A 56,704-nucleotide genomic window follows, 5' to 3' on the forward strand; every position below is an offset into this window, starting at 1 on the left:
GATTGCTGCCCCTGGCGAGAGGCATAAAACGGCCAAAGGCGGACATCAAAGCAGGGAGAAATAAATCCTCCCATTTACCCCCGGTCTCGCCTCCTTCCGACTAGTAAGTGCTCTGGCCGGCATGAGGCGACCCCGTATTAGCACGTGCAGGTGCAGTAGGCTCATACGGGACAAATGATTTACGAGAGAATCGGGATGTCAGCCAGCATGTCCTTAAGCGTGATGGCATCCCACGGCAGATGCTCGGTGATACCTAAACCAACTACATCAGTCGCACTGGACACATCGTTGATCAATCGCACCACTTGGGCCGCGCTCATTTTCCCTGCTGGAAAAGCCTCATAAGGATCGCTCGCCGGGTTGGGCTCACCGAAGAACACCGAGCGAAACTCAGTCGGGTTCAGAACATCCAGGTCAAAGTGGATGGCCAGATGCTTGATTTCGTTGAGACGGATCCACTCCAGTACGCTTTCACTGGACGAGATCAGCGCTTCTGGTGTTGCAACACTCAGACTGTGGCGTTCGATGAATTCAGCTTCCTGGCGGGTCAGACCATCCTGCCGCAGCCCTGCAAACATCACCTTCTTCGGATCAATGTGCACCTTTACTTGAGCTGCCAGCGTTGCGTCTCCTTCACCGAGCAGGTTGGCCATTACCATCGTGTGGGCGTTGCAATACTCTTTCGGGTTTTTGATATCCGGGTGTGCATCTATCCAGAGGATAGCGAGCTGGCCGTCGTACCGTTCGTTGAGGTAAGCGAACGGGGCTTGGTCGACCAGGCAGTCGCCTCCAAATACCACTACGCGGTCTGGGCGATGCTCATTAAGTACTTCAGTTGTTGCCTGGAGCTGCTCCATGATCGCTTCACGATGGGCTACGCCATCCTGAATCACCGTCTTCTGCCCGGTGTAGGGCTTTACGGGAATCTCGATCAGAGGGCTGGTACTGGCCGGTGCCAGGAAGGCTAGTAGCTCTGCACCGAACCCGGTTGGCGGATTGTCACCACCTTGCCACTGGGGAATCTTCAGGCGAAGTGTTTTACGTGGGCCGGCCAGCTCGATGGTAAGCTCGCTTTCCTTAACGCTGGCAATCGGCTGGAGCACATCACCGTTGAACGGACGCATTTCAAGCTGAGCTTCCAATCGGTTTGGCAGGTCTGGGTTAGCCAGGGCTGCTTTGCCAATGGCTAAAACGCTCGCGCCTGCATCCAGCACCTTGCCGGCACTCTCAAGATCTTCCAGGCCGCCATTGGCAATGATCGAAACGCCAGGGGCGTAACGGTGCGCGAGCGACACCAGGGTATCCTGGCCTTCGGGGAAGGCTGGCTTTGAAGCATCGTATTCAGTGACATGGATGAAGTCTGCGCCTGCTTGCGCAAGAGCACTGAAAATGATCTGCGCGTCAGCTTCGCCGCCCGGCCACTTACTGGTGAAATCGTTCACCTTGCCTTGTGAGATCCGGATGCCGACCCGAGCTAACTGACCGATTTCCTTTTTGACCTTCTCTACGATTTCCGCCAGCAGCGAGACCCGCCTCTGGGTATTTCCACCCCAGCGATCGGTGCGTTTGTTGGTCTCGTAGCTTAGGAACTGATCGAGCAAATAGCCGTTGGCACCGTGAATCTCGACGCCGTCGAAGCCCGATATGCGTACAGCGCGAATCGCTGAGCTGACGAAGCCCTCGACGATTTCAGCGATTTGCTGCTCGCTCAATTCTTTCGGTTCGGCGTAATCGCCCTTGCCGTAGTAGAAACTCAGTTGCTGACCCTTTGGCTTGATCGCCGAAGGCGCGACGGTTTCGGTGCGAAAACGATTACTCTGGCTGAGCGCGCCCGAGTGCATTATCTGAGCGAAGAAACGGCTGCCCCTGGCCTGAACCGCCTGCACGGTAGCCACCCAGGCGTGCGCTTGTTCGTCGTCAGCCAAGCCAGGCTGGAATGCGTATCCCTGGGAGTAATTCCTGTCGGTATAAAGCCCTTCGGTAGTAATCAGACCGAAACCACCCTGTGCGAAGCGCAGGTAGTACTCATGCATCGCCGCAGTGATTTTGCCATGCTCAGTGGCAGTGACGCGGGTCATGGGGGCAACAGCAAGATGGTTCTTCAGCTTCAAACCGTCTATTTGAGTGGTTGCCAAAACTCGAGGTATTACTTGCGCAGTCATGATCTCAGTCCTCATCAAAATTCTTGGACTGTTGGACGAATCACGATTTCGTTGATGTCCACGTCCTGGGGTTGTTCGATGGCATAGGCGATGGCGCGGGCGACTGAATCGGAGGAAATCTGGTTGGCCTGATAGAAGCCTTTCACCACCTCCGCAGTATCGCTATCGCAGGTGTGGTGCTTGAGCTCAGACTCAACCGCGCCGGGAGAGATGATTGTCGAGCGGATGTTATGGCCAATCTCGCTGCGCAAGCCTTCAGCGATCGCCCGCACAGCGAACTTGGTGGCGCTGTAGACACTGCCGATGGGTGCAAAGACCTTGATGCCGGCTACCGACGAAATATTGATGATATGCCCGCTGTTCTGAGCCTCGAAGCGTGGCAGTACGGCCGCGATACCATAGAGCACGCCTTTGATGTTGATGTCGATCATGCGATCCCATTCATCAACCCTGAGCTTGTTGATCGGCGCCAGCGGCATGGTGCCGGCGTTATTAACCAGCACATCGATTCGGCCGAACTTCTCGACGCCGGCGGCTGCCAACGCTTCCAGATCCTCTCGACGCGTCACATCCGTTTGCACCGCGATGGCTTGGCCACCCTCAGCAGCAATCTCTGCGACTATTTGATCAAGGCGTTCCAGTCGGCGAGCACCCAGAACAACCTGTGCACCCGCACGAGCCAGGAGGCGAGCTGTAGCCTCGCCCAAACCGCTGCTGGCTCCGGTAATGATGACAACTTTGCCTGCGATATTTGATTGGCTCATACGAAGAATCTCCGTTGTTGGAAAAGGTGCGTTACACCCTACCCGTCAATGACCAACCAAATAATGGGTAAACTGCTTATTTATAAACAACCAAGAGTTGCCTATGGATCGTCTTCGAGCTATCGAAATCTTCATCAAATCCGCCGACCTGGGCAGTTTTTACAAAGCCGCCGCAGTGCTGGGTATAACCCCTCAAGCCGTCAGCAAGGCCGTTCGTCAGCTGGAGGCAGAGTTAGGATTGCCGCTGTTCCGGCGTTCGCGGCGCAGCTCAAGCCTGACCGAAGAGGGGCGCACCTTCCTCGAACGAACCCGAGGCGGGGTTGCGGCACTGGCATCGGCATGGGAACAGACCCGACAAGCCACTGCGTCTGACCAGGGGCTCATTCGTCTGACAGCACCATTGAGCTTATGTAAGAACCTCATGCTGCCACTCATCAAGAGCTTTCAGCAGGCACATCCAGATGTTGAATTCGATCTGGTGGCGGAGGATCGATACACAGATATCGTGAGCGCCGGCATTGATGTGGGCTTCAGATCAGGTTTCTCCCCCGAAGGGCAGCTCGTGGTGAGGGAACTGATGCGACTCCAACTGATCGCCTGTGCCTCTCCAGACTATCTGGATCAACACGGCGTTCCTGCCACGCGCATGGATCTGGTCAACCATGAGTGCATTGGCAGTCGTAGGCCGAATACCGGTCGGGTCATTCCTTGGGAATTCAACGTCGATGGCATCGCCGAGTACGAGCCTGTCCATGTCTCGTTCTGTACCAATGACGTAGGTACCGAATTGCAAGCCGCTTTGGCAGGCATGGGGATAGGCATGATCGATGGCATCATCGCCGCTCCCTATCTGCGCAGCGGTGAACTAGTTCCTCTGTTCTGCAGTAGCATCAGCGAGCGATACGCGATCTTTCTTTATCATGCCCATCAGCCTGACATGCCTCGGCGCGTCCAGCGCTTCATTGAGCACGCGGCCCAGTATATTAAACAGCAGGCCGACAGTTTCCGCTTTGATGAAAAACAGCTTTCAGCTTTGCATCTGGGATACGTAAAGGAACTTTAAAAACCATTCAAACAGTCAGGGCGAGAATATGTAATCACTCTTGGCAGGTCCGAGAGCCAAGAGTGACTGATCCAAGCGCCACTGCCATCTTCCTTACTTACTGCAGATATCGAAGAGGCTGATTCGTACCACAGATGGAGATTTGCAAAGATCTGCTTCTGGCCGAAAGACTGACCAGTCTTGAGCGTACGCTTTTGGCCGGTTAGCTAACGTTGCTCCGATTAGCCATCCTTGTCCTTCCACACGTGGAGGACTTGTCATGAACATCATCGCTACCTGCAGACGTCAGCCCTGGAACAAAGGAAAACTGGTCGGGCAGAAAACCCCACTCCGACTGAGAGATATCTGGGCCATCCGAGTAAGGCTTCAAATTGCGGAAAGAACCCGAGATCTGGCTCTCTTCGATCTGGCCATCGACAGCAAGCTTCGAGCCTGCGACTTAACCAAGCTCCGCGTGCGCGACGTTGCTCATGGCGAGCACTTATCATCACGAACCATGGTGATGCAGCAGAAGACGCAACGGCCTGTGCAGTTTGAGATCACTGATCAAACACGATCTGCTCTCTGGGCCTGGATACATCGGGCCCAGCTACGCAGCGAGGACTACCTTTTTCCTAGCCGGCTGCATACTTCAGACCATCTATCTACTCGTCAATACGCTCGTATCGTCAAAGGCTGGGTGAAAGCCGTGGGCCTTGATCCAGCCATGTATGGCACACACACAATGAGACGTACGAAGGCATCACTGATCTATCGCAGGACGAAGAACCTGCGGGCGGTTCAGTTGCTGCTCGGCCATACGAAGCTGGAGAGCACTGTTCGATACCTGGGGATTGAGGTCGATGACGCCCTGGAGATGGCGGAACAGACTGAGGTTTGACCATGCATAGCGACGGTCGAAGTTAGACCGTCGCTAACCGGCCCGCTCGTCGACAGAGACGTCGACTACGCGGACCGCATTGGTATCACTGACTTAATCGTCAAGGCTTTCGGGAAGCAGAGTGCTTTGTCCGCGATAGTCACCTTGGATGAAACGTTTCATAGGCAATCCTGCGTTATCACTTTGGGCAATCGGAGCAACGTTGGAAGACTCTTGATGTACTCTGATGCAAGAAAGTAATGCTAGTAAATTTGGAGCTTAAGGATCTGCCTATGGATGTGATTTCAGCGCACCAATTTTCTACAAATCACCGTACTCAAATTGAGGCAAGCGATCACTGTGGCTGTTTTTACTGCTTAGGTGTGTTTTCGCCCTCTGAAATCACTGAGTGGGTTGATCTAGATAGCACCGCTCTGTGTCCGAAGTGCGGGATCGACTCGGTCATCGGTTCAGCATCCAGTCTGCCGATTACCCCTGTATTTCTTTCGAAAATGCACGAACACTGGTTCTAGAAGATCCCGTCATTCGAGGGCATCCCTTCGGTTTGAGATCTACAGACTAGCTTTACCTCAGTGCCGAACGTTCCTGCTAAGTATTTACACACTCTGGGCCGAAAGCAGTCGCCGCTCTCCTCATCGCAGAGGGCTTTGTGCCGAGGCTGAATCCACCAAAGCCATCAAGCGCCAACTCGCCGAGTCGTTGTACGTGGCTTACAACGACGCGACGAGTTATCGAGCTATTGAATTAAAGGGCTAATCATCACCCAGGGCAGGGCGCTTCGCGGTCGAGGAGTCTGGCGGTAAGCAGTACGCCCAGTTCGCTCAGTTGGTGTATGGCGAGGGCGATGTCGCGGTGTTTGCCGTTGAGGTCTTCGGACAGGTCGAGCAGGAGGGTGCTGACGCTGGTGAAGGTTTCGTAGCTGTTGGTGATGAGGCTTTCGTTGTTGGCGTTGGGGGCAACGTTGAAGAGGGCACTTGAATCTGCTTTTGACATGAGTAGACATCCTGAGTGATGCCACCACCTTTCCGCTACTAAACAGTGGGTGGCAGCTGTACGCAGGTTAGTAGACCGGTGGACATCTAAAGCCGGCGCGCCCGAAGACGCCCTGCGCACAGCCACCATCAAGCACAGACGCACTGTCTGACTGATGAAACTCATGCACTAATAGATACCCAAGCTCAGGCTACTAAACCCGAATCACTGAACAATTCAGCGACCGAGCCACCTTAGAGACGGCCACCCCAGCGCACAAGCCGGCGGATTCTGACGCACGCGTAGGCAATGGAGCAAGGTGCGGCAGGGAAATCGGATTTTGCCTTCAGGCGCTGCGTTATCGTTTGGGTTTTTCGCGAGCAAGCTCGCTCCTACAGAAGTGCCATATTCCGGTGTTATGGTTGGCGCTGACGATGGAGGACTGAACATGACATTGACTGTCGACACCTTGCTCGAATTGGCCATGGCCAACCCTATCAATGCGCAAATCACCGCGTGCCTGCCGGATCTGGGTGTGCAGCAGTGCATGCTCACGGCGGGCTGTTTGTTCCAGGCGGTGTGGAACCATCAGGCGAATCTGCCGGCGGCTCAGGGCGTGAAGGACTATGACGTTTTTTACTTTGACGAGGACCTGTCCTACGAGGCGGAAGACGCGGTAATTCGTGCGGCGCAGGTGCTATTCCAAGACCTGGGGGTGAATGTGGAGGTCAGGAATCAGGCGCGGGTGCACCTTTGGTATGGGCAGCGGTTTGGCCGGCCTTACCCGCAGTTGCATTCGGCCCGGCAAGGGGTGGACCGTTACCTGGTGGCGGGCACGTGTATTGCGCTGGATATTGCCTCGGGCGAGGTGTACGCGCCTTATGGCTTGGAGGATGTGAAGCAGGGTGTCTTGCGTATCAACCCCTTGCATCCGGAGCCGGAGCTGTTTTTGCACAAGGCCAGGAGTTATCAAGCGCGTTGGCCGTGGCTCGAGATTGTCGAGCCGGGCTTAGCCCCAATGCTGTAGGAGCGAGCTTGCTCGCGAAAATCGTTAACGATAACGCGTGCCTTCAGATTAAACGCGGCGCCTGTGAGTTTTTCGCGAGCAAGCTCGCTCCTACAGTAACCCCCCGAGTACGCCGCAACCTATTACTACCAGCCATGGCGGCAGCTTCCACACCATCAACGCGACCAGTGCGAGTAGCGCCAACGCCACGTCATACACATTGAAAATCGCGCTGGTCCACACTGGCTGGTACAGCGCCGCCAACAACAGGCCAACCACCGCCGCGTTCACCCCGGCCAGTGCCGCCTGGGTACGCGGGCTGCTGCGCAGGTTTGCCCAGAAGGGCAAGGCACCGAAGATCAGCAGGAACGACGGTGCGAAGATCGCCAGCAGGGCGATCACCCCGCCAAGCCAACCGCTCGGGGCGTGGGTCATGGAGGCGCCGAGGAAGGCGGCGAAGGTGAACAGCGGGCCGGGCATAGCCTGGGTGGCGCCGTAACCGGCGAGGAATACATCGTTGCTGACCCAGTGGCTGGGCACCACTTCGGCTTGCAGTAGCGGCAACACTACGTGGCCGCCGCCGAATACCAGCGCGCCGGTGCGGTAGAAGGCGTCCACCAGCGCCAGCGTGGGGTTGAGCGCCCATGCGGAGAGGAGTGGCAAGCCTATAAGCAGCAGCAAAAACAGCATCAACCACAGGGCTCCGGCACGGCGGCTGATGGCGATGGGCAGCGCGTCGGGCTCGGCACTGCTCTCGGGCTTGAACAGCAACAGGCCGGCCACGCCTGCGACCACCATGACCCCGACTTGAGCCCAGGCGGAGGGTTGCAGCAGCACCACGCAGGCGGCGATCAACATCAACGCCACCCGTAAAACGCCTCGGCACAGGTTGCGTGCCATGCCCCATACGGCCTGGGCCACCACCGCTACGGCGACGACCTTGAGGCCGTGCAGCGCGCCATGGGGGAGGGCGCCGCCGTAGTGGGCCAGCCCCAGGGCAAACAGGATCAGGGCGATGGCCGACGGCAAGGTGAACCCGGCCCAGGCTGCCGCCGCGCCCCGGTAACCCGCGCGGGACAGGCCCAACGCGATACCGACCTGGCTGCTGGCCGGGCCGGGGAGGAATTGGCAGAGGGCGACCAGTTCGGCATAGCTGCGCTCGCTGAGCCAGCGGCGGCGGCTGACGAACTCTTGGCGAAAATAGCCCAGGTGCGCAATCGGCCCGCCGAAGGAGGTGAGGCCCAGGCGCAGGAAGATCAGGAACACTGACCAGGGGCTGCTGCGGTGATCGGCAAGCTGGGGCAAGGGGGCGTCTCGGGCAACGATGCTGGATGTTGCCGACCATAACCAATTTTCATGACGCGCAGAAGAGCGGGTATTTTGCTGCTCCCATTGAATTTATCCGCGGTTGCTTGAGTCACTCAAAGCAGTGCATTGTTTTTCCATCCACAGGACCTCAAGGACCGACCATGACCTTTTTCATCTTCCTGCTCGCCTGCGCCGCCGCCGCCAGTACCGGTGTGATCTTCAAACCCGGTGCCTGGTACGAATCCCTGGTCAAGCCCAGCTTTACCCCGCCCAATTGGCTGTTCCCGGTGGCATGGACGATCATCTACCTGCTGTTGGCCTGGGCCGGTTACCGCTTGACCCTGATCCCCGGCAGCGAAATGGTGTTGGCCTTGTGGGCGGCGCAGATTGCATTGAACACGCTGTGGACGCCGGTGTTCTTCGGTGCCCATCGGTTGTTCGCCGGGATGGTGATTATCGTGCTCTTGTGGCTCACCGTGGCAGCGATGGTGGTGCTGGCCGTGCGCCTGGATTTGATTACCGGACTGATCCTGTTCCCGTATCTGGCGTGGCTGTGCGTGGCCGCGGCGTTGAACTTCTCGATCCTGCGTAATAATCGCTGATGGCTTACCAGCATTGGCCCGCCAGCGAGCCCGAACTGGCCCAGATGCGCCGCTTCAATCAGAAACTGGCGTGGATGCCGCGCTTTAAAGTCCGCAACCGCGTGACGCCGCGCATGATCCAGGCACTGCTACGCGCCAGCCAGACGTTCAAGAAGGCGCCCGTGGTTGAGCTGAAAAGGCTGGGCACGGTGCCCGTGCGCATCTTGCGCCCCAGTGGCAAGCTCAAAGGCGTGGTGCTGGATATCCACGGCGGTGGCTGGGTGATCGGCAATGCGCAAATGAATGACGACCTTAACCTCGGCATGGTCAACGCTTGCGATGTGGCGGTGGTGTCGGTGGATTATCGGCTGGCGGTGGATACGCCGATCGAAGGGTTGCTGGACGACTGCCTGACGGCTGCGCGCTGGCTCCTGGCGGATTGCCCGGAGTTTGCCGGCCTGCCGGTGTTTTTCGTCGGTGAATCGGCCGGCGGGCATCTGGCGGCGGCCACCTTGTTGGCGCTCAAGCAATGGCCCGAGTTACTCCAGCGGGTAAGCGGCGCGGTGTTGTATTACGGCGTCTACGATTTGACCGGCACGCCCAGTGTGCGCACGGCCGGGCCGGGCACCTTGTTGCTGGACGGACCGGGCATGGTCCAGGCGCTGCGCCTGCTGACGCCGGGGATCAGCGACGAGGCGCGCCGGCAGCCGCCTTTGTCCCCTTTGTATGGGGACTTTGAGGGGCTGCCGCCAGCGCTGATGTTCGTGGGCGAATTGGACCCGCTCAAGGATGACACCCTGCTTATCGCCGAGCGATGGGCGGCGGTTGAGGCCCATCTACTGCCGGAAGCGGCCCATGGGTTTATTCATTTTCAGGTGGCGATGGCCGATCGCGTGTTGGCTTACGCTCGCCAGTGGATAGCGGGTCGGATCCTTGGCGATGAGCGTTAGTATCGAGGCGGTGCAGGCCGCTGACATTCCCCAGGTGCTGAGCTTCGCTTTGCAGGCGCGTGATGAACTGTTTCCTACGCTCAGTGCCACCGGAGTACCCCAGGATCTGGCGCAGTTTGAAGCCATCTACCTTGAGGGCGGCGGGCGGTTTTTGATTGCCCGTGCCGAAGGCCGGATCGCTGCCGCAGTGGCTTATCGGCCCTACGACGGCCGCTTCCCGCAGTTGAACTATCAGGGGCGCAAGACGGTGGAAGTGGTGCGCCTGTATGTGCTCCCGGCAGTGCGCCGCCTGGGCCTGGCGGGCCAGTTGTACCGCTCGCTGGAGGCGCTGGCGCGGGCGAATGGCGTGGAGGTGATGTACTTGCACACCCATCCGTTTCTGCCCGGCGCGATTGATTTCTGGCGGCGGCAGGGGTTCGAAGTGGTGGATGTCGAGGCCGACCCGATCTGGCAAACAACCCATATGCACCTGCCTCTGTAGAACCAATGTGGGAGGGGGCTTGCTCCCGATGAGGGAGTGTCAGCAAACACATCTATGACTGACCCACCGACATCGGGAGCAAGCCCCCTCCCACATTTTGATCACAGTTGGCTGTCAGGCTGTCACCAGAACAAGCTGCTCCAACCTACAGGTTCAGTTGGAGCGCAGACGCAGGATTTGCGCACCGTCGAACGGGTCTGTCAGGTAATGCCCCTGCACCCCGAAGGTCTCTTGCAAACGCTGCGGCGTCAGCACTTGCAGCGGCGCGCCCAGCGCCACCAGTTGCCCGCGATCCAGTACGGCCAGGCGATCACAGGTCAGCGCCTGATTCAGGTCATGCAGCGCAATCAAGGTCGTCACCGGCAAGCCTTGCACGCCTTTCAAGATCGCCAGTTGATGCTGGATATCCAGGTGATTGGTCGGCTCGTCCAGCAACAAAATCTGCGGCCGTTGCGCCAGGGCGCGGGCGATGTGCACGCGCTGGCGTTCGCCACCCGAGAGGCTGCGCCAGGCGCGTTGGCTCAGGTGGGTGGCGTCTACGTCGTGCAGGGCCTGGTGCACGATGGCATCGTCTTCGCGCGACCACGGGCTCAGCGCCGACAGCCACGGCGTGCGGCCCAGGGCCACGGCATCGAACACGCGAATGGCGTCGTCGGTGTCGGCCTGTTGCTCCACGACCGCCAATTGTTGCGCGATGGTGCGGCGCGGCAACTCACCCAGCGACTTGCCACCCAGGCGAACATCGCCGCTGGCCGGCACACGTAATCCAGCCAGCAATTTGAGCAGGGTGGATTTGCCTGAACCATTGGGCCCGACGATGCCGAGGGTTTCACCCAACTGCACGTCCAGGTCAATGTCACGCAGCAACTGCGCCTCACGCACTTTGAAGCCCAGGCCGCTGCAACTGAGCACGCTCATCGCGCATTCCTCCGGCCAATCAGGATCAGCGCAAACACCGGCGCGCCCACCAATGCGGTCACCACACCCACCGGAATCACCTGGCCCTTGATCAAGGTGCGCGACAGCACGTCCGCAGCGATCAAAAACAGCGCGCCACCCAAGGCGCTGGCTGGCAGCAAGCGCGAATGCCCGGTGCCAAGCAACAGGCGCACCGCGTGGGGAATCACCAAACCGACAAACCCGATGGAGCCGACGATGGACACCATCACCGCCGTCACCAGCGCAGCGCAGGCCACCAGCACAAATTGCACGCGGCGCACCGGGATGCCGAGGGAGGCCGCCGAGTCGCTGCCGAAGGTAAACGCATCCAGTGCGCGACGGTGCCACAGGCACACCGCGAGCCCCACGACCGCCACCGGCACCGCCAACCACACCGATGGCCAGCGCACGCCGCTGAGGTTGCCCAGCAGCCAGAACATAATGCCGCGGGCTTGTTCGGAGCTGGCGGACTTGGTGATCAGGAACGCGGTCAGGGCATTGAACAACTGCGAGCCGGCGATGCCCGCGAGGATGATCTGCCCGGTGCCGCTGGACGATCCGCTGGCCCGCGCCAGCAGCGTCACCAGCGCAAACGCCGCCATCGCCCCCACAAACGCGCCGGCCGATAACGACACCAGGCCACCGCCCACGCCAATCAAGGCAACGAGTACCGCGCCGGTTGACGCGCCGGCGCTGATGCCCAGCAGGTACGGATCGGCCAGCGGGTTACGCAGCAGTGATTGCAGGATCACGCCGCATGTTGCCAACCCTGCGCCGCAGGCTGCGGCCACCAGGGCACGGGTGAGCCGATAGTTCCACACCACACCTTCGTCGATGGGGTCCAGCACGAAGCCTGCGCCCCAGAGTTTATTGGCGAGCACCTGCAGCACCACCTGCGGTTCGATGGCAGTTTCACCGATGGCGACGCCAGCGAGTAGGGCGAGCAGCAGCAACGCCAGGGCGAGTAGGGTGCGCATCATTGGCCCAGGTTATAGCCGTCGATGGCGGCGGCCAGTTGTTCAAGGCCTTCGAAGGTGCGCAGGCTCGCCTGCAACGCCAGGGCGTCGAGGATGATGATGCGGTTGTTCTTCACCGCGTCCATGTTGCGGGTCACGGGGTCGCTGCGCAGGAAGGCGAGTTTCTTTTCATGGTCGTCGGCCGGGTAGCGGCGGCGGTCCATGCGTGCGATCACCAGGAAGGTGGGGTTGGCCTTGGCGATGGTTTCCCAGCCGACGGCGGGCCACTCTTCATCGGACTGCACGACGTTACGCAGGCCTAGGGTTTGCAGCATGAATTGCGGCACGCCCTTATGGCCGGCTACGTAAGGGTCGCTGGCCATTTCGGCGCTGGAGAACCACACCAGTGCGCTGGCCTGCTTCAAGCCTTTGCCCTGCGCCGTAGCGACGGATTTGGCCAGGCGCGCCTTGAGTTCGTCGGCCAGTTGTTGGCCGCGATCCTGTACGTCGAAAATCTGCGCCAGTTGCTGGAGGCTCTGGTAGATCGTCTCGATGCGAAAGGGCTCCAACCGGGTGCCATCGGCGCCCACCAGGTTGTCTTTGCCTTCGCAGTCGGACGGCAACAGGTAGGTGGGGATCTTCAGTTCATGAAACTGCTCACGGGTGCCGACCACGCCTTGGGGCCCTACCACCCATTCCAGCTCGGCGGCCACCAGTTGCGGGCGCTTGGCGAGTACGGCTTCGAAGCTTGGCTCGTTGTTGGCCAGGCGCTCGATGCGGTCGTCCTGGGCCTTGTACTGCGCCGCCACGTTGTTGAACCACAGCGAAGTGCCGACCACCTTGTCGCCCACGCCCAGGGCGTAGAGCATCTCGGTGGCGGCCTGGCCGATGGTCACGCTGCGGGCGGGGGCGTGCTGGAAGGTCAGGGTGCTGCCGCAGTTTTGCACGGTCAACGGGTACTGAGTGGGCGCGGCTTGCGCCAGGGCACACATACCCAAGCCTGCGATCAGGGCGGTAACGCGTGGCAGCATGAGGCGATCTCCTTGTGAACCGTAGATGCAGCAGGGGAGGTACGGCTCGGAAATACGCCCATGGACGCTGCTGATGGGCAGGGCCAGGATGTCCTTCCCGGACACCCCGCCGGTTAGTGAATTAGCTGGGCCGGCAGGTCTCCTGACTGATGCGTCGTCGCCTTGCTCCCGCCTTCCCGGACGCGGTCCAGTGGCAGTGGGGAGCAGGCTCGGCATCTACAGTTGCGGGGGCAGTTTCGGTTCACGTCGCGTGCGGCGTTTCGAATTCCCTGTTAGTCCCATACGGGAACCGGCGGCGGTATGGTAAGCGATCACACCCTGTAGGCGCGAATCAGAGCCGAATATCTTGCGGCCCGCGGATCAGCGCTTCGATCCGCGTACCTGTGGCGCGTTCTTCGTTGCTGAACCCGTCGTAGTCGGCCAGGTTGGCGAAGCGGATGCCGGTCAGTTGTTCGATCTGGATCACACTGCGCTGGTAGGTTCGAAGCGGGCCGAATACCAGGTCGAGTTGGCCCAGTTCGCGGCTTTGGTCAATCGTGTAGGCACTGGCCGAGGGCTTGCCATCGTCGCTGAGGTAAGCCACCACTTTCCAGAACGCCTTGGGGATTTTCACGCCACGGTAAAGCCGGTCGTCATCGGCGAACACTGGCCCGGTAAACACCGTGGCCCGGGCTTTCCAGCGCTGGGTGTTGTCGAGGATGTAGTCTTCGAGCTCCAGCCAGGTTTTCTGGTTGAAGCCGCTCATTTGAGGGGAGCAGTTGGTGAAGTGAAAGGTGTCGAAGTTGGCGGTGTTCGCCTCGTCGCCCCAGTTGGGGTCCTGGCGCCGTACCAGGTGGCCGCGGTCCAGGCCATTGCCGGCATAGAGGTCTTCACCTACTTGGGCGTCCAGGGGCAAGCGGCCATCGTAGGCCCAGGTGTCGTTGCTGCGCGTGATGTCCACATGCTTGGCGCCGTCGATATTGACCCCCACGTAGAGCGCCAATCGTCGGGAGCGCGACATGGTGATGGAGAAATGCGTGTAGTCCAGGCGCTTGGGTTGCACGTCGCCCGCCAGTGGCTCGCCAACCGTGGGCCATGGCACCACGAAATCGCTGAGGAAATCGTCGGCATAGCCCGCGCGGTTTTTGAAGTCCTTGGCCGCTGTGACACGCGGCGTCGCGGCTCTGGCTTCCAGCAGGGTGGGGCTGGCCGCGACCAATGGACGCAGGTCGGCGAGCCTTGGGCGGTGGGAAAGGTCGATTTGGGCTGTGCGGGCGGGCATGGGCATGTTCCTTATGGGCCTCGGATAAACACCACTGAAACACAAACTCATGACAATTTGGCCCAGGGGGCGAACACAGGGCTATCCTGAAAACCGTTACCCGGACGTTCATCACACGCCAAAAAGGAGCCAGCTCATGTGTGTTCGCCAACTGCGCAACCCGATTTTCTGCCTGATCCCGCCGTACATGCTCGACCAGATCGCCCGCCACGGGGATAAAGCCCAGCGGGAGGTCGCATTACGCACGCGCGCCAAGGACAGCACGTTCCGGTCGTTGCGTATGGTCGCGGTACCCGCCAAGGGCCCGGCCCGCATGGCGCTGGCCGTGGGCGCCGAGAAACAGCGCTCGATCTACAGCGCCGGAAACACCGATAGCCTGCCCGGCAAGCTGATTCGCGGTGAAGGGCAGCCCGCCAGTGGCGATGCCGCGGTGGACGAAGCCTATGATGGACTGGGCGCGACCTTCGATTTTTTTGACCAGGTATTCGACCGCAACTCCATCGACGATGCGGGCATGGCGCTGGACGCCACGGTGCACTTCGGCCAGGACTACAACAACGCGTTCTGGAATTCGACTCAGATGGTGTTCGGCGATGGCGACCAGCAGTTGTTCAATCGCTTCACCGTGGCACTCGACGTCATTGGCCATGAGTTGGCTCATGGCGTGACCGAGGATGAGGCCAAGCTGATGTACTTCAACCAGTCCGGCGCGCTGAACGAGTCGCTGTCGGATGTATTCGGTTCGTTGATCAAGCAGTACGCGCTGAAGCAAACGGCCGAGGACGCCGACTGGTTGATCGGCAAGGGGCTGTTTACCAAAAAGATCAAAGGCACCGCTCTGCGTTCGATGAAAGCCCCGGGCAGCGCCTTTGATGACAAGCTGCTGGGCAAAGACCCGCAGCCGGGGCATATGGATGATTTTGTGCAAACCTACGAGGACAATGGTGGCGTGCATATCAATTCCGGCATTCCCAACCACGCGTTCTATCAGGTGGCCACCAAGATTGGCGGGTTCGCCTGGGAGCGTGCAGGGCGGATCTGGTATGACGCACTGCGCGATTCGCGGCTGCGGCCCAATTCCGGCTTTTTACGTTTTGCGCGTATCACCCATGATATTGCCGGTCAGCTTTATGGCGTAAACAAGGATGAGCAGAAGGCGGTCAAGGCAGGCTGGAAAGCGGTGGGCATTAACGTTTGACGAAGCCGCCTGTGCGGCGAGGAACAGCCATGCGAATTTCAATCAAGGAAAGCGGCGGGGCGGCGTTTTTTCCAGGGTTGGCCAAACCGCGCAGCGTCGAACTGGACGCGCTGCCCGAGCAGGACCAGCAAGAGTTACGGCAACTGATCGAAGACTCGGGTTTCTTTCGGTTGCCGCAAAGCACTCGCCCTGAACCAGGCAACCCCGGCCAGGTGCATTACACCCTGACAGTGACGGAAGGCGCGCGCGAGCACACGGTCTGTGTGCTCGCGCCGGTAAAATCCCAGGCCCTGGATGGTTTGGTGCAGTGCGTGCGACGACATATTAATTGTTGAAGCGCCAAGGCTGGCAGGCTACTTACGATCCAGCCACACCGTCTGCGCATTGCAGAACTCGCGTACACCGAAGTGCGACAGCTCGCGGCCGAACCCGCTTTTCTTGACGCCGCCAAACGCCACCCGAGGGTCCGACACGCTGAACGCGTTGACGAAGACCCCGCCGGTTTCCAGCTGGTCGGCAATCGCTCGTGCCTTTGCCGAGTCGGCCGTGAAGATGCTGGCCGTCAGGCCGAACTCGCTGTCGTTGGCCAGGGCCACGGCGTGGTCGGCGTCGCGGGCGGTGATGATCGACGCCACGGGGCCGAACAGTTCCTGTTTGAACGACGTCATTTGGTCGGTGACGTCGGCCAGTACGGTCGGCTCATAGTAATTGCCCGCGCCCGCGACTTTATGGCCGCCCAGCAGCAGCCTGGCGCCTTCTTCCAGGGTCGCCTGGACCTGGCCGTGCAGTTCGTCACGCAGATCAAAACGCGCCATGGGGCCGATATAGGTGGCGGTCGAGGTGGGTTCGCCCATCACCAGGGCGCGGCTGGCTTCCAGGAATTTGGCGGTGAAGGCTTCAACCACGCCTGCTTCGATGATCAAGCGCTTGGCGGCTGCGCAGACCTGGCCGCTGTTCTGGAAGCGGCCGATGACGGCGGCTTGTACGGCGGCGTCGAGGTCGGCGTCGTTGAGCACGATAAACGGGTCGGAGCCACCCAGTTCCAGCACGCATTTTTTCAACGCGGCCCCGGCCTGTGAGCCGATGGCAATACCGGCGCGAACGCTGCCGGTGAGCGTCACGGCGGCGATGCGCGGGTCGGCGATGGCGGTGGACACGCCGTCCTGGGTCACGTTGATCACTTCAAACACGCCTTCGGCAAAACCGGCTTTGCGCAGCGCTTGCTGGATCAGGTAGGCGCTGCCCATTACGTTGGGCGCATGTTTGAGTACATAGGTGTTGCCGGCGAGCAGGGTCGGCACGGCGCCGCGCAGCACTTGCCACACCGGGAAGTTCCACGGCATCACCGCGAGGATCGGGCCCAGTGGGCGGTATTCGATCCGGGCGCTGCCGTTGTCCACCAAGGTAGGTTCCGGGGCGAGTATGGCCGGGCCGTGGGCGGCGTACCACTCGCTGAGCTGGGCGCATTTTTCAATCTCGGCGCGGGCCTGGGCGATAGGCTTGCCCATTTCCAGGGTGATCATCTGTGCCATGTCTTCAGCTTGCTCACGCAGGGCGACAGCCAGGGCCAGCAGATAGTCGGCACGCTGGTTCACCGGGGTGTGGCGCCAGGTACGGAAGGCACCGGTCGCGCGGGTGAGGGCGGCATCCAGTTGTGCTGCGCTTTCATAGGGGTAGCTGGCAACGGTTTCACCGTTGGCGGGGTTGATCGACAGGGCGTGGGTCTGGTGGGAAATAGCGTTGTTCATGGCACCGTCCGGCTGAATGAGTGGAATGGGACCAGCGTACGGGGCTGTATCTTTTCTGGAAACTGAATAATATTAAGCAATACGTTCATGAATGGAGAATGACTTGGATCTGGTGCAGCTGGAAATCTTCAAGGCCGTTGCCGAACAAGGCAGCATCAGCGCCGCCGCGCAGTTGATTCATCGGGTGCCGTCGAACCTCACCACGCGCATCAAGCAACTGGAGCAGGATTTGGGCGTGGAGTTATTCATCCGTGAGAAGAGTCGCTTACGTTTGTCCCCGGCCGGGTGGAATTTCCTCGGCTATACGCGGCGTATTCTCGATCTGGTGCAGGAAGCCCGCGCCACGGTGGCGGGGGAGGAGCCCCAAGGCGCCTTCGCCCTGGGCTCGCTGGAGAGCACGGCGGCGGTGCGTATCCCGGCGTTACTAGCGGCGTATAACCAGCAATACACCAAGGTGGAGTTGGACCTGAGTACGGGCCCTTCGGGCACCATGATCGAAGGCGTGCTGTCGGGCCGGCTGACGGCGGCCTTTGTCGATGGTCCGGTGCTGCACTCCACGCTGGAGGGTGTGGCGGTGTTTGAGGAGGAGATGGTGGTGATCGCGCCGCTGCATCACGCGTCGATCAGCCGGGGGCAGGATGTGAATGGCGAAAACATCTATACGTTTCGCTCCAACTGTTCGTACCGGCACCACTTCGAGCGCTGGTTCTCACAGGATGGCGCGGTGCCGGGCAAGATCTTCGAGATCGAGTCCTACCATGGCATGTTGGCCTGTGTCAGCGCCGGGGCCGGGCTGGCGCTGATGCCGCGCAGTATGCTGGAGAGTATGCCGGGGTGTGCGGCGGTGAGTGTGTGGCCGTTGACGGACAGCTTTCGACTGCTCAATACCTGGCTGATCTGGCGGCGGGGCACGGTTTCGCAGAGTTTGAACAGTTTCGTAAAACTGCTGGAAGAACGCAATCTGCCAGCATCCTAGATCAAATGTGGGAGCTGGCTTGCCTGCGATAGCGGTGTGTCAGTCAATGAATCTTTAACTGAACCGCCGCTATCGCAGGCAAGCCAGCTCCCACAGGTGTCTTGCATCAGCCGCCAAATTGCAGGGTGCCCATGGCCAGCTTGGCCATGATTGCCGTCGCGCCCAGTTGTACCAGCCATAACGCCAACCCACCGAGGAATACTCCCAGCGCCACTTGCAGCACCAGGCTCTTCTGGCGCTTGGCTTGCGGTGCGCGTGGGGCATAGTCGTGCAATTCGTCGCGGTCGGCGCGCAGGTCCAGGTCATCGTTTCTCATAGGGTTCTCGCAGCAAGGAGGCAGTCGACGTTCAGTCTAGTGTGTTCGCCAATAAAAAGGGGGAAGCCAATGGCTTCCCCCCTTCGTCTAACGCTTGCCGGCTTACAGCACTTCGACAATCGCCTTGGTCACCGCACCAATGTTCGACTGGTTCAGGGCCGCCACACAGATACGCCCGGTGTCCAATGCATAGATGCCAAACTCGGTACGCAGGCGTGTGACTTGCTCAACGGTCAGGCCGGAGTAGGAGAACATCCCACGCTGGCGACCGACGAAGCTGAAGTCATGACCTGGCGCAGCCTTGGCCAGCTCGGCCACCATCTGCTCGCGCATACCGCGGATGCGCAGGCGCATTTCGGCCAACTCGGCTTCCCACTGAGCGCGCAGCTCAGGGTTGTTCAACACTGCGGCAACGATGGCTGCGCCGTGGGTGGGCGGGTTGGAGTAGTTGGTGCGGATCACGCGCTTGACCTGGGACAGGATGCGCGCGCTTTCTTCCTTGGACTCGCTGACGATCGACAGCGCGCCTACGCGCTCGCCATACAGCGAGAACGACTTGGAGAACGAGCTGGACACAAAGAAGGTCAGGCCCGACTCAGCGAACAGGCGCACTGCGGCGGCGTCTTCGTCGATGCCATCGCCAAAGCCCTGGTAGGCCATGTCGAGGAACGGCACCAGGTTCTTGGCCTTGACCACCTCCAGCACGTTTTGCCAGTCGGCTGGGCTCAGGTCGACGCCAGTCGGGTTGTGGCAGCAGGCGTGCAGCACCACGATGGACTGTGGCGGCAGGGCGTTGAGGTCTTCGAGCAGACCGGCGCGGTTCACGTCATGGGTGGCCGCGTCGTAGTAACGGTAGGTCTGCACCGGGAAACCGGCTTTTTCGAACAGCGCCTGGTGGTTTTCCCAGCTTGGGTCGCTGATGGCAACAACGGCGTCGGGCAGCAGTTGCTTGAGGAAGTCGGCGCCGATTTTCAGCGCGCCAGTACCGCCGACGGCCTGGGCGGTAATCACACGGCCGGCACTCAGCAGCGGCGACTGCGCACCAAACAGCAGCTTCTGCACGGCCTGGTCGTAGGCCGCGATGCCGTCGATCGGCAAGTAGCCACGGGCGGCGTGTTGCGCCACGCGAATGGCTTCCGCTTCGGCAACGGCACGCAAGAGTGGAATCTTCCCCTCCTCGTTGCAGTAAACGCCCACGCCAAGGTTGACCTTGGTGGTTCGTGTATCGGCGTTGAATGCTTCGTTGAGGCCCAGGATAGGATCGCGTGGTGCCATTTCGACAGCGGAGAACAGGCTCATTTTTGCGGCAGCTCTATGGGGGAAGGGAGGGACGTGTCGCGCTCCAGCCGAATGCACTAGAGCGGTGCACAAACGGGGAGCTAGTATAGAGGCCATCACCGCGCAGGGCGACAGCCGAAATGGCTTTTCGGCCAAGTTTTTCGGTTTATTTGCTGACCGTTAGTCTTATTGCAACCTTGAAGGGAAAGGACATGTAGGACGTCAGCCTTGAAACCCGTCACATTCGCCACCACTTCTACAGCTATTATGGTTTTTTCCTGCAACCTGCGATGATTATTCGCGGGTTGCTGAGCTATTTCGTCCCTGGCGGTGTCGAGTCTGGGGTGACTTCACGAGGTACGTTATGTCGGATTTCCAGCTCGTTACCCGTTTTGAACCCGCCGGCGATCAACCGGAAGCCATTCGCCAGATGGTCGAAGGCATCGAGGCCGGCCTGGCGCACCAGACGCTGCTTGGGGTGACCGGTTCCGGCAAGACCTTCAGCATCGCCAACGTGATCGCCCAGACCAACCGCCCGACCCTGGTGCTGGCGCCGAACAAGACCCTGGCCGCGCAGCTTTACGGCGAGTTCAAGGCGTTCTTCCCCAACAACGCTGTTGAGTACTTCGTTTCCTACTACGACTACTACCAGCCCGAAGCCTACGTGCCGTCCTCCGATACCTTTATCGAGAAGGATGCATCGATCAACGACCATATCGAACAGATGCGGCTGTCGGCGACCAAGGCGTTGCTGGAGCGCAAGGACGCGATCATCGTCACCACGGTGTCGTGCATCTACGGTCTGGGCAGCCCCGAAACCTACTTGAAGATGGTGCTGCACGTTGACCGAGGCGACAAACTCGACCAGCGCGAACTGCTGCGCCGCCTGGCGAGCCTGCAGTACACCCGTAACGACATGGACTTCGCCCGCGCCACCTTCCGGGTGCGCGGCGATGTGATCGACATCTACCCGGCCGAATCCGACCTGGAAGCGATCCGCATCGAGCTGTTCGATGACGAAGTCGAAAGCCTGTCGGCCTTCGACCCGTTGACCGGCGAGGTGATCCGCAAGCTGCCGCGCTTTACCTTCTACCCGAAAAGCCACTACGTGACCCCGCGTGAAACCCTGATGGGCGCCATCGAGGGTATCAAGGTCGAGTTGGCCGAGCGTCTGGAATACCTGCGTTCCAACAACAAGCTGGTGGAAGCCCAGCGCCTTGAGCAGCGCACCCGTTTTGACCTGGAAATGATCCTGGAGCTGGGCTACTGCAACGGCATCGAAAACTACTCGCGCTACCTGTCGGGTCGCGAATCCGGGGCGCCGCCGCCGACCCTCTATGATTACCTGCCGCCGGACGCCTTGCTGGTGATCGACGAATCCCACGTCAGCGTGCCGCAGGTGGGGGCCATGTATAAGGGCGACCGCTCGCGTAAGGAAACCCTGGTGGAGTACGGCTTCCGCCTGCCGTCGGCGCTGGACAACCGGCCAATGCGCTTTGACGAGTGGGAGGCCATCAGCCCGCAGACCATCTTTGTGTCGGCGACGCCCGGCAACTATGAAGCCGAGCACGCTGGTCGCGTGATCGAGCAGTTGGTGCGACCTACTGGCCTGGTGGACCCGGAGATTGAAATCCGCCCGGCGTTGACCCAGGTCGACGATCTGCTGTCGGAGATCAACAAGCGTGTGGCCCTGGAAGAGCGGGTGCTGGTTACCACATTGACCAAGCGCATGTCCGAAGACTTGACCGACTACCTGGCCGACCACGGCGTGCGCGTACGTTACCTGCACTCGGACATCGACACCGTGGAGCGGGTAGAGATCATCCGCGACCTGCGCCTGGGGACCTTCGATGTGCTGGTGGGGATCAACCTGCTGCGTGAGGGTCTGGACATGCCCGAAGTGTCGCTGGTGGCGATTCTGGATGCGGACAAGGAGGGCTTCCTGCGCTCCGAGCGCTCGTTGATCCAGACCATCGGCCGGGCGGCGCGTAACCTCAATGGCCGGGCGATCCTGTATGCGGACCGCATCACCGGCTCCATGGAGCGGGCGATTGGCGAGACCCAGCGTCGTCGCGACAAACAGATCGCGTTCAACCTGGAACACGGCATCACCCCCAAGGGCGTGTTCAAGGATGTTGCCGACATCATGGAAGGCGCCACCGTGCCCGGCTCGCGCAGCAAGAAGCGCAAGGGCATGGCCAAGGCTGCCGAGGAAAGTGCCAAGTACGAGAACGAACTGCGCTCGCCGAGTGAGATCACCAAGCGGATTCGGCAGTTGGAAGAGAAGATGTACCAGCTGGCTCGGGACCTGGAGTTTGAGGCGGCGGCGCAGACGCGGGATGAGATTGGCAAGTTGCGCGAGCGTCTGTTGGCTGTTTAATTTGCGTTGATTGGGCTGGCCTCATCGCGGGCAAGCCCGGCTCCCACATTGATCTGTGAACGCGGTCAAAATGTGGGAGCTGGCTTGCCTGCGATGGCCGCGCCTCGGTTTTCCAGATATCCCCCAGGCTGTTACCATTCGCCCCTTGTTTCAATTTTCAGTTTTATCGCCCATTCGAGACCTGCCATGACCACCGTCCGCACGCGCATTGCGCCATCGCCTACTGGGGATCCCCACGTCGGTACTGCTTACATCGCCTTGTTCAACTACTGCTTTGCCAAGCAGCATGGTGGTGAATTCATCCTGCGGATCGAAGATACCGATCAACTGCGCTCCACCCGTGAGTCGGAACAGCAGATTTTCGATGCCTTGCGCTGGCTGGGCATTACCTGGGCTGAAGGTCCGGACGTCGGCGGCCCGCATGGCCCGTATCGCCAGAGCGAGCGCAGCGACATCTACAAGCAATACACCCAGCAACTGGTCGACATGGGCCACGCCTTTCCGTGCTTCTGCACCGCCGAAGAGCTGGACCAGATGCGCGCCGAGCAACAGGCCCGTGGCGAGACCCCGCGCTACGATGGTCGCGCGCTGTTGTTGTCCAAGGAGGAAGTGGCCGCACGCCTGGCGGCTGGCGAACCCCACGTTATCCGCATGAAAGTGCCGAGCGAAGGCGTGTGCGTGGTGCCGGACATGCTGCGCGGTGACGTCGAAATCCCGTGGGACCGCATGGACATGCAAGTGTTGATGAAGACCGACGGCTTGCCGACGTACTTCCTGGCCAACGTGGTCGACGACCATCTGATGGGCATCACCCATGTGCTGCGCGGTGAAGAGTGGCTGCCATCGGCGCCGAAACTGATCCTGCTGTACGAATACTTCGGCTGGGAGCAACCGCAGCTGTGCTACATGCCGCTGCTGCGTAACCCGGACAAGAGCAAGCTGTCCAAGCGCAAGAACCCAACGTCGGTAACGTTCTACGAGCGCATGGGCTTTATGCCTGAGGCGATGCTCAACTATCTGGGCCGCATGGGCTGGTCGATGCCGGACGAGCGCGAGAAATTCTCGTTGCAGGAAATGGTCGACAACTTCGATCTCTCCCGTGTCTCCCTCGGCGGGCCGATCTTCGATATCGAGAAGCTGTCGTGGCTCAACGGCCAGTGGCTGCGTGACTTGCCCGTGGAAGAGTTTGCCAGCCGCGTGCAGCAATGGGCGTTGAACCCCGAGTACATGATGAAGATTGCGCCGTTGGTGCAGGGCAGGGTAGAGACATTCAGCCAGGTCGCGCCCTTGGCCAGTTTCTTCTTTGCCGGCGGCGTGAACCCGGATGCCAAGCTGTTTGAATCCAAAAAACTCTCCGGCGACCAGGTTCGCCAACTGATGCAGTTGATCCTGTGGAAGCTCGAAAGCCTGCGCCAGTGGGAAAAAGATGCGATCACGGCCACGATCCAGGCGGTGGTGGAATCCCTTGAGCTGAAACTGCGCGATGCCATGCCGCTGATGTTTGCCGCGATCACCGGGCAAGCGAGTTCGGTGTCGGTGCTCGATGCGATGGAAATCCTCGGCCCGGACCTGACCCGTTTCCGCCTGCGCCAAGCCCTTGATTTGCTTGGTGGTGTGTCGAAGAAAGAAAACAAGGAATGGGAAAAGCTGCTGGGCGCCATCGCTTAAGCAGGCCGTTGCAGTGACGAAACCCCGGTTTTCCGGGGTTTCGTCGGTAAGTGATTGTTATCCCGGCAAAAAATTTTGAAAATTGTTGAAAATAAATTTGACACGTTTCCAAACCGCCATTAAGATTCGCCCCGTCCTCACCGATGAGGGGCTATAGCTCAGCTGGGAGAGCGCTTGCATGGCATGCAAGAGGTCAACGGTTCGATCCCGTTTAGCTCCACCAATTTACAGGTTCAAGGTTCCGGCCACACCGTCCTTGAATTGATCAGGTCTCAGCTCTGATCAGATGTACAGAAGGTTTTGTCCCCTTCGTCTAGTGGCCTAGGACACCGCCCTTTCACGGCGGTAACAGGGGTTCGAGTCCCCTAGGGGACGCCAGTTTCAACAAGCAGCTCGAAAGGTCTGCTGCGTCGCGAGACGAAAAATCCGGGGCTATAGCTCAGCTGGGAGAGCGCTTGCATGGCATGCAAGAGGTCAACGGTTCGATCCCGTTTAGCTCCACCAATTTTACAGGTTCAAGGTTCCGGCCACACCGTCCTTGAATCGATCAGTTCTCAGCGCTGATCAGTGTATAGAAGGTTTGTGTCCCCTTCGTCTAGTGGCCTAGGACACCGCCCTTTCACGGCGGTAACAGGGGTTCGAGTCCCCTAGGGGACGCCACGATTACCCGCTTTGCGGGATTTTTAAGGGTCATTCAATTATTGAATGGCCCTTTTGTTTGTCTGGCGTTCGGCCATTTTCTTGATTGATTCCATTTTTTTGTTCTGACCGGCGGTCGTACCTTTCGCTTGCGCAATATTATTATGGTAATAATATCCAACCCATGAAAGTCGGAGGCCTTGATGAGCGATAAAAAAGCGCAAACCCGCGAACGTATTTTGCAGGCTGCCAGCGCGGCATTGATCCAGCGCGGCCCGGCTGAGCCGAGTGTGGGGGAGGTCATGGGGGCGGCAGGGCTGACCGTCGGTGGTTTCTACGCGCACTTTGAAAGCAAGGACGCGTTGATGCTGGAGGCGTTCAGCCAGTTGCTGGCGCAGCGCCGGGCCTCTATCGACGATCTGGACGCGCAGCTCACCGGCGAAGAGCGTCGGGCGCTGGTGGCGGCCTTCTATCTGTCACGCAAGCATCGTGATTCAACCTCCCAGGCCTGCCCCTTGCCGGCCACAGTTGGCGAGATGGGTCGCTTGCCCGACGCATTTCGCGAGGTCTTGAGCGAGCACGTGGAGCTGATGACTGCGCAGCTGGCCGACAGCCCTGAAGACATCGACAAGGCGCTGGCGGACATGGCCTTGATGGTGGGTGGCCTGACATTGGCTCGCGCACTGGGGCCGGGTGAGTTGTCGGACCGCGTAATCCGAGCGGCTAAGTCGGCGGTGCGCTGAAGAGGCGCGCCTCGACTGCCGCCGTCTACAGCAGCGGCAAACCGCCTGATACACTGCCCCGCCGACATCAATCGACTGGAGCAAGGCATGGGCTGGGATTTGGCAACTCCGTTTATCATCGATCTGCAGGTTGCGCCTGAAGACATCGACGGCCTCGGGCACGCCAACAACGCGGTGTACGTGTCCTGGCTGGAGCGTTGCGCCTGGCGCCACTCCCAGCGCCTGGGTCTGGACCTCACCGAATACCGTCGCCTGGACCGTGCCATGGCGGTCGTACGCCATGAGATCGATTATCTGGCGGCAGGTTATGAAGGCGATGAGCTGCAACTGGCCACCTGGATCGTCGACTGGGACCAGCGCCTGAAAATGACCCGTCGATTCCAGCTGGTACGCCCTCGCGACGGCGCGACGCTGCTGCGCGCGCAAACCACCTTTGTGTGCATCGAGTTGTCCAGCGGCAAACCCAAGCGCATGCCTGCCGAGTTTATTGACGGTTACGGTCCCGCCCTGACGGGGGGTTAACGGTCGCCGCCGGAAACCCAGTAAACTGCGCCACGATTTTTGTTGAGTGTTTTCCATGCAAATTGCTTTGGCGCCCATGGAGGGGTTGGTCGACAACATCCTGCGGGACGTGTTGACCCACGTGGGCGGTATCGATTGGTGTGTGACCGAATTTATTCGCGTCAACGACCGCCTGCTCACCCCTGCGTATTTCCATAAGCTCGCGCCGGAACTGCTGCACGGTGCCCATACCGCTGCGGGTGTGCCGCTGCGTGTGCAACTGCTCGGCTCCGACCCGGTGTGCCTGGCCGAAAACGCTGCCCTGGCCTGCGAGCTGGGGTCTGAGGTGATTGACCTGAACTTTGGTTGCCCGGCCAAGACCGTCAACAAGTCCCGGGGTGGCGCGGTGCTGCTCAAGGAGCCGGAGCTGCTCAACCAGATCGTCGAGCACGTGCGCCGTGCCGTGCCCGCCCACATTCCCGTGACCGCCAAGATGCGCCTGGGCTTCGACAGTCCGGATGGCGCGCTGGTATGCGCCACCGCGTTGGCCGAGGGCGGTGCTGCACATATCGTCGTCCACGCGCGCACCAAAGCCGATGGCTACAAGCCGCCGGCCCACTGGGAGTGGATCCCGCGGGTGCAGGACGTGGTCAAGGTGCCGGTATTTGCCAATGGTGATATCTGGAGCGTCGAAGATTGGAAGCGTTGCCGTGAAATCAGTGGCGCCGAAGACATCATGCTCGGCCGTGGCCTGGTGGCGCGTCCTGACCTGGCAAGGCAGATTGTAGCGGCCAAGGCCGGTGAGGAAGTGGTCGAGATGACCTGGGCGCAGATGCAGCCGATGCTTCAGGAGTTCTGGCGCCAGTCGGTGGCGCAACTGACTGAAAAACAGGCACCCGGCCGCTTGAAGCAATGGCTGGCGATGCTGACGCGCAACTACCCGCAGGCGGTGGAGCTGTTCACCGCGCTGCGCCGCGAGACCGACCTGCAATGCGTCAGCCGTCTGCTGGGCATGCAGCATCCGGTCCCGCTCGACCCTGTTCCAGCAACCGCCTGAAGCCTTCTATCGGCAACGGTCGGCTGTGCAAATAACCCTGGAACAAATGGCAGCCCAGCTTTTGCAGGAACGCCAGTTGCTCCGGGGTTTCCACGCCCTCGGCGATCACGTCCAGGTTCAAGCTGCGCGCCATGGCTACGATGGCGCGGATGATCTCAGCGTCATTAGGGTCGTGGGTGGCATCGCGTACAAATGACTGATCGATTTTCAATGCATCCACCGGCAGGCGCTTGAGGTAGGTCAGGGATGAGTAGCCGGTGCCGAAGTCATCCATTGCGAAGCTCACGCCGAGCTTTTTCAGGCGACGCATCTTCGCCACGGTATCGTCCAGGTTCTGGATCACGATGCCTTCGGTGATCTCCAGTTTCAGCAGGCTGGAGGGCAGTTGATGCTGCTTGAGGCTGTGTTCTACCCGTTCCACAAAGTCGTTCTGGCGAAACTGCCGCGGGCTGATATTCACGCACAGGCTGAAATTGAGCGGGTCTACCAGACCGTCGGCAATCAACTGGGCAAAGGCGCCGCAGGCTTCATCGAGAATCCAGGTGCCGACTTCCAGGATCAGGCCGCTGTCTTCCAATACCTTGATAAATTCCGTCGGCGACTGCGCGCCCAGTTGCGGATGTTGCCAGCGCACTAGGGCCTCGGCCCCCACAATCCGGTTGCCACGCGCATCCACCTGGGGCTGGTAATGCACGCTGAACTCGCCGCGTGACAGGGCCAGGCGCAGGTCGGTCTCCATGCGAAGGCGCTCGCTGGCGGTTTTTTGCATGCTGTTGTGGAACATCTGTGTGGTATTGCGCCCTGAATCCTTGGCGCGGTACAGGGCGATGTCGGCACGCTTGAGCAAATCGGCTGGCGTGGTGCCGTGGTCGGGAATCAGCGCTACGCCGATGCTGGGCGTGACCTGCAAACGATGGCCGTCAAGGAACATCGGCTCCGACAGCAACTCACGCAATGTATCGGCCACGCTTTGCACCTGGTCGCTGACCTCCTGGCGCTTACCCTCAAGACCGCTGAGCAGCACCACAAACTCATCGCCGCCCAGGCGTGCCACGGTGTCCTCCATGCGCACGCTGGCTTCCAGGCGTGCGGTGACGATTTTCAACACGGTATCGCCCACCGGGTGGCCGAGGGAATCGTTGATGTGCTTGAAGTGGTCGAGGTCGAGGAACAGCAGGGCGCCGCGCAGGTTGTGGCGCTTGAGCAGGGCGATCTGCTGGCTCAGGCGGTCCATCAGCAGTGCGCGATTGGGCAGGTTGGTGAGCGGGTCGTGATAGGCCAGATGGCGGATCTGCGCCTGGGCGTTTTTCAGCAGGCTGACGTCTCGTGCGGTCAGCAGCAGGCAGGGGGTTTCGTTCAGGGTGATCGGCTCGACCGAGACCTCCACCGCCAGCACCTCGCCTCGTTTGTTGTGCCAGAGCATTTCCAGATGATGGATGCGGCCCTTGATCTGCAACTCGGCCAATAATGCCGCGCGCTGGTTTTCATCGGCCCAGATGCCGATCTGGTACAGGGTCAGGCCGATGGCTTCTTCGGTGCGGTAACCGGTCAGGCGGCAAAAACCGTCATTGACCTCCACATAACGGCCGGTGTCGCGTTCGGTGATTGAAATCGCGTCGGGGCTGGAGTGAAACGCCTTGGCGAACTTCTCTTCACTGGCCTTGAGGGCAGCTTCCGAGCGTTGCTGCTGGGTGATATCCCGAAGGGTGGTGACGATGCAGGGTTGGTCGCTGACCTTGATCAAGCGGCTGGAGATGACGCAGGTCAGGCTTTGGCCGTCCTTGTGATGCACCACGATGGCCACATTGCTCAGGGCCTGTTCGCGAATCACCCGCTCGATGCGTTGCAGGCGCTTGCTGGAGTCGTCCCACAGGCCGATTTGTTCGGCGCTTTTGTCCAGTACTTCGGCGGCTGTCCAGCCAAAGGTCTGGGTAAACGCCGGGTTGATCTCGATAAAAGCGCCGCTTTCCAGGCAGGTCACGCAGATAGGGTCGGGGCTGGCCTGGAACAGGCTGGCAAATTTTTCCTCGGAGGCGGTGAGGCGTTGCTCGCGTTCGACCTGATCGGTGATATCCAGCAAGGTGCCCGCCATGCGCAGGGGTTTGCCTGCTTCGTCGCGGTACAGGCGCGCACGGCTTTCCAGATAGCGTGGGCTGCCGTCCTCCAACTGCACGCGGTAGGTCAATTGGTAGTTGCCGTCCGGGCCTTCACGCAAGCTGCGGTAGGCATTGCGCATACCCTCGCGATCCTGGTCGGACATCCCTTCGAAAAATGCATCGAAGGATTCATGAAAGGGCGCGGGTTCGAGCCCGTGCAGTTGGGCGGCGCGGGCCGAGCCGTAGAGCATGCCGCTGGGGATGTGCCAATCCCAGGCGCCCAGTTGCGCGGAGTCCAGGGCCAGGTCGAGGCGCTCCTGGCTGTCTTTGAGCGCTTGCTCGGCGTTTTTGCGTTCGGTGGTGTCCAGGAACGTGCTGATCAGGTAAGCCTCACCGTCCAGTTCCACCTTCTGGGCGCTGAGCGTGCCGTCGTGGATCTGGCCGTTGCTGGCGCAGAACTGCACCTCCATGGTGATGGGTTCGCCTTTGCGCTGGGTGGCCTTGACCAGCAGTGCACGCTGCTCCGGATGGCGCCACAGGCCCAGTTCCAGGGTGGTACGGCCGATGGCATCGGCCACCGGCCAGCCGAACAGCATTTCGAAATACTGGTTGGCTTCGCTGATCAAGCCATCGGCCTGGCGGGTCAGTAGCACCATGTTCGGGCATAAATGGAACAATGTGGCGAAGCGCTTTTCGGAGTGGCTGAGGGCGTGTTCGCGGTCGCGCTGATGGGTGATCTCGCGGATCACTCCGATCATGCGGCGCCGTCCGGCTTTTTCCGGCGCGAGGCTGCCGCTGATTTCCAGCCAGTGCAGGCTGCCATCGGGCCACTGGATGCGATGGTGCATGGCCCGTTCGAACGGCTCTCCTGCCAGGACCGCGTGAAAACCACGCACCACCCGTGCGCTGTCTTGCGGGGCCAGCAAGTCAAGGTAGTCGAGGTCCTTGGGCAAGGGTTGATGCGGGTCAAAGCCGAATAACGCTTGAGTACCCCGTGACCAACTGATTCTTCCCGTGTCGATTTCCCAGCACCAGGCGCCCAGCCGGGCGGCATTCAGGGCTGCCAGCAATTGCGGGGCACTGTCCCAGCTTTGCTCCGCCGCTTGGGGGTCCAGGGCGTAGATGCGGGGCAGGGGGGGTACGGGGTCGCCGGGGTTGCGCATTGTCAATGGGCCTTGGCTCGGTGAGAAGACAGCGCGGTTTTCCTTGAAACCCGAGGCCGCACAGTGTCATGCCGGTAACCCTGGCAGATCGACCTGTGCATCCAGCAGGCTCATGAAAGCCCGCGCAGCGTTCGATAGCGTCCTTTCTGTATGCACGATATAGCCTAGCTGGCGACTGAGTTGTATGCCCGGCAAAGCGATACTTGCCACTTGATCATCGAGCATGGTGCGCGGCAACACGCTCCAGGCCAGGCCGATGGACACCATCATCTTGATGGTTTCCAGGTAGTTGGTGCTCATCGCAATATTTGGCGCAAGCCCCTGGGCTTCGAACAGGCGGCTGACAATATGGTGCGTAAAGGTGTTGCCGCCGGGAAACACCGCCGGGTGCCTGGCGATATCGGCCAGGCTGATGGAGCCGTTGCTGATCAGGCTGTGTTCCGGCGCTACCACAAAGTCCAGCGGGTCATCCCATACCGGCGAGGCGCGCACCAGATGGTGGGGCTCGGGCGCCAGGGTGATTACCGCCACTTCGGCGCGACCATGGAGTATTTCTTCGTAGGCCACTTCTGAATCCAAGAACTGAATATCCAGTGCCACGTTTGGGTATTGCCGTGTGAAGGTGCGCAGGATCGGTGGCAGGCGGTGCAGGCCTATATGGTGGCTGGTGGCCAGAGTGAGGCGCCCGCTGACTTCCCCTGTAAGGTTGGTCAGGGCGCGGCGGGTGTCGTCCAGCACGTTGAGGATTTGATAAGCGCGCGGCAGCAAGGCCCTGCCGGCTTCGGTCAAGCCGACTTCACGGCCCAAGCGATCAAACAAACGCACTTTCAATTGCTGCTCCAGGCCCGCGATGCGTTTGCTGATGGCGGGCTGCGTCAGGTGCAGGCGTTCGCCGGCCCCCGAGAAGCTGCCGGTCTCGGCGATGGCGATAAAAGCATTGAGGTTGGCCAGATCCATGGTGCTATTCCAGTTGGTAATCCAAAGCATAAAAAATATGAATTTGAGTTATTTAATGTAGCGCCATACCATCAGCCTCACAAGCCAAAGGGTTATTGAAAAGCCCGGCGTATAGAAACACCGCTGATGAGGACCGACTGATGGCCGGCAAAACGCTTTACGACAAGCTTTGGGATTCCCATGAAGTGAAACGTCGCGATGATGGATCGTCGCTGATCTATATCGACCGTCACATCATCCATGAAGTGACCTCGCCCCAAGCGTTCGAAGGCCTGCGACTGGCCGGGCGCAAGCCTTGGCGCGTCGACTCCATCATCGCCACGCCGGACCACAACGTGCCGACCACTCCTGAGCGCAAGGGCGGTATCGAGGCCATTGCCGACCAGGTTTCGCGTTTGCAGGTGCAAACCCTCGACGACTATTGCGACGAATACGGCATCACCGAATTCAAGATGAATGACGTGCGCCAGGGCATCGTCCATGTGATCGGGCCGGAGCAGGGTGCGACCTTGCCGGGCATGACCGTGGTCTGCGGCGACTCCCACACCTCTACCCACGGTGCGTTCGGCGCCCTGGCCCATGGCATCGGCACCTCCGAGGTGGAACATGTGTTCGCCACCCAGTGCCTGGTCGCCAAGAAAATGAAGAACATGCTGGTACGCGTCGAAGGCCAATTGCCGTTTGGCGTGACCGCCAAGGACATCGTGCTCGCCGTGATCGGCAAGATCGGCACCGCCGGCGGTAACGGCCACGCCATCGAATTCGCCGGCAGCGCCATTCGCGACTTGTCCATCGAAGGGCGCATGACCATCTGCAACATGTCCATCGAGGCCGGTGCCCGTGTGGGCATGGTGGCGGCGGATGAGAAAACCGTGGAGTACGTCAAAGGTCGCCCGTTTGCCCCGCAAGGCGCCGATTGGGACGCCGCCGTCGAAGCCTGGAAAGACCTGGTGTCCGACGCCGATGCGGTGTTCGACACCGTGGTCGAACTCGACGCTGCGCAGATCAAGCCGCAAGTCAGCTGGGGCACTTCGCCGGAAATGGTCCTGGCCGTTGACCAGAACGTACCGGACCCGGCCAAAGAGGCCGACCTGGTCAAGCGCGGCTCCATCGAGCGCGCCCTGAAGTACATGGGCTTGAAGGCCAACCAGGCGATCACCGACATCCAGTTGGATCGCGTGTTCATTGGCTCCTGCACCAACTCGCGGATCGAAGACCTGCGCGCCGCGGCGGTGATCGCCAAGGGCCGCAAGGTTGCCTCGACCATCAAGCAAGCCATTGTGGTACCGGGTTCCGGCCTGGTGAAGGCGCAAGCCGAAGCTGAAGGCCTGGACAAGATCTTCCTCGAAGCCGGTTTTGAGTGGCGTGAGCCGGGCTGTTCGATGTGCCTTGCGATGAACCCGGACCGTTTGGAGTCGGGCGAGCATTGCGCGTCCACCTCCAACCGTAACTTTGAAGGGCGTCAGGGCGCCGGTGGCCGCACCCACCTGGTCAGCCCGGCCATGGCCGCCGCCGCTGCCGTCAACGGTCGTTTCATCGACGTTCGCGAATTGATCTGAGGAATACCCGATGAGAGCTTTTACCCAGCACACAGGTCTTGTAGCGCCGTTGGACCGTGCCAACGTGGACACTGACCAGATCATCCCCAAGCAGTTCTTGAAGTCGATCAAGCGCACCGGTTTTGGCCCCAACCTGTTCGATGAGTGGCGCTATCTGGATGTGGGCTACGCCTACCAGGACAACTCCAAGCGCCCGCTGAACAAAGACTTTGTGCTCAATGCCGAGCGCTATCAGGGGGCCAGTGTGTTGCTGGCCCGGGAAAACTTCGGTTGCGGCTCCAGCCGTGAACACGCGCCGTGGGCCCTGGAAGAGTACGGCTTTCGCAGCATCATCGCGCCCAGCTATGCCGACATCTTCTTCAACAACAGCTTCAAGAACGGCCTGTTGCCGATCATCTTGAGCGATGCCGAAGTGGATGAGCTGTTCCAGCAAGTGGAAGCGAATGTGGGTTATCAGCTGACCGTGGACCTGGCCGCGCAGACCGTCACCCGTCCGGATGGCAAGGTGTATCACTTTGAAGTGGATGCGTTTCGCAAGCACTGCCTGATCAACGGCCTGGACGATATCGGCCTGACCTTGCAGGACGGCGATGCGATTGCCGCGTTTGAAGCCAGGCACCGGGCGAGTCAGCCTTGGTTGTTTCGCGATGCCTGATTTGCGGTAGGCAGGACCGCCGCCATCGGGAGCAAGCCCCCTCCCACATTTGAATGCGTTCGCATATCAACATGTGGGAGGGGGCTTGCTCCCGATAGGGCCAGAACAAACACCACAAGGTCCATTGAGGAAAGCCCATGACTACCACCGCCCACACCCAAGTCGTGCAAAAACAATTCGGCGAACAGGCTGCGGCCTACCTGAGCAGTGCCGTGCACGCCCAGGGCACCGAGTTTTCGCTGCTGCAGGCCGAGCTGGCCGGGCAGGGCGCTGCACGGCTGCTGGACCTGGGTTGCGGTGCCGGTCATGTGAGTTTCCAGGTGGCGCCTCTGGTTAAAGAAGTGGTGGCCTATGACCTGTCCCGGCAGATGCTCGACGTGGTCACCGCCGCCGCGAAAGATCGCGGCCTGCACAATATCCGCACCGTCCACGGCGCCGCCGAGCGTCTGCCGTTCGCCGATGGCGAGTTCGACTTCGTGTTCAGCCGTTATTCGGCCCACCACTGGAGTGACCTGGGCCTGGCCCTGCGGGAAGTGCGCCGCGTGCTCAAGCCGGGCGGGGTGGCGGCGTTTGTGGATGTCTTGTCACCGGGTAGCCCATTGCTGGACACTTACCTGCAAACCGTCGAAGTGCTGCGCGACACCAGCCACGTGCGAGATTACGCCGCCGCCGAGTGGATGCAGCAACTCAGCGAGTCCGGTCTGCATGTGCGTAACAGTCTGCGCCAGCGCCTGCGCCTGGAGTACACCTCGTGGGTCGAGCGCATGCGCACGCCAGAGGTGCTGCGTGCGGCAATCCTTGAGCTGCAAAGGGCGATGGGCCAGGAAGTGCGCGATTATTACGAAATTCAGGCCGACGGCACCTTCAGCACCGACGTGCTGGTGGTCTTTGCCCAGTGTTGATTGATTTTTCCCGACCTGCCCACGGGCGGGTCGCTTGATGAAATGAGGAACCCATGAGCAAGCAGATTCTGATTCTCCCTGGCGACGGTATTGGTCCGGAAATCATGGCCGAAGCGGTCAAGGTGCTGGAGCTTGCAAACGCCAAGTACAGCCTGGGCTTCGAGCTGAGCCACGACGTGATCGGCGGCGCCGCCATCGACAAGCACGGCGTGCCCCTGGCTGACGAAACCCTGGACCGTGCCCGTGCGGCCGACGCCGTGTTGCTCGGCGCCGTGGGCGGCCCGAAGTGGGACAAGATCGAGCGTGACATCCGCCCGGAGCGCGGCCTGTTGAAAATCCGCGCGCAACTGGGCCTGTTCGGCAATCTGCGCCCGGCGATCCTCTACCCGCAACTCGCCGATGCCTCAAGCCTCAAGCCGGAAGTGGTGGCGGGCCTGGATATCCTGATCGTGCGTGAGCTGACCGGCGGTATCTATTTCGGTTCGCCACGGGGCGTGCGCGAGTTGGAAAATGGCGAGCGCCAGGCCTACGACACCCTGCCGTACAGCGAGAGCGAAATCCGCCGTATTGCCCGGGTCGGTTTCGATATGGCCCGTGTGCGTGGCAAAAAGGTGTGCTCGGTGGATAAAGCCAACGTGCTGGCCTCCAGCCAACTGTGGCGCGAAATCGTTGAGGAAGTGGCCAAGGATTACCCGGACGTCGAACTGAGCCACATGTACGTCGACAACGCCGCGATGCAGCTGGTGCGTGCGCCCAAGCAGTTTGACGTGATCGTCACCGACAACCTGTTCGGCGACATCCTGTCCGACCAGGCGTCCATGCTCACAGGTTCCATCGGCATGTTGCCGTCGGCGTCCCTGGACACCAACAACAAGGGCATGTACGAGCCGTGTCACGGTTCGGCGCCGGACATCGCAGGCCAGGGCATTGCCAACCCGCTGGCGACCATTTTGTCGGTGTCGATGATGCTGCGTTACACCTTCAACCTGAGTGAAGCGGCCGACGCGATCGAGAAAGCCGTCAGCCTGGTACTGGACCAGGGCTTGCGCACCGGGGACATCTGGTCCCAGGGCTGCACCAGGGTCGGAACGCAAGAAATGGGCGACGCAGTAGTCGCCGCGCTGCGGAATCTGTAATCTCTCGGGCCCGCTTGCAGTTGTTGCTGCAAGGCGGCCCACTTTTTAACAAGGTGTAGTTGCGATGAAACGTGTAGGTCTGATCGGTTGGCGCGGTATGGTCGGTTCCGTGCTCATGCAGCGGATGCTGGAAGAGCAGGATTTCGATCTTATTGAGCCGGTGTTTTTCACCACTTCGAACGTAGGTGGCCAAGGGCCGTCCGTGGGCAAGGATATTGCCCCGCTCAAGGACGCCTACAGCATTGAAGAGTTGAAGACCCTCGACGTGATCCTGACGTGCCAGGGTGGCGACTACACCAGCGAAGTCTTCCCCAAGCTGCGCGAAGCCGGCTGGCAGGGTTACTGGATCGACGCCGCTTCCAGCCTGCGTATGCAGGATGACGCGGTGATCATCCTTGATCCGGTCAACCGTAAGGTCATCGACCAGCAACTGGATGCCGGCACCAAGAACTACGTGGGCGGCAACTGCACCGTCAGCCTGATGCTGATGGGGCTGGGTGGCCTGTTCGAAGCCGGCCTGGTCGAGTGGATGAGTGCCATGACCTATCAGGCGGCTTCCGGTGCCGGTGCGCAGAACATGCGCGAGCTGATCAAGCAGATGGGCGCGACCCATGCCGCTGTCGCCGATCAACTGGCCGACCCGGCCAGCGCGATTCTCGACATCGACCGTCGTGTGGCCGAAGCCATGCGCAGCGACGCCTACCCGACCGAGAACTTCGGCGTGCCATTGGCCGGTAGCTTGATCCCGTGGATCGACAAGGAACTGCCCAACGGTCAGAGCCGCGAGGAGTGGAAGGCTCAGGCCGAGACCAACAAGATCCTCGGTCGCTTCAAGAACCCGATTCCGGTGGACGGCATCTGCGTGCGCATTGGCGCCATGCGTTGCCACAGCCAGGCGTTGACCATCAAGCTGAACAAAGACGTGCCGATCGCCGATATCGAAGGCTTGATCAGCCAGCACAACCCTTGGGTCAAGCTGGTGCCGAACAACCGCGATATCAGCATGCAGGAGCTGAGCCCGACCAAGGTCACCGGTACCCTGAATGTACCGGTGGGCCGTCTGCGCAAGCTGAACATGGGTAGCCAGTTCCTCGGTGCGTTCACCGTCGGCGACCAGCTGCTGTGGGGCGCGGCTGAACCGCTGCGTCGCATGTTGCGGATTTTGCTGGAGCGTTGATCGCTTTCTTGCATTGAAGAACCCCGCGCTCTGGTGACAGGCGCGGGGTTTTTTATTGTTCTGTCGGGCGCTATCGGGAGCAAGCCCCCTCCCACATTCGACCCAGTTCCAACCTTGAAATGGAGGGCAAGTGTGGGAGGGGGGCTTGCTTGCGATAGCGCCATCAGCCACACCACAAGGCCCAGGCTAATTGCCTCACCCCCAGCCACCCGGTAAAGTGCCGCTCCCCCCTGCAATGCCCGAGGCAGCCCCCATGACCCAGACCTTTGAAATCGCCGTGATTGGTGCCACCGGCACTGTGGGTGAAACACTGGTGCAGATCCTCGAAGAGCTGGATTTCCCGGTAGGCACCCTGTATTTGCTGGCGGGCAGCAACTCGGCGGGGGCTTCGGTGCCGTTTCGTGGCAAGAACGTGCGGGTCAAAGAGGTCGACGAGTTCGATTTCAGCAAGGCGCAGTTGGCGTTCTTCGCAGCAGGCCCGGCGGTGACCCTGAGTTTCGCCCCGCGCGCCACAGCCGCTGGCTGTTCGGTGATCGACTTGTCCGGTGCATTGCCTGCCGAACAGGCGCCGCCAGTGGTGCCGCAGGCCAACGCCCAGGTGTTGAACGGTTTGAAAAAGCCGTTCCAGCTCGCCAGCCCAAGCCCGTCTGCCACCTACCTGGCGGTAGTGCTCGCGCCGTTGCGGGGTTTGGTGGACATCCAGCGCGTGAATGTCACCGCCAACCTGGCGGTCTCTGCCCAGGGCCGGGAGGCCGTCAGCGAGTTGGCGCGGCAGACCGCTGAGTTATTGAACGTGCGTCCACTGGAGCCGAAGTTCTTCGATCGGCAAATGGCGTTCAACCTGCTGGCTCAAGTCGGTACGCCAGACGCCCAAGGTCATACAGCCTTGGAGACACGCCTCGTACACGAGCTGCGTGCCGTGCTGGAAACACCTTTGCTAAAGATTTCCGCAACCTGCGTTCAAGCCCCGGTGTTTTTCGGCGATAGCCTGACAGTGTCGTTGCAATTGGCCGCGCCGGTCGATCTGGCCGCAGTCAACCGTGCACTCGATGCTGCGCCGGGTATCGAGCTGGTTGAGGAGGGCGATTACCCAACGGCTGTAGGCGATGCGGTCGGCCAGGATGTGGTTTACGTAGGACGCGTACGTGCAGGTGTCGACGACCCTGCGGAACTAAATCTGTGGTTGACGTCAGATAACGTACGCAAGGGCTCGGCCCTGAACGCTGTGGAGCTGGCGCAGTTGTTGATAAAAGGCCTTGTGTAAAAGATACTTGGCGGCAATTTGTAGATTGATTCTAGCCAGGCGCTATGCTTGGTCCCAAGTGAAACACAAGCGCGTCGGTGACCTATCGGCTCGCCATGCCTTATGGCAGCGGTTACCAACCTTCTCGCAGGGCGGGGAGCGTTCAAACAAAGGATGAGGCTATGGTTCAAGTTCGCAAACTGGTGTTAGCAATAGCGGCCGCCTCGGCGCTGTCCTCCGGTATGGCGCAGGCGCTGCAACTTGGGGAGATGACCCTCAAGTCGAAGTTGAACCAGCCGCTGTCGGTGGAAATCGAATTGCGTGATGTGGGCGGCCTCACGGCGGCCGAGATCACTCCGAGCCTGGCTTCTGCCCAGGCCTTCGTGGATGCGGGCGTTGACCGCCAGGCGTTTCTCGACGACCTGACGTTCACCCCGGTGATCAACCCCGAAGGTCGCAGCGTGGTGCGCGTGACCTCCAGCAAGCCGCTGCCCGATTCCTATGTGCGTTTCCTGCTGCAGGTGCAATGGCCCAATGGCCGTTTGATGCGTGACTACAGCGTACTGCTCGACCCGGCCAAGTTCGACCAGCCGGCACCGACTGCCAGCGCGCCGGCCATTACCGCACCTGCCGCCGGCACGCCCGCCCAGCACACCACCACGTCCCGCGACACCTTGTGGGAAATCGCCGCGAAGAATCGTAACGGCGCCTCGGTCCAGCAGACGATGCTGGCGATCCAGGCGCTCAACCCTGACGCTTTTATCGATGGCAATATCAACCGCCTGAAAACCGGCCAGGTCCTGCGCCTGCCAGATGTCACGCAAAGTACGGCGCTGGCGCAGCCTCAAGCGATCGCCGAAGTCAGCGCGCAGAACGCCGCATGGCGTCAGGGCCGTCGTACCCCCAAGGGCCAAGTGGCCGGCAAGGCGCAGTTGGATGCGACCAAGCGTACCCAGGCCGGCAATGCGCCGGCGAGCACCCAGGCCAAGGACAACTTGAGCCTGGTCTCGGCCGAAGCCGCCAAGCAAGGTACGAAGGGCAAGGCCGGTGATAACCGTGCATTGAGCGACAAGCTGGCGATGACCCAGGAAGAGCTGGACACCACCCGCCGCGATAACGAAGAACTGAAGAGCCGCGCCGCCGACTTGCAAAGCCAGTTGGACAAGTTGCAAAAGCTGATTCAGTTGAAGAATGACCAGTTGGCTCGCTTGCAGGCGCAAAACGGTGAGCCGGCTACGGCTGCAATCCCTGCGCAGCTGGCAGGTGAGCCCGCAGCAGAGCCCGCAGCAGAGCCCGCAGCAGAGCCTGCGGCGCCCGCTGCAACCCCTGCACCCGCCGCTGAACCGCCCAAGCCGGTCGCGGCACCTGCTACCACCGAAGGCAAGTTCAATGACTTGCTGACCAACCCTATTATCCTCGGCATCATTGGCGGGGCAGGCATCCTGGTGGTGCTGCTGCTTCTGTTGCTGTGGGCGCGCCATCGCAATGCCCGCCGCGAAGAGGAAAAGCATCTGCGCATGGCGCGAGCGCTGGCCGAAGAGCCTGAGTTCACGCCCAATATTGACCAGGACCTGCCGCCCGACAGTTTTGAAGGCCTTGAAGTGCCACCGCCGAGCGTCAAGCTGGGCGCCGCGCCAGCGCCTGCCCCGGTGGCTGAGCCGGTTGTCGTGCCGACTGTCGCTTCCGTGCTCGCACCCCTGGCCGTCGCTGTTGCCCAGGAGAATTCCAGCGATGCATTGGCTCAGGCCCAGTCCCATATCGACCGCGGCCACCTGAACCAGGCGGCTGATGTGCTTGAACAAGCCATCAAGCATGAGCCCAAGCGCAGCGACCTGCGTTTGAAGCTGATGGAAGTCTACGGCCTGCAGAATGACAAGGACGGCTTCGTCACCCAGGAGCGGCAATTGGTCGCCAACGGTGAGAACCACGCCCAGGTCGAGCAGCTCAAGAGCCGCTTCCCGGCCATGGCCGTGCTGGCAGCGGGCGTCAGCGCCGCCGTGGCTGCTGCGGCTCTCGATGCGCAGTACGTCAAGGATTTGCTCGATGACAAGCCGGCCGCGCCTGAGCCGGCGGACACCTTCGACAACGATTTTGACCTTAGCCTGGATGAGCTGGAAGCTGCCTCGCCGGCCGAGATCGCCCGGGACCAGCAAACCTTTGAAGCGCTGCTGCAACAACAGACTGAGGCCAAGGCCGATGCGCAGGATCTCTCGGACTTTGATCTGGACCTGCAACTGGATCCGCCAGCGTCGAAATCCGATGACGACTTCCTCTCGGGACTTGAGGAGCAGATGAAGGACGTGCCGCCTGTCGAGCCGCCCACCCTGACACCTGCCGCGCTGGACGAATTCGAGTTGCCGGAAGACTTTGACCTGTCCCTGGCTGATGAGCCGACGGCCCCGGCAGCCAAGCCCGATGCGTTTGCCTCGGAACTGGACGACGTCAATGCCGAGTTGGACCGATTGTCCCAGAGCCTGGAGCACCCGCCGATCGAGCCGACCTTCACGGCCGAGGATGCCGCGCTGGGCGGTGATGATGAGCCGGACTTCGATTTCCTCTCGGGTACGGATGAAGTCGCCACCAAGTTGGACCTGGCCCAGGCGTATATCGACATGGGCGACGCGGACGGCGCGCGGGATATTCTGTCCGAGGTTTTGACCGAGGGCGATGAAGGCCAGCGTGGCGAAGCCAAGGAAATGCTCGGCCGAATCTAAAGCCAGGCGCTGTAACAGTGTGGGGGGGCGGTGCGACGATTCGACTTGCTCCCTCCCACATTTGTTTGGCATCGATCCATAACAAAACGCCCGTCAGGCATCCGACGCCTTTATAATGCCCGCCTTTGCGCAACTCATCAGGCTCTCAGTTCTTGGCAAATATAGATAACGCGGCCGCCGAAATGGCGGCCGCCGGCTTTTACCGCATCGCCCTGGGCGTGGAATACAAAGGCTCGCGCTATCGCGGCTGGCAGCGTCAGGCCTCCGGCGTGCTGACGGTGCAGGAAACCCTCGAAAACGCCCTGTCCAAAGTCGCTGACTCACCGGTGTCGCTGATGTGCGCCGGGCGTACCGACGCTGGCGTACACGCGTGTGGCCAGGTGGTGCACTTCGACACCCAGGCCGAGCGGTCGATGAAGGCGTGGGTGATGGGGGCGAATATCAATTTGCCCCACGACGTGAGTGTGAGCTGGGCCAAGGTCATGCCGGCGCATTTTCATGCACGCTTCAAGGCCATCGCCCGGCGTTACCGTTACGTGATCTACAACGATCAGATCCGCCCCGCGCATCTCAATGAAGAAATTACCTGGAACCACCGCCCACTGGATGCCGAGCGCATGGCCGAGGCCGCGCAGCACCTGGTGGGCGTGCATGACTTCAGCGCCTTCCGCGCCGGCCAGTGCCAGGCCAAGTCGCCGATCAAGGAAGTTCACCACCTGCGGGTCACTCGCCACGGCAAGATGATCGTGCTGGATATTCGCGCCGGAGCGTTCCTGCATCACATGGTGCGCAACATTGCCGGCGTGCTGATGACCATCGGCACCGGCGAGCGCCCGGTTGAGTGGGCCAGGGAAGTGCTGGAAAGCCGCATTCGTCGCACGGGCGGCGTCACGGCGCACCCATTTGGCCTGTATTTGGTGGATGTGGAGTACCGCGACGAGTTCCAGTTGCCGGAACGCTTTATCGGGCCACACTTCCTCACAGGTTTCAGTGAACTTGGCGGCTGACGCCCGGAAAAGCTTTTGTTAACATCCGGGACTTTCTCGGTCCAACCCTGAGGTTCCTACGACATGTCAGCCGTTCGCAGCAAGATTTGCGGGATTACCCGCATAGAAGACGCGCTGGCGGCAGTCGAGGCAGGGGCCGATGCCATCGGTCTGGTGTTTTATGCCAAAAGCCCGCGCGCGGTGAATGTGCTGCAGGCGCGGGCCATCATTGCGGCGCTGCCGCCTTTCGTGACCACTGTGGGCTTGTTCGTCAACGCCAGTCGCTGCGAACTCAATGAAACCCTGGATGCGGTGCCGCTGGACATGCTGCAGTTCCATGGCGATGAAACGCCTGATGAGTGTGAGAGTTATCAGCGCCCGTACATCAAGGCGTTGCGGGTCAAGACGGGCGACGATATCGCCGCGGCGTGTGCCGCGTATATCGGCGCTCGCGGGATCCTGCTCGACACCTACGTCGAAGGCGTACCGGGTGGTACGGGTGAGGCGTTCGATTGGTCGCTGATTCCCGAAGGGTTGAGCAAGCCGATCATACTGGCCGGTGGGCTCAACCCTGTGAACGTCGGGGCTGCCATCGAGCAGGTGCGGCCGTATGCCGTGGACGTCAGCGGTGGGGTGGAGCAGGGCAAGGGCATCAAGGATCACAACAGGATTCGCGCATTCATGCAGGCCGTGCGCAACAGCAGTGGCGGGATGTGACGGCTGGCAGTCTGCCGCCGTCCATAACTACCACTGTGTAAAACAGCCCGGCGCCGCCTGTGGGTGGCCCGGAAATGAAGTGGCAACCCTGCGCTGGCAGGTTGTCTGGAAGGCTGAGGATGCAGGCGGGAAATGGCAGGTCCAACGTCTGACCCCGTCCCGCAGGCATCATCGCCACATATGAATTTAGCTCAAGGGCATACGCGGGGCTGTGTTCAAGCCACCGGTACTGGAGAAAGAAAGCATGAGCAACTGGTTAGTAGACAAACTGATCCCTTCGATCATGCGTTCCGAGGTGAAGAAAAGCTCGGTTCCTGAAGGTCTGTGGCACAAGTGCCCGTCCTGCGACGCGGTGCTGTACCGCCCGGAGCTGGAAAAGACCCTGGATGTTTGCCCCAAGTGCAATCACCACATGCGTATCGGCGCGCGCGCGCGCATCGACATCTTCCTGGATGCCGATGGCCGCAACGAACTGGGCGCTGACCTGGAGCCGGTCGACCGTCTCAAGTTCCGCGACAGCAAGAAGTACAAGGACCGTCTGGTCGGTGCGCAGAAGCAGACCGGCGAGAAGGACGCGCTGATCTCGGTCAGCGGCAAGCTGCTGGGCATGCCGGTGGTGGTCTCGGCCTTCGAGTTTTCCTTCATGGGCGGTTCCATGGGCGCCATCGTCGGTGAGCGCTTTGTGCGTGCGGCCAACTACGCCCTGGAAAACCGTTGCCCGATGATCTGCTTCGCCGCCTCCGGTGGTGCGCGTATGCAGGAAGCGCTGATCTCCCTGATGCAAATGGCCAAGACCTCGGCGGTACTGGCGCGTCTGCGCGAAGAAGGCATTCCGTTCATCTCGGTACTGACCGACCCGGTCTACGGCGGCGTTTCCGCCAGCCTGGCGATGCTCGGCGATGTGATCGTCGGCGAGCCCAAGGCGCTGATCGGTTTTGCCGGCCCGCGTGTGATCGAGCAAACCGTGCGCGAGAAGCTGCCGGAAGGCTTCCAGCGCAGCGAGTTCCTGCTGGAGCACGGTGCTATCGACCTGATCATCCCGCGTGGCGAACTGCGTCCACGTCTGGGTAACCTGCTGGCGCAAATGATGGGCCTGCCGACGCCTGTGTACGTCGCGCCTAAAGTCGAGCCAATCGTCGTGCCGCCGGTGCCTGCAAACCTATGACCCAACGTACCCTGGGCGAATGGCTCGCCTACCTTGAGCAGTTGCATCCGTCCGCCATCGACATGGGCCTGGAGCGCTCGCAACAGGTAGCGGCCCGCCTCGGGTTGGGCCAGCCGGCACCGCGTGTGATCACGGTGACCGGCACCAATGGCAAGGGCTCCACCTGTGCCTTTGTCGCGGCGCTGTTGCAGGCCCAGGGCCTGAAGGTCGGCGTGTACAGCTCGCCGCACCTGCTGCGCTACAACGAGCGGGTACAGCTCAATGGCGTCGAAGCCACGGACGAGCAGTTGTGCGCAGCCTTCGCTGCCCTGGATGCCGGGCGTGGCGATATTTCCCTGACCTATTTCGAGATGGGCACCCTGGCGGCGTTCTGGCTGTTTGAGCGTGCGCAACTGGATGTGGTCGTACTGGAAGTCGGCCTCGGCGGGCGCCTGGATACGGTCAACGTGGTGGATGCCGACCTGGCGCTGGTCACCAGCATCGGTGTTGATCATGCCGACTACCTGGGCAATACCCGCGAGTCCGTGTCCTATGAAAAGGCCGGGATCTTCCGTCCAGGCAGGCCGGCGCTGTGTGGCGACCTGGATCCGCCGCAACCTTTGCTGGACAAGGTGCGCGAGCTGGATTGCCCGTTCTACCTGCGCGGCCGTGAATTCAATCTCGATATCGGTGCGACCCATTGGCAATGGCGCGGGCGTGATGCCCGTGGCAAGGTGGTCGAGCTGCTTGATTTGCCGCTGCTGAACCTGCCGATGGAAAACGCTGCGCTCGCGCTGCAAGCCTATTTGCTGCTGGATCTGCCGTGGGATGCCGAGCAGATCGGCGCAACCCTGCGGGCGACGAAAGTGGTGGGGCGCCTGGATCGTCGGGTGCTCGACTGGCAAGGCAAGCGCCTGAACCTGTTGTTGGATGTGGGGCACAACCCCCATGCGGCTCACTATTTGGCGCAGCGCCTGGCACGCACGCTACCGGCCGGCCGTCGACTGGCGGTGTTCGGGCTGTTGGCCGACAAGGATCTGGATGGGGTGGTTGCGCCGTTGCTTGGCAGTGTTCAGTCTTGGGCTGTTGCGCCGCTGGATACGCCGCGCAGCCGGCCGGCGGTTGAGCTGCAGACCGCCTTGCAGAACCTTGGCGCGCCCGTGACGTCGTATGCAAGCATCACTGCCGCCCTTGAAGCGCAGTGTGCGGTGGCTACGGCAGAGGACGAAATCCTGTTGTTCGGATCATTTTATTGTGTTGCCGAGGCGCTCGAATGGCTGGCCCGGCGCTCCACGGAGGAAGCTGCACATGGCATTACTGGATAGCGCATACAAGCAGCGAATGGTTGGAGCCCTGGTATTGGTGGCGTTGGCAGTCATCTTCCTGCCGATGCTGTTTTCCCGTCAGGACGAGCAGCGCCAGGTGGTGGTTGAAGCGCCCGCTGCGCCCCAGGCGCCGGTGGTGCCCCAGGTTCAGGTCGAGCCGGTGGTGGTGCCCGAGCCTCAGGCGTTGCCGGAAGAACCTGTACCTGTCGAGGAGGAGGTCGCCACGCAACCGGCTCCTTCGATGCCGGTGCAGCCAAGTGTGCCGGTGGTCAAGCCGACGCCGGCACCGGCTGTCGCTGCCAAACCGCCTGCACCGGCGCCAACGCCCAAGCCTGTGGCGCCGCAGCCTGCTGCGCCGGGTAAACCGGATGTGGGCCAGAGCCGCATTGATCCCAATGGCCTGCCGATCAGTTGGTCGATCCAGCTCGCCAGCCTGGCCAATCGCGAAAGTGCCGACGCCTTGCAGAAAAAGCTGCGTGCCCAGGGTTATAACGCTTACATCCGCAGCGCCGATGGCAAGAATCGTGTGTTTGTCGGGCCGCTGATCGAGCGCGCCGAGGCTGATCGCCTGCGCGATTTGCTGGGTCGCCAGCAGAACCTCAATGGGTTTGTGGTGCGCTTCCAGCCGGAGCGCGGCTGATTCAAGCAGGCATTAACGCAATCTAAGTGTGGGAGGGGGCTTGCTCCCGATAGCGGTGGGTCAGTCAGTACATCTGATACTGACACACTTCAATCGGGAGCAAGCCCCCTCCCACATTGGTTTATGGTGGGCTTGAAATGGCGTTCACACTGCCCAATCTATTGATTTGCAAAGCAGCCGCAATCACCGCTTACCGATAGCCCGGCGCTCTGCTAAAATGCGCCGCCTTATCCGTACGTAGGCTGCACTGTGCCATTTACCTGGGTTGATTGGGCGATCGTTGCAATCGTCGCCATCTCCGCTTTGATCAGTCTGAGCCGCGGCTTTGTAAAAGAAGCACTGTCGTTGCTGACCTGGATCATCGCAGGAGTCGTAGCCTGGATGTTCGGTGGTTCACTGTCGGTCTACCTGGCCGGGTACATAGAGACACCTTCGGCTCGCGTCATCGCGGGCTGCGCCATCATGTTCATCGCCACGCTGCTGGTGGGGGCAATGGTCAATTATCTTATTGGCGAATTGATACGTGTCACCGGCCTCTCCGGGACCGATCGATTTCTCGGCATGGCCTTCGGTGCCGCGCGTGGCGCGTTGCTGGTGGTCGTGGCGGTCGGGCTGTTGAGCCTGGGGCCGGTACAGCAGGATTCGTGGTGGCAGGAGTCTGTACTCGTGCCAAAATTTCTATTGGTTGCAGATTGGTCCAAGAACCTCATATTGGGGTGGAGCAGTCAGTGGCTGGCCAGCGGAATCAGCGTACCCGCTGATCTTCCGTTCAAGGAACACCTCTTGCCGGCGCAAACGCCTCAGTAAGCTGTGTTCAGTCAAGATTCATTAAGTAGGGGTTGCGTCGCATGTGTGGCATCGTCGGTATCGTCGGTAAGTCGAACGTCAATCAGGCGCTGTATGACGCGCTAACCGTCCTCCAGCACCGCGGCCAGGACGCTGCCGGTATTGTGACCAGCCACGACGGCCGGTTATTCCTGCGCAAGGACAATGGCCTGGTGCGTGACGTGTTCCATCAGCGTCACATGCAGCGCCTCGTCGGGCACATGGGCATTGGCCATGTGCGCTACCCGACTGCCGGTAGCTCGACTTCGGCCGAAGCTCAACCGTTCTACGTCAACTCGCCTTACGGCATCACCCTGGCGCACAACGGTAACCTGACCAACGTTGAACAGCTGGCCAAGGAGATCTACGAATCTGACCTGCGCCACGTCAACACCAGTTCCGACTCGGAAGTGCTGCTCAACGTGTTCGCCCACGAACTGGCCCAGCGCGGCAAGCTGCAGCCGACCGAAGAAGACGTGTTTGCTGCCGTGATCGACGTGCACAACCGTTGCGTCGGTGGTTATGCCGTGGTGGCGATGATCACCGGGTACGGCATCGTCGGTTTCCGCGACCCCCACGGCATCCGCCCGATTGTGTTCGGCCAGCGTCACACCGACGAAGGCGTCGAGTACATGATCGCGTCCGAAAGCGTGTCCCTGGATGTACTGGGCTTCACCCTGATCCGCGACCTGGCGCCGGGCGAGGCTGTCTACATCACCGAAGACGGCAAGCTGCACACCCGCCAGTGCGCCGTTGCGCCGAAGCTGACCCCGTGCATCTTCGAGCACGTCTACCTGGCGCGTCCCGACTCGATCATCGACGGTGTGTCGGTCTACAAGGCGCGTCTGCGCATGGGCGAGAAGCTGGCCGAGAAGATCCTGCGCGAGCGTCCAGAGCACGACATCGATGTGGTTATCCCGATTCCGGACACCAGTCGTACCGCTGCGCTGGAGCTGGCCAACCACCTGGGCGTCAAGTTCCGCGAAGGCTTCGTCAAGAACCGCTACATCGGCCGTACGTTCATCATGCCCGGCCAGGCTGCGCGCAAGAAATCGGTGCGTCAGAAGCTCAACGCCATCGAGCTTGAGTTCCGCGGCAAGAACGTGATGCTGGTGGACGACTCCATCGTACGCGGCACCACCTGCAAGCAGATCATCCAGATGGCCCGCGAAGCCGGGGCGAAGAACGTGTACTTCTGTTCTGCGGCGCCTGCGGTGCGTTACCCGAACGTGTACGGTATCGACATGCCGAGCGCCCATGAGCTGATTGCGCATAATCGTTCGACCCAGGACGTGGCCGACCTGATCGGCGCCGACTGGCTGATCTACCAGGACCTGCCGGACCTGATCGAAGCGGTTGGCGGGGGCAAGATCAAGATCGAGCAGTTCGACTGCGCCGTGTTCGACGGCAAGTACGTGACCGGAGATGTCGACGAGGCTTACCTGAACAAGATCGAGCAGGCGCGTAACGACTCGTCCAAGATCAAGACCCAGGCGGTCAGCGCGATCATCGACCTGTACAACAACTGAGTAGACACCGGCCCTGAGGGGCCGGTTTTGTATCTTAAATAACGTATTGAGTAAGGAGTCGCAGCATGAGTCAGGAATGGGATGCCGGTCGGTTGGACAGCGACCTCGATGGCGTAGCTTTCGATACCCTGGCTGTGCGCGCCGGCCAGCACCGCACCCCGGAAGGGGAGCACGGTGACCCGATGTTCTTCACCTCAAGCTACGTGTTCCGCACGGCGGCCGACGCTGCGGCGCGTTTTTCCGGTGAGGTGCCGGGCAACGTGTACTCGCGCTACACCAACCCGACCGTGCGCGCGTTCGAAGAGCGTATCGCGGCCCTGGAGGGCGCTGAGCAGGCTGTGGCGACCGCGACCGGCATGGCGGCCATCCTGGCGGTGGTGATGAGCCTGTGCAGCGCTGGCGACCATGTGCTGGTGTCGCGCAGCGTGTTCGGCTCGACCATCAGCCTGTTCGAGAAGTACTTCAAGCGCTTCGGTATCGAAGTGGATTACGTGCCCCTGGCGGATTTGTCCGGCTGGGATGCGGCGATCAAGGCCAATACCAAGCTGCTGTTCGTCGAATCGCCGTCGAACCCGCTGGCCGAGTTGGTCGACATCGCTGCGCTGTCCGAAGTCGCCCACGCCAAGGGTGCGATGCTGGTGGTGGATAACTGCTTCTGTACCCCGGCCTTGCAGCAACCGCTGAAGCTGGGTGCAGACATCGTGGTGCACTCGGCAACCAAGTTCATCGACGGCCAGGGCCGTTGCATGGGCGGCGTGGTGGCTGGGCGCAGCGAGCAGATGAAGGAAGTGGTGGGCTTCCTGCGTACCGCCGGCCCGACCCTGAGCCCGTTCAACGCATGGATCTTCCTCAAGGGCCTGGAAACCCTCAGCCTGCGCATGAAAGCCCATTGCGCCAACGCCCAGGCCCTGGCCGAGTGGCTGGAGCAGCAGGATGGTATCGAGAAGGTGCACTACGCTGGCCTCAAGAGCCACCCGCAACACGCCTTGGCCCAGCGCCAGCAGCGTGGTTTTGGTGCGGTGGTGAGTTTCGAAGTCAAGGGCGGCAAAGACGGCGCCTGGCGCTTTATCGATGCGACGCGCTTGATCTCCATTACCGCCAACCTGGGTGACAGCAAGACCACCATCACTCACCCGAGCACCACCTCCCACGGGCGCCTGGCGCCGCAGGAGCGTGAAGCGGCCGGTATCCGTGACAGCCTGATCCGCATCGCGGTGGGTCTGGAAGATGTAGCAGACTTGCAGGCAGACCTGGCCCGCGGGCTGGCGGCCTTGTGATCGAGTGGTCCATGGAGGCCGCAGCGGCCAGTAACGGACGCGTTGCGCTGGTAACGGGCGCGGCGCGGGGCATTGGCCTGGGGATTGCCGCGTGGCTGATCAGCGAAGGCTGGCAGGTGGTGTTGACCGACCTTGACCGCGAGCGCGGCGCCAAGGTGTCCAAGGTGCTGGGTGATAACGCCTGGTTCATCACCATGGACGTGGCCGACGAGAAGCAAGTGGCCCAGGGGGTTGCCGAGGTGTTGGGGCAGTTCGGGCGACTCGACGCGCTGGTCTGCAATGCCGCCGTGGCTGACCCGCGCAATATCACCCTGGAAAGCCTCGATCTGGCGTACTGGAATCGCGTGCTGGCGGTGAACCTCGGCGGGCCGATGCTGTTGGCCAAGCATTGCGCGCCGTACCTGCGCGCCCACGGCGGTGCGATCGTCAACCTGGCATCGACCCGGGCCCGTCAATCGGAGCCGGATACCGAAGCTTACGCGGCGAGCAAGGGTGGCTTGCTGGCCCTGACTCACGCCTTGGCCATGAGCCTGGGGCCAGAGGTTCGGGTCAATGCGGTCAGCCCTGGCTGGATTGATGCGCGTGATCCTGCTGCACGCCGTGCGGAGCCGCTCACCGATGCTGATCATGCCCAGCATCCGGCGGGCAGGGTCGGTACGGTAGAGGACGTGGCGGCGATGGTGGCCTGGTTGCTGTCGCGTCAGGCCGGGTTTGTCACCGGGCAAGAGTTTGTAGTGGACGGTGGCATGAGCAAGAAGATGATTTACAGCGAGTAGGACGGTTAGCCGTCTTGAAGTGATTTTGTCTTTTTCAGAAAAACTTCAAGCAGGCTATTGACTTAGGTCCGCTATCTGCGTAAATTTCGCGGCCTCAACGAAGCAAAGGGTGATTAGCTCAGCTGGGAGAGCATCTGCCTTACAAGCAGAGGGTCGGCGGTTCGATCCCGTCATCACCCACCACTTCTTGAGAGTCTTGCACTTGTGGCAAGACGCAACTTTAAAGGTTGCACCGACGCGCAGCGGTAGTTCAGTCGGTTAGAATACCGGCCTGTCACGCCGGGGGTCGCGGGTTCGAGTCCCGTCCGCTGCGCCATATTTTCCAGGTTCGATGTGTCGAGCTTGAGATTGAACAACCCAGGTTGATTGATCAGATGTTTAAAGGTGGTTGAGGGTTTACGCTCAATCAGCCAAGCGATACGCAGCGGTAGTTCAGTCGGTTAGAATACCGGCCTGTCACGCCGGGGGTCGCGGGTTCGAGTCCCGTCCGCTGCGCCATATCTGCCTCAAGGCCCACTGAACGCCTTGAAGCACAAGAAAGCCACTGGCTGACTTGATCCGATAGCAAAGACCCTGGTCGAAAGACCGGGGTTTTTTGTGTCTGGCGTTTGAAAAAACGTCATGGTGTTTGTGACATCGTCCTCATTTATAGGCAAGCGGCTGACAGATCGTCTCGATCTTGTCGGCCGTTTTGCGTTGTTGTGTCAAAAAATTTCAATGTGGTTATTTGCCGCAGGCGCAGAAACCTTTAAAGTTAACCCTTCGGTCAACTTTGCACTGTCATCATGGCCTTTTGATTCGTCGTAAAAAGGCTTCTGCAAGTCTCGATATTCGGTGTACTTAACCATAAGGGCGGATTTATAACCGCTCAGAGGATGATCCATGTCCAACCGTGAAATAACCCGGCGCTCGTTCCTCCAGGGCGGCCTGGTGGCGGGTGTGAGCGTCACGCTGACACCGCTGAGCACCCAGGCGCTGGCTGCCCTGATGGAAAACAGCGTTACCGTGCCGTCCGAAAAATGGCTGGGCAATAACGGCAAGGCGCGCCAGCGTAACGATGCGTTGTCCAAAGTGTGCGGCAGCAAAGTCTTCGCCCGCGATATCCGCTCCAAGGACATGCCCGGCTGGCCCGTGCAGCAAGGTCACGCCATGCTGCTGAAAACCATCAAGGCCGACCATATTTATGCGGGCTACGACTTGGCGTGGCTCGGCGCCGATCTGCAGCCGGATCGTATCGTCACCGCTGCCGATCTGGACAAGGACGGTATTGTTTTCCCCGAGGAGCATGCTCCGGATCCGCTGCTGCCTGAAGGCAAGGTGCCGATGTTTATCGGTCACCCGGTGGCGATCCTGATCTGGAACGATTTCGAGCGTTTCCGCCAGGCCAAGAACAAACTCAAATTCAACGACAAGGCGATTCGTTACGGCGCCAAAGTGCCGTACTACGAAGGCGACCCTTACGGTAGCTTCCGCTATGTGCGCGTTGGCGGCCCCACCTCGGCCGATGAAGACGAATTTGCCAGCCTCAAGGATTCGATTCTGTTTCCGATGCTGAAAAACCGTCGCCCGGTATGGAACTCACAACCGAATCTGCGCGGCAACCTGACCGAGCGCGGTCTGTTCTACGCCGACCGCATGAAGAGTCAGATCAACACACCGCCGGACAACTGGCTGGTGTTCGACGAGCGCTACAAGACCCCGTCAATCGAGCCGGCCGCCATGGAGCCGGACAACGGCAACGGTTGGTACGATCCGGCAACCAAGACCCTGCACTTCGTGGTGGCCACCCAGTGCCCGTTGGAGGTGGCCACCGAGACTGCGAAAATGATCTCGCCGTCGCGCTTCGGCCTGGCCAACCTGAACATGCACCCCGGTTACACCGTGGGGTACGGCTCCAAAGACCACAACATCTTTGTCTACTACGCCGCCCTCGCGGCGTTGTACGGCGCCGGCGTGCCGGTGCGTCTGGCCAATGACCGTTACGAGCAGTTCCAGAGTGGCATCAAGCGTCATCCGTTCGACATTCGTTACCAATTGGCTGTCGACAAGAACGATCACAGCTTCAAGATCTTCCTCGCCGACATGAGCGTCGACGGCGGTGGCCGGATCAACTACAGCCCCTCGGTCGCCGCAGTAGGCGCCACGGCCGCACAGTCGATCTACTACATGCCGCAGAACGACCTGCAAGTCACCGCGTATCACTCGCGGGGCGTTGAAGCCGGTTCGATGCGTGGTTACGGCACCCTGCAAAGCATGGCCGCGACGGAAATGATGGTCGACGAAATCGCCGGTCGTCTCGGTGTGGATGCTATCGAGTTGCGCCGCAAGAACGCACTGCGTTCGGGCATGAAAAACACCCAGGGCGCCATTCCTGCCGGTGCGTTGCGCCTGCACGAAATCCTCGACAAAGCCTCTGTGCACGAGGTCTGGAAAAACCGCGACGCGATCAAGCAACAACGCGAAGCCGCGGACCCGGATAACTGGTACGGCGTGGGTTTCGCTATCTGCCAGAAAGACTTTGGCACTGGTTCCGAAGCACCGATGGCCAGTATCGAATTCAGCGCTGACGGTCGCATCAGCCTGCGTCATATCGGTATCGAAATCGGCACCGGTATGTCTACCTCGCAATCGCTGGTCGTTGCCGATTTCCTTGGCAGCCCGGCACACGAAGTGAAGACCGGCGAAACAGAGTGGAAGGAAATGCAGCTGATCACCAGCGGCAACCCTTACATCATGAGCCAGGCCGAGCAGGACAATCTGCTGCGCAACCCGCGCTGGGTGGGCAAGCTCGCTTCGGCATCTTCGGCCACCAACTCGGCGTACTACTTCAGCCACGCCACCCGTGAAGCGGCGCGCGTGCTGTTCAACCATGGTTTGTGGCCGGCGGCGCTGGAGATCTGGCGTCAGGGCCCGTTCGGCGGTCAGGCCAACCCGTATGTGGTGCGCCGCGAAGACGCGCATTGGGTCGACGGCAAGCTCACCGCCAACGGCATGCAGCCGCTCAGTTTTGAAGAATTGGCCAAGCGTGCCCACGAGCGCGGCCTGGTCACCGCGGCCACTGTGCACGGTTTCAACCGCTGGAGTTGGGCCGAGGCTGAATACAGCATCGACGGCGTGCGTGAGCGCCTGCCGCTCGACGGCCTGGCCGTGAAGTACGGCGACGGCGCGCCAAAAGCCAAGCAGGCGCTGATGAGCACTGCCGGCTTCCATCTGCTGGATCGCCAGAACATCAGCTACCCCGCGACGCAGTTGAACAACGCTGCCGTGACTTACTACAGCCCGGTCGCCACATTGGTCGAGCTGAAGGTCAACAAGGGCTCGGCGCAGGTGGAGGTGCTCAATCACCATTCGTGGATCGAGTGCGGTCGCGTGTTGGTTGAGGAGTTAGTCAAAGGTCAGCTTGAGGGCGGTGTCGCCATGGGCATCGGCCACGCATTGATGGAGGAAATGCCGCTGTATGAAGGCGGGCCGGGGGAGGGTGACTGGAACTTCAACCGTTACCGTCTGCCGATGGCGCGTCACGTTGCCGTGTGGAAACAGACGTCGGAGATTTTGCCGGCGCTGTCGCCGAGCGATCCATCCAAGGGTATCGCTGAAGTGGTGATGATCCCGATCGTCGGGGCCATCGGTAATGCCGTGGCGCACGCCATCGGTAAACGTGTTCGCGACCTGCCAATCACTGCTGCGCGCATCAAGGAAGCCCTCAATGCCTAACCGTCCGCTTCAACTGACCCTCAATGGTCAATCCGTCGGCCCAGTGGACATCCCTGATGACCTGCCGATGATCGACTACCTGCACGAATACAAAAACCTCACTGGCTCGCGTCTTGGCTGCGGCCAGGGTATTTGCCACGCTTGCGTGGTCATCGTCGACAACCCGGACGGCACCAGCGAAGAAGTGCGCACTTGCATCACCGGCGCGCATTACTTTGAAGGCAAGCGAGTGCGCACCATCGAATCCCACGCCAAGCGCGATGAGTCGGGGCAGGTTATCGAACTGAACCCGATCCAGCAGCGCTTCGTGGATGAGTTTGCGTTCCAGTGCAGCTACTGCGCGCCGGGCTTCGTCAACGCAGCGACCGTGCTGGTGGAAAAGCTGCAACGTCAGCCGACCGTACACAGCAAACTGGAACAAGTCATCGAGGACAGCCTTGGGCATCACGTCTGCCGTTGCACTGGATACGTGCGTTATTACAACGCTACCCGCAACGTGCTGACCGATCTCGGCCTGGTCAAGGAGGGTTGAGCATGAAGCTTTTTCTGACCCGAATGACCCTGGCGGTCGGCCTGGCTGCGCCGGTGCTGTTTGCTCATGCCGATGATCAGGTCAAGCGCGGCGAATACCTCGCCCGCGCCGCCGACTGCATGGCGTGCCACACTGCCGCGGGCGGCGCGCCGTTTGCGGGCGGGCTGCCGATCGTCTCGCCGTTCGGCACGATCTACGGCACCAACATCACGCCGAGCAAAGAGCACGGCATCGGCTTGTACAATGATGACGAGTTCTTCGCTGCGCTGACGCAAGGCAAGCGTCGCGACGGAGCGAATCTGTACCCGGCGATGCCGTACACCTCCTACCACCTGATGCCGCGCGAAGATTCGGATGCGATTCATGCGTACCTCAAAACCATCGAGCCGATCGAACGTGCAGCGCCGGTGACGAGCCTGAGCTTTCCGTTCAACGTGCGCCTGGGCCTGATGGGCTGGAATGTGCTGTACGGCAAAGCGCTGAAACTGGAGCCGACCGAAGGTAAAAGCGAAGCCTGGAAACGCGGCCAGTACATGGTCGAAGTGCTTGGTCACTGCGGCGAATGCCACACGCCACGCGGCCTGCCGGGCGCGATGGAGCTGGACAAGCGCCTGACCGGCGGCATCCTCAATGGTTACCTGGCGCCCAGCCTGCTCGCCACTGACCTGGCTGCGCGCGGTTGGAATGAACAGGACCTGGCCACATTCCTCAAGCACGGCATGAGCGCCCAGGGCACGATGTTCAACGAGATGTTCCCGGTGTTCCACAACAGCACCCAGGGCCTGAGCGATCAGGATCTGGCCGCGATGGCCACGTTCCTGCTGGGCGATAACCCGCCAGCCGCCAAAGCGCTGGTCGACGTGCCGGTGGATAAACTCAGCCAGAGCGCTCAGCGCGGCCGCCAGGAATACCTGAACGTCTGCGCCGGTTGCCACGCCGCAGGTGGCGAAGGCAAGCCGCACATCGCGGTGGCCATGCGCGGCAACACCACGTTGCGACTGGAAGACCCGCGCAACCTGCTGCGTGTGATCGAGGACGGTATTGGAGAGCAGAAATTTTCCGGGTTCGAGCACATGCAACCGATGCCGGGGTTTTCCGAGAAGCTCAGTGCGCAACAGGTGACTGATCTGCTCAATTACCTGCGTCAAGGTTGGGGCGGCCAATCGGCTGAGCTGGCCGTAGGCGATGTGCAGAAGCTGCAAGCCGAGGCGCCTTCCGTCGAACACAAGGCGCATTGACGGCAGCGTATGAAGCGTACAGCCGGTGTGGGAGTGAGCAAGTCGCTCTCACACCGGATGTGTTTACATTCCGAATTTATCGCGCAACCCGTAGTACCAAGCCCCCAGCGCTGCAAACGGCGTGCGCAACATCTGCCCGCCCGGGAACGGGTAATGCGGCAAGTCCGCAAACGCATCAAAACGCTCAGCCTGCCCGCGCAATGCCTCCGCTAGTACTTTGCCTGCCAGGTGCGTGTACGTCACGCCATGGCCGCTACAGCCTTGTGAGTAATAGATGTTGTCGCCAAGACGGCCGACCTGGGGCAGGCGCGACAGGGTCAGCAGGAAATTGCCGGTCCAGGCGTAGTCGATCTTCACGTCTTTGAGTTGCGGGAATGCCTTGAGCATTTTTGGCCGGATGATTGCCTCGATATTCGCCGGGTCCCGCGCGCCATACACCACGCCGCCGCCGAAGATCAGGCGCTTGTCACTGGTGAGGCGGTAGTAGTCGAGCAGGTAGTTGCAGTCTTCGACACAGTAATCCTGCGGCAACAGCGTCTTGGCCAATTCATCGCCAAGGGGTGCGGTGGTGATCACTTGGGTACCGCATGGCATCGACTTGGCCGCCAGCTCCGGCACCAGGTTGCCCAGGTAAGCGTTACCGGCAACGATAATGAATTTGGCCCGGACCCTGCCTTCGGCGGTGTGTACCACAGGGTTGGCGCCGCGCTCGATGCGCACCGCTGCCGATTGCTCATAAATCGTACCGCCCAGGGATTCCACGGCCGCCGCTTCGCCCAGTGCCAGGTTGAGCGGGTGGATATGCCCGCCGCTCATGTCCAGCAAACCGCCCACATAGTTGTCACAGGCCACCACTTCGCGGATGCGGCGTTCGTCGAGCAATTCCAGCTGCGTATGGCCGTAGCGCTCCCACAGGCGCTTCTGCGATTCCAGATGACCCATGTGCTTGCTGTTGAGTGCGGCAAATACACCGCCGTCCTTCAAGTCGCACTGGATCTGGTATTTAGCCACGCGCTCACGAATGATCTTGCCGCCTTCAAAGGCCATCTGCCCCAGCAACTGAGCCTGTCTGGGCCCGACACTGCGCTCGATCACATCGATATCACGGCTGTAGCTATTGACGATCTGCCCGCCATTACGACCCGAGGCACCAAAACCCACCTTGGCGGCTTCCAGTACCGTGACGCGAAAGCCGTTCTCCAGCAAAAACAGCGCGCTGGAAAGCCCGGTGTAGCCGGCACCAATCACACAGACATCGGTTTCGACCTCACCTTGCAGCGTCGGGCGAGGTGGGGCTGCATTCGCGGAAGCGGCGTAATAGGACTGGGGGTAGGGGGTGTTCGCCATCCTGGAACCTCTGTTTTATATTTTTTACGAGTGCGGCGATCCTACCTGAGTTGAAAATTGCCTGCCAGCCACCCGGAAATCCCAGGTGTACCCGGCATAAATAAAAAATTCGCATATTCATAGGCTTAGCTGCAAAAAAGATGTTGACACCCCTCCGGAATTCCGTAGAATGCCGCCTCACAGCAGGCACGTAG

General features: G+C 60.8%; 48 protein-coding genes, 8 tRNA genes, 1 pseudogene and 1 riboswitch (1 of these 58 running past the window's edge). Of the genes and pseudogenes, 41 read left to right on the plus strand and 16 right to left on the minus strand.

Features of this window, described 5'->3' with window-relative positions; all coding sequences use genetic code 11:
• Positions 1–179: 179 nt before the first annotated feature.
• From JH25_RS29135 to JH25_RS03795, 3 genes and pseudogenes are all read right to left on the minus strand, one after another.
• Positions 180–893 (minus strand): arginase family protein, encoded by a 714-nt coding sequence (locus JH25_RS29135; protein ID WP_323134844.1) that lies wholly within the window; start codon positions 891–893, stop codon positions 180–182.
• Positions 894–1,064: 171 nt separating this feature from the next.
• A pseudogene (locus JH25_RS0127375) lies at positions 1,065–2,162 on the minus strand (oxidoreductase); the annotation flags it as partial.
• 14 nt (positions 2,163–2,176) lie between these two features.
• A complete protein-coding gene (locus JH25_RS03795; protein ID WP_032880218.1) occupies positions 2,177–2,926 on the minus strand; it encodes an SDR family oxidoreductase in 750 nt (249 codons plus the stop codon).
• Between the two features lie 103 nt (positions 2,927–3,029).
• Between JH25_RS03795 and JH25_RS0127380 the strand changes: the two genes are divergently transcribed.
• Both JH25_RS0127380 and JH25_RS03790 read left to right on the plus strand, forming a co-directional pair.
• Positions 3,030–3,989, plus strand: a complete 960-nt coding sequence (locus tag JH25_RS0127380) for a LysR family transcriptional regulator (RefSeq protein WP_032880219.1) — start codon at positions 3,030–3,032, stop codon at positions 3,987–3,989.
• A 259-nt stretch (positions 3,990–4,248) separates the two neighbouring features.
• Positions 4,249–4,869, plus strand: coding sequence for a tyrosine-type recombinase/integrase (locus tag JH25_RS03790; protein ID WP_032880221.1), 621 nt, complete (start codon positions 4,249–4,251; stop codon positions 4,867–4,869).
• Positions 4,870–5,628: 759 nt separating this feature from the next.
• Here JH25_RS03790 and JH25_RS03785 read toward each other — a convergent pair.
• Complete coding sequence (locus JH25_RS03785; protein WP_032880222.1) at positions 5,629–5,862, minus strand: DUF6124 family protein; 234 nt, start codon at positions 5,860–5,862, stop codon at positions 5,629–5,631.
• A 427-nt stretch (positions 5,863–6,289) separates the two neighbouring features.
• Here JH25_RS03785 and JH25_RS03780 point away from each other — a divergent pair, with 427 nt between their 5' ends.
• A complete protein-coding gene (locus JH25_RS03780) occupies positions 6,290–6,868 on the plus strand; it encodes a nucleotidyltransferase family protein (protein WP_032880223.1) in 579 nt (192 codons plus the stop codon).
• A 90-nt stretch (positions 6,869–6,958) separates the two neighbouring features.
• Here JH25_RS03780 and chrA read toward each other — a convergent pair whose 3' ends face one another.
• Positions 6,959–8,152 (minus strand): chromate efflux transporter, encoded by a 1,194-nt coding sequence (chrA, locus tag JH25_RS03775; RefSeq protein WP_032880224.1) that lies wholly within the window; start codon positions 8,150–8,152, stop codon positions 6,959–6,961.
• 164 nt (positions 8,153–8,316) lie between these two features.
• On the opposite strand from chrA, the gene tspO reads away from it, so the two are divergent.
• From tspO to JH25_RS03760, 3 genes are read left to right on the plus strand one after another with little or no spacing between them, the layout of a single operon-like run.
• Positions 8,317–8,757, plus strand: a complete 441-nt coding sequence (tspO, locus tag JH25_RS03770) for a tryptophan-rich sensory protein TspO (protein WP_003192600.1) — start codon at positions 8,317–8,319, stop codon at positions 8,755–8,757.
• Positions 8,757–9,686, plus strand: a complete 930-nt coding sequence (locus JH25_RS03765) for an alpha/beta hydrolase (protein WP_032880225.1) — start codon at positions 8,757–8,759, stop codon at positions 9,684–9,686. The genes tspO and JH25_RS03765 overlap by 1 nt, the downstream gene beginning before the upstream one ends.
• Positions 9,676–10,167: a GNAT family N-acetyltransferase gene (locus tag JH25_RS03760; protein ID WP_032880226.1), complete on the plus strand. Its 492-nt coding sequence runs from the start codon at positions 9,676–9,678 to the stop codon at positions 10,165–10,167. The genes JH25_RS03765 and JH25_RS03760 overlap by 11 nt, the downstream gene beginning before the upstream one ends.
• Positions 10,168–10,320: 153 nt before the next feature.
• On the opposite strand, the gene JH25_RS03755 is transcribed toward JH25_RS03760, so the two are convergent.
• From JH25_RS03755 to JH25_RS03740, 4 genes are all read right to left on the minus strand, one after another.
• Positions 10,321–11,085, minus strand: coding sequence for an ABC transporter ATP-binding protein (locus tag JH25_RS03755; RefSeq protein WP_032880227.1), 765 nt, complete (start codon positions 11,083–11,085; stop codon positions 10,321–10,323).
• Positions 11,082–12,086, minus strand: coding sequence for a FecCD family ABC transporter permease (locus JH25_RS03750; protein WP_032880229.1), 1,005 nt, complete (start codon positions 12,084–12,086; stop codon positions 11,082–11,084). Before JH25_RS03750 ends, JH25_RS03755 begins: the two co-directional genes overlap by 4 nt.
• Positions 12,083–13,093 (minus strand): ABC transporter substrate-binding protein, encoded by a 1,011-nt coding sequence (locus JH25_RS03745; RefSeq protein WP_032880230.1) that lies wholly within the window; start codon positions 13,091–13,093, stop codon positions 12,083–12,085. The genes JH25_RS03750 and JH25_RS03745 overlap by 4 nt, the downstream gene beginning before the upstream one ends.
• A 115-nt stretch (positions 13,094–13,208) precedes the next feature.
• Positions 13,209–13,402: riboswitch (cobalamin riboswitch) on the minus strand.
• A 22-nt stretch (positions 13,403–13,424) separates the two neighbouring features.
• Positions 13,425–14,354 carry a DNA/RNA non-specific endonuclease gene (locus JH25_RS03740; RefSeq protein WP_032880231.1) on the minus strand — a complete coding sequence of 310 codons (930 nt, stop codon included), beginning with the start codon at positions 14,352–14,354 and terminating at the stop codon, positions 13,425–13,427.
• Positions 14,355–14,490: 136 nt separating this feature from the next.
• Here JH25_RS03740 and JH25_RS03735 point away from each other — a divergent pair, with 136 nt between their 5' ends.
• Together JH25_RS03735 and JH25_RS03730 are read left to right on the plus strand one after the other, a co-directional pair.
• Positions 14,491–15,552, plus strand: coding sequence for a M4 family metallopeptidase (locus JH25_RS03735; protein WP_032880233.1), 1,062 nt, complete (start codon positions 14,491–14,493; stop codon positions 15,550–15,552).
• Positions 15,553–15,581: 29 nt separating this feature from the next.
• Positions 15,582–15,887: a protealysin inhibitor emfourin gene (locus JH25_RS03730; RefSeq protein ID WP_032880234.1), complete on the plus strand. Its 306-nt coding sequence runs from the start codon at positions 15,582–15,584 to the stop codon at positions 15,885–15,887.
• An 18-nt stretch (positions 15,888–15,905) separates the two neighbouring features.
• Here the strand turns inward: JH25_RS03730 and JH25_RS03725 are convergent, their stop codons facing one another.
• Positions 15,906–17,300, minus strand: coding sequence for an aldehyde dehydrogenase family protein (locus JH25_RS03725; protein ID WP_032880237.1), 1,395 nt, complete (start codon positions 17,298–17,300; stop codon positions 15,906–15,908).
• Between the two features lie 103 nt (positions 17,301–17,403).
• Here JH25_RS03725 and ptrR point away from each other — a divergent pair, with 103 nt between their 5' ends.
• Positions 17,404–18,276: a putrescine utilization regulator PtrR gene (ptrR, locus tag JH25_RS03720; protein ID WP_032881274.1), complete on the plus strand. Its 873-nt coding sequence runs from the start codon at positions 17,404–17,406 to the stop codon at positions 18,274–18,276.
• 106 nt (positions 18,277–18,382) lie between these two features.
• On the opposite strand, the gene JH25_RS03715 is transcribed toward ptrR, so the two are convergent.
• Together JH25_RS03715 and JH25_RS03710 are read right to left on the minus strand one after the other, a co-directional pair.
• Positions 18,383–18,592 (minus strand): hypothetical protein, encoded by a 210-nt coding sequence (locus JH25_RS03715; protein WP_005789784.1) that lies wholly within the window; start codon positions 18,590–18,592, stop codon positions 18,383–18,385.
• Between the two features lie 102 nt (positions 18,593–18,694).
• Positions 18,695–19,891 carry an amino acid aminotransferase gene (locus JH25_RS03710; protein ID WP_032880239.1) on the minus strand — a complete coding sequence of 399 codons (1,197 nt, stop codon included), beginning with the start codon at positions 19,889–19,891 and terminating at the stop codon, positions 18,695–18,697.
• Between the two features lie 343 nt (positions 19,892–20,234).
• Between JH25_RS03710 and uvrB the strand changes: the two genes are divergently transcribed.
• The 9 genes from uvrB (at position 20,235) to JH25_RS03665 (ending at position 26,858) form a co-directional block, all read left to right on the plus strand.
• Positions 20,235–22,250 carry an excinuclease ABC subunit UvrB gene (gene uvrB, locus JH25_RS03705; RefSeq protein ID WP_005789781.1) on the plus strand — a complete coding sequence of 672 codons (2,016 nt, stop codon included), beginning with the start codon at positions 20,235–20,237 and terminating at the stop codon, positions 22,248–22,250.
• Positions 22,251–22,436: 186 nt separating this feature from the next.
• Positions 22,437–23,918, plus strand: a complete 1,482-nt coding sequence (gltX, locus tag JH25_RS03700) for a glutamate--tRNA ligase (protein ID WP_005789780.1) — start codon at positions 22,437–22,439, stop codon at positions 23,916–23,918.
• 147 nt (positions 23,919–24,065) lie between these two features.
• A tRNA-Ala gene (locus JH25_RS03695) sits at positions 24,066–24,141 on the plus strand.
• Between the two features lie 79 nt (positions 24,142–24,220).
• Positions 24,221–24,296: transfer RNA gene (locus JH25_RS03690), tRNA-Glu, on the plus strand.
• A gap of 50 nt (positions 24,297–24,346) precedes the next feature.
• Positions 24,347–24,422: transfer RNA gene (locus JH25_RS03685), tRNA-Ala, on the plus strand.
• A gap of 80 nt (positions 24,423–24,502) precedes the next feature.
• Positions 24,503–24,578: transfer RNA gene (locus tag JH25_RS03680), tRNA-Glu, on the plus strand.
• A 182-nt stretch (positions 24,579–24,760) separates the two neighbouring features.
• Complete coding sequence (locus JH25_RS03675) at positions 24,761–25,300, plus strand: TetR/AcrR family transcriptional regulator (protein WP_032880240.1); 540 nt, start codon at positions 24,761–24,763, stop codon at positions 25,298–25,300.
• An 87-nt stretch (positions 25,301–25,387) separates the two neighbouring features.
• Positions 25,388–25,822: an acyl-CoA thioesterase gene (locus JH25_RS03670; protein ID WP_032880241.1), complete on the plus strand. Its 435-nt coding sequence runs from the start codon at positions 25,388–25,390 to the stop codon at positions 25,820–25,822.
• A gap of 55 nt (positions 25,823–25,877) precedes the next feature.
• Positions 25,878–26,858: a tRNA dihydrouridine synthase gene (locus JH25_RS03665; protein ID WP_005789777.1), complete on the plus strand. Its 981-nt coding sequence runs from the start codon at positions 25,878–25,880 to the stop codon at positions 26,856–26,858.
• On the opposite strand, the gene JH25_RS03660 is transcribed toward JH25_RS03665, so the two are convergent.
• Together JH25_RS03660 and JH25_RS03655 are read right to left on the minus strand one after the other, a co-directional pair.
• Positions 26,797–30,117, minus strand: a complete 3,321-nt coding sequence (locus tag JH25_RS03660) for an EAL domain-containing protein (RefSeq protein WP_032880242.1) — start codon at positions 30,115–30,117, stop codon at positions 26,797–26,799. The two genes, JH25_RS03665 and JH25_RS03660, sit on opposite strands and share 62 nt — an antisense overlap.
• A 66-nt stretch (positions 30,118–30,183) precedes the next feature.
• Positions 30,184–31,074: a LysR family transcriptional regulator gene (locus JH25_RS03655; protein WP_005789775.1), complete on the minus strand. Its 891-nt coding sequence runs from the start codon at positions 31,072–31,074 to the stop codon at positions 30,184–30,186.
• Between the two features lie 140 nt (positions 31,075–31,214).
• Here JH25_RS03655 and leuC point away from each other — a divergent pair, with 140 nt between their 5' ends.
• The 19 genes from leuC (at position 31,215) to JH25_RS03560 (ending at position 50,177) form a co-directional block, all read left to right on the plus strand.
• Entirely contained in the window at positions 31,215–32,633 is a 1,419-nt protein-coding gene (gene leuC, locus JH25_RS03650) for a 3-isopropylmalate dehydratase large subunit (protein ID WP_005789773.1), read from the plus strand.
• Positions 32,634–32,643: 10 nt separating this feature from the next.
• Complete coding sequence (leuD, locus tag JH25_RS03645; RefSeq protein ID WP_005789771.1) at positions 32,644–33,288, plus strand: 3-isopropylmalate dehydratase small subunit; 645 nt, start codon at positions 32,644–32,646, stop codon at positions 33,286–33,288.
• A 137-nt stretch (positions 33,289–33,425) separates the two neighbouring features.
• Positions 33,426–34,190 (plus strand): class I SAM-dependent methyltransferase, encoded by a 765-nt coding sequence (locus JH25_RS03640; protein WP_032880244.1) that lies wholly within the window; start codon positions 33,426–33,428, stop codon positions 34,188–34,190.
• A gap of 53 nt (positions 34,191–34,243) precedes the next feature.
• On the plus strand, positions 34,244–35,326 hold the full coding sequence (gene leuB, locus JH25_RS03635; protein ID WP_032880245.1) for a 3-isopropylmalate dehydrogenase: 1,083 nt from the start codon (positions 34,244–34,246) through the stop codon (positions 35,324–35,326).
• 64 nt (positions 35,327–35,390) lie between these two features.
• The gene (gene asd / locus JH25_RS03630) at positions 35,391–36,503 is read left to right on the plus strand and encodes an aspartate-semialdehyde dehydrogenase (protein WP_005789767.1); all 1,113 of its coding nucleotides are present in this window, start codon (positions 35,391–35,393) and stop codon (positions 36,501–36,503) included.
• 253 nt (positions 36,504–36,756) lie between these two features.
• Positions 36,757–37,767: an aspartate-semialdehyde dehydrogenase gene (locus JH25_RS03625; protein WP_032880246.1), complete on the plus strand. Its 1,011-nt coding sequence runs from the start codon at positions 36,757–36,759 to the stop codon at positions 37,765–37,767.
• A gap of 161 nt (positions 37,768–37,928) precedes the next feature.
• On the plus strand, positions 37,929–40,460 hold the full coding sequence (locus JH25_RS03620) for a FimV/HubP family polar landmark protein (RefSeq protein ID WP_032880247.1): 2,532 nt from the start codon (positions 37,929–37,931) through the stop codon (positions 40,458–40,460).
• Between the two features lie 182 nt (positions 40,461–40,642).
• On the plus strand, positions 40,643–41,467 hold the full coding sequence (gene truA / locus JH25_RS03615; RefSeq protein ID WP_005789756.1) for a tRNA pseudouridine(38-40) synthase TruA: 825 nt from the start codon (positions 40,643–40,645) through the stop codon (positions 41,465–41,467).
• 63 nt (positions 41,468–41,530) lie between these two features.
• Positions 41,531–42,163: a phosphoribosylanthranilate isomerase gene (locus JH25_RS03610; protein ID WP_032880248.1), complete on the plus strand. Its 633-nt coding sequence runs from the start codon at positions 41,531–41,533 to the stop codon at positions 42,161–42,163.
• 244 nt (positions 42,164–42,407) lie between these two features.
• On the plus strand, positions 42,408–43,328 hold the full coding sequence (accD, locus tag JH25_RS03605) for an acetyl-CoA carboxylase, carboxyltransferase subunit beta (RefSeq protein WP_005789754.1): 921 nt from the start codon (positions 42,408–42,410) through the stop codon (positions 43,326–43,328).
• Entirely contained in the window at positions 43,325–44,632 is a 1,308-nt protein-coding gene (folC, locus tag JH25_RS03600; protein WP_032880250.1) for a bifunctional tetrahydrofolate synthase/dihydrofolate synthase, read from the plus strand. The genes accD and folC overlap by 4 nt, the downstream gene beginning before the upstream one ends.
• Positions 44,616–45,272, plus strand: coding sequence for an SPOR domain-containing protein (locus JH25_RS03595; protein ID WP_032880251.1), 657 nt, complete (start codon positions 44,616–44,618; stop codon positions 45,270–45,272). Before folC ends, JH25_RS03595 begins: the two co-directional genes overlap by 17 nt.
• 249 nt (positions 45,273–45,521) lie before the next feature.
• Positions 45,522–46,079 (plus strand): CvpA family protein, encoded by a 558-nt coding sequence (locus JH25_RS03590; protein ID WP_005789751.1) that lies wholly within the window; start codon positions 45,522–45,524, stop codon positions 46,077–46,079.
• 41 nt (positions 46,080–46,120) lie between these two features.
• Positions 46,121–47,626, plus strand: a complete 1,506-nt coding sequence (purF, locus tag JH25_RS03585; protein WP_003192537.1) for an amidophosphoribosyltransferase — start codon at positions 46,121–46,123, stop codon at positions 47,624–47,626.
• Positions 47,627–47,691: 65 nt separating this feature from the next.
• Positions 47,692–48,903: an O-succinylhomoserine sulfhydrylase gene (locus tag JH25_RS03580; RefSeq protein WP_005789748.1), complete on the plus strand. Its 1,212-nt coding sequence runs from the start codon at positions 47,692–47,694 to the stop codon at positions 48,901–48,903.
• 11 nt (positions 48,904–48,914) lie between these two features.
• Positions 48,915–49,679, plus strand: a complete 765-nt coding sequence (locus JH25_RS03575; protein ID WP_032880253.1) for an SDR family oxidoreductase — start codon at positions 48,915–48,917, stop codon at positions 49,677–49,679.
• A 107-nt stretch (positions 49,680–49,786) separates the two neighbouring features.
• Positions 49,787–49,862, plus strand: a tRNA-Val gene (locus JH25_RS03570).
• Positions 49,863–49,918: 56 nt separating this feature from the next.
• A tRNA-Asp gene (locus JH25_RS03565) sits at positions 49,919–49,995 on the plus strand.
• Between the two features lie 105 nt (positions 49,996–50,100).
• A tRNA-Asp gene (locus JH25_RS03560) sits at positions 50,101–50,177 on the plus strand.
• A 206-nt stretch (positions 50,178–50,383) separates the two neighbouring features.
• On the opposite strand, the gene JH25_RS03555 is transcribed toward JH25_RS03560, so the two are convergent.
• Entirely contained in the window at positions 50,384–50,563 is a 180-nt protein-coding gene (locus JH25_RS03555) for a hypothetical protein (RefSeq protein WP_032880254.1), read from the minus strand.
• Here JH25_RS03555 and JH25_RS03550 point away from each other — a divergent pair.
• From JH25_RS03550 to JH25_RS03540, 3 genes are read left to right on the plus strand one after another with little or no spacing between them, the layout of a single operon-like run.
• Complete coding sequence (locus tag JH25_RS03550; RefSeq protein WP_032880256.1) at positions 50,562–53,393, plus strand: xanthine dehydrogenase family protein molybdopterin-binding subunit; 2,832 nt, start codon at positions 50,562–50,564, stop codon at positions 53,391–53,393. The genes JH25_RS03555 and JH25_RS03550 overlap by 2 nt on opposite strands.
• Positions 53,386–53,925, plus strand: a complete 540-nt coding sequence (locus tag JH25_RS03545; protein ID WP_005789732.1) for a (2Fe-2S)-binding protein — start codon at positions 53,386–53,388, stop codon at positions 53,923–53,925. Before JH25_RS03550 ends, JH25_RS03545 begins: the two co-directional genes overlap by 8 nt.
• 2 nt (positions 53,926–53,927) lie before the next feature.
• Positions 53,928–55,163, plus strand: coding sequence for a c-type cytochrome (locus tag JH25_RS03540; RefSeq protein ID WP_032880259.1), 1,236 nt, complete (start codon positions 53,928–53,930; stop codon positions 55,161–55,163).
• Between the two features lie 63 nt (positions 55,164–55,226).
• On the opposite strand, the gene JH25_RS03535 is transcribed toward JH25_RS03540, so the two are convergent.
• Positions 55,227–56,510 (minus strand): NAD(P)/FAD-dependent oxidoreductase, encoded by a 1,284-nt coding sequence (locus JH25_RS03535; protein WP_032880262.1) that lies wholly within the window; start codon positions 56,508–56,510, stop codon positions 55,227–55,229.
• 184 nt (positions 56,511–56,694) lie between these two features.
• Between JH25_RS03535 and JH25_RS03530 the strand changes: the two genes are divergently transcribed.
• A tRNA-Val gene (locus tag JH25_RS03530) sits at positions 56,695–56,704 on the plus strand (it continues 67 nt past the right edge of the window).

Origin of the sequence: Pseudomonas sp. BRG-100 (assembly GCF_000737955.1) — a bacterium.
GTDB classification, from domain to species: Bacteria; Pseudomonadota; Gammaproteobacteria; order Pseudomonadales; family Pseudomonadaceae; genus Aquipseudomonas; species Aquipseudomonas synxantha_A.

Bases quoted from the DNA above. Each gene is read 5' to 3' on its own strand.
- JH25_RS03745 (WP_032880230.1), bottom strand. From the start codon at position 13,093: ATGCTGCCACGCGTTACCGCCCTGATCGCAGGCTTGGGTATGTGTGCC.
- JH25_RS03535 (WP_032880262.1), bottom strand. From the start codon at position 56,510: ATGGCGAACACCCCCTACCCCCAGTCCTATTACGCCGCTTCCGCGAAT.
- gltX (WP_005789780.1), top strand. From the start codon at position 22,437: ATGACCACCGTCCGCACGCGCATTGCGCCATCGCCTACTGGGGATCCC.
- JH25_RS03735 (WP_032880233.1), top strand. From the start codon at position 14,491: ATGTGTGTTCGCCAACTGCGCAACCCGATTTTCTGCCTGATCCCGCCG.
- leuB (WP_032880245.1), top strand. From the start codon at position 34,244: ATGAGCAAGCAGATTCTGATTCTCCCTGGCGACGGTATTGGTCCGGAA.
- JH25_RS03555 (WP_032880254.1), bottom strand. From the start codon at position 50,563: ATGGATCATCCTCTGAGCGGTTATAAATCCGCCCTTATGGTTAAGTAC.
- JH25_RS03665 (WP_005789777.1), top strand. From the start codon at position 25,878: ATGCAAATTGCTTTGGCGCCCATGGAGGGGTTGGTCGACAACATCCTG.
- JH25_RS03625 (WP_032880246.1), top strand. From the start codon at position 36,757: ATGACCCAGACCTTTGAAATCGCCGTGATTGGTGCCACCGGCACTGTG.
- JH25_RS03660 (WP_032880242.1), bottom strand. From the start codon at position 30,117: ATGCGCAACCCCGGCGACCCCGTACCCCCCCTGCCCCGCATCTACGCC.
- JH25_RS03545 (WP_005789732.1), top strand. From the start codon at position 53,386: ATGCCTAACCGTCCGCTTCAACTGACCCTCAATGGTCAATCCGTCGGC.
- JH25_RS03780 (WP_032880223.1), top strand. From the start codon at position 6,290: ATGACATTGACTGTCGACACCTTGCTCGAATTGGCCATGGCCAACCCT.
- truA (WP_005789756.1), top strand. From the start codon at position 40,643: ATGGCGGCCGCCGGCTTTTACCGCATCGCCCTGGGCGTGGAATACAAA.
- asd (WP_005789767.1), top strand. From the start codon at position 35,391: ATGAAACGTGTAGGTCTGATCGGTTGGCGCGGTATGGTCGGTTCCGTG.
- JH25_RS03765 (WP_032880225.1), top strand. From the start codon at position 8,757: ATGGCTTACCAGCATTGGCCCGCCAGCGAGCCCGAACTGGCCCAGATG.
- JH25_RS03655 (WP_005789775.1), bottom strand. From the start codon at position 31,074: ATGGATCTGGCCAACCTCAATGCTTTTATCGCCATCGCCGAGACCGGC.
- JH25_RS03755 (WP_032880227.1), bottom strand. From the start codon at position 11,085: ATGAGCGTGCTCAGTTGCAGCGGCCTGGGCTTCAAAGTGCGTGAGGCG.
- leuD (WP_005789771.1), top strand. From the start codon at position 32,644: ATGAGAGCTTTTACCCAGCACACAGGTCTTGTAGCGCCGTTGGACCGT.
- JH25_RS03620 (WP_032880247.1), top strand. From the start codon at position 37,929: ATGGTTCAAGTTCGCAAACTGGTGTTAGCAATAGCGGCCGCCTCGGCG.
- JH25_RS03750 (WP_032880229.1), bottom strand. From the start codon at position 12,086: ATGATGCGCACCCTACTCGCCCTGGCGTTGCTGCTGCTCGCCCTACTC.
- JH25_RS03785 (WP_032880222.1), bottom strand. From the start codon at position 5,862: ATGTCAAAAGCAGATTCAAGTGCCCTCTTCAACGTTGCCCCCAACGCC.
- JH25_RS03715 (WP_005789784.1), bottom strand. From the start codon at position 18,592: ATGAGAAACGATGACCTGGACCTGCGCGCCGACCGCGACGAATTGCAC.
- JH25_RS03710 (WP_032880239.1), bottom strand. From the start codon at position 19,891: ATGAGCCTGTTCTCCGCTGTCGAAATGGCACCACGCGATCCTATCCTG.
- JH25_RS03580 (WP_005789748.1), top strand. From the start codon at position 47,692: ATGAGTCAGGAATGGGATGCCGGTCGGTTGGACAGCGACCTCGATGGC.
- JH25_RS0127380 (WP_032880219.1), top strand. From the start codon at position 3,030: ATGGATCGTCTTCGAGCTATCGAAATCTTCATCAAATCCGCCGACCTG.
- accD (WP_005789754.1), top strand. From the start codon at position 42,408: ATGAGCAACTGGTTAGTAGACAAACTGATCCCTTCGATCATGCGTTCC.
- folC (WP_032880250.1), top strand. From the start codon at position 43,325: ATGACCCAACGTACCCTGGGCGAATGGCTCGCCTACCTTGAGCAGTTG.
- JH25_RS03675 (WP_032880240.1), top strand. From the start codon at position 24,761: ATGAGCGATAAAAAAGCGCAAACCCGCGAACGTATTTTGCAGGCTGCC.
- JH25_RS03730 (WP_032880234.1), top strand. From the start codon at position 15,582: ATGCGAATTTCAATCAAGGAAAGCGGCGGGGCGGCGTTTTTTCCAGGG.
- JH25_RS03790 (WP_032880221.1), top strand. From the start codon at position 4,249: ATGAACATCATCGCTACCTGCAGACGTCAGCCCTGGAACAAAGGAAAA.
- JH25_RS03670 (WP_032880241.1), top strand. From the start codon at position 25,388: ATGGGCTGGGATTTGGCAACTCCGTTTATCATCGATCTGCAGGTTGCG.
- JH25_RS03725 (WP_032880237.1), bottom strand. From the start codon at position 17,300: ATGAACAACGCTATTTCCCACCAGACCCACGCCCTGTCGATCAACCCC.
- JH25_RS03640 (WP_032880244.1), top strand. From the start codon at position 33,426: ATGACTACCACCGCCCACACCCAAGTCGTGCAAAAACAATTCGGCGAA.
- JH25_RS03595 (WP_032880251.1), top strand. From the start codon at position 44,616: ATGGCATTACTGGATAGCGCATACAAGCAGCGAATGGTTGGAGCCCTG.
- leuC (WP_005789773.1), top strand. From the start codon at position 31,215: ATGGCCGGCAAAACGCTTTACGACAAGCTTTGGGATTCCCATGAAGTG.
- JH25_RS03760 (WP_032880226.1), top strand. From the start codon at position 9,676: ATGAGCGTTAGTATCGAGGCGGTGCAGGCCGCTGACATTCCCCAGGTG.
- JH25_RS03740 (WP_032880231.1), bottom strand. From the start codon at position 14,354: ATGCCCGCCCGCACAGCCCAAATCGACCTTTCCCACCGCCCAAGGCTC.
- JH25_RS03795 (WP_032880218.1), bottom strand. From the start codon at position 2,926: ATGAGCCAATCAAATATCGCAGGCAAAGTTGTCATCATTACCGGAGCC.
- JH25_RS03610 (WP_032880248.1), top strand. From the start codon at position 41,531: ATGTCAGCCGTTCGCAGCAAGATTTGCGGGATTACCCGCATAGAAGAC.
- JH25_RS03550 (WP_032880256.1), top strand. From the start codon at position 50,562: ATGTCCAACCGTGAAATAACCCGGCGCTCGTTCCTCCAGGGCGGCCTG.
- uvrB (WP_005789781.1), top strand. From the start codon at position 20,235: ATGTCGGATTTCCAGCTCGTTACCCGTTTTGAACCCGCCGGCGATCAA.
- purF (WP_003192537.1), top strand. From the start codon at position 46,121: ATGTGTGGCATCGTCGGTATCGTCGGTAAGTCGAACGTCAATCAGGCG.
- JH25_RS03540 (WP_032880259.1), top strand. From the start codon at position 53,928: ATGAAGCTTTTTCTGACCCGAATGACCCTGGCGGTCGGCCTGGCTGCG.
- tspO (WP_003192600.1), top strand. From the start codon at position 8,317: ATGACCTTTTTCATCTTCCTGCTCGCCTGCGCCGCCGCCGCCAGTACC.
- JH25_RS03575 (WP_032880253.1), top strand. From the start codon at position 48,915: ATGGAGGCCGCAGCGGCCAGTAACGGACGCGTTGCGCTGGTAACGGGC.